The following is a 55,197-nucleotide window of genomic DNA, read 5'->3' on the forward strand; positions in this document are numbered from 1 at the left end:
CCGTGCTGATCCGCAAGGCCGTCAAGGACACCGTCGTGCAGGGCGTGGCGATCCCGGCCGACAGCAACTGCATCGTCGCGGTCCACTTCTCCCACCTGATGGAGGAGTACTGGACCAACCCGAGGGTCTTCGACCCCGACCGCTTCTCCGAGGAGCGGCGCGAGGACAAGTCGCACCGCTACGCCTGGGAGCCGTTCGGCGGCGGGGTGCACAAGTGCATCGGTCTCTACTTCGCCGGAGCCGAGGTCAAGTCGATCATGCACCAGCTCCTGCGGGAGTGGACGTGGACCGTGCCGCCGGCGTACGTCGCCCCGCTGGACAACCACTCCCTGCCCTTCCCCAAGGACGGCCAGCCGATCGACTTCGTGCGGAGGACTGCGTGACGACGACGGCCGACGCCCGCCCGGCGTGGGTGAAGCCGCACAAGCTGGCCTCGTGGACGCACTGGGTGTCGCGCCCGGTCAGCCGCGGGAGCGACGCGACGATGACCGCGACGGCGCCGTACGACGGCCGCCCGACGGCACCGGTCCCGGCCGGCACGCCGGAGGACGTGGCGGCGGCGGTGGCCTCGGCCAGGGCCGCGACCACGGCCTGGGCGGCGCTGTCGTACGACGACCGCGCCGGCGTCGTGCTGCGCTTCCACGACCTGCTCGTCGAGCGCCAGGACGAGGTGATGGACCTGATCCAGTGGGAGATGGGCAAGGCCCGCTTCCACGCGTGGCAGGAGGTCCTGCAGGTCGCCAACCTGGCCCGCCACTACGCGCGGCACGGGGCGTCGTACCTCGACGACCGCAAGGTCCGCGGCGCGCTGCCCGTGCTGACCCGGGCCCGCGAGGTCCGCGTCCCCGTGGGCGTCGTCGGCATCATCTCGCCGTGGAACTACCCGCTCTACCTGGGCGTGGGTGACGCGATCCCGGCGTTGCTGGCCGGCAACGCGGTCGTCGGCAAGGCCGACCCGCAGACGCCGCTCACCCTGCTCTGGACCCGGGCCCTGATGGCCGAGGCCGGCCTCCCCGAGCCGGTCTGGCAGGTGGTCACCGGTCCCGGCACCGAGATCGGCGAGGCCGTGGTCGACCACGTCGACTACGTCTGCTTCACGGGCTCGACGGCGACCGGACGGCTCGTGGGCGAGCGTGCCGCTCGGCGGCTGATCGGCTCCTCGCTCGAGCTGGGCGGCAAGAACCCACTGATCGTGCGGGCCGACGCCGACATCGCGAAGGCCGCGCGCGGCACGGCCGACGCCGCTTTCGCCAACACCGGCCAGATGTGCATCCACATCGAGCGGGTGATCGTGCACGACCGCGTGTATGACGAGTTCAAGCGCGCCCTGCTCGACGTCACGACGGGGCTGCGGGTCGGTCAGTCCTACGACCTCTCCCACGACATCGGCTCCCTGGCCTCCGCCGACCAGCTCGCGAAGGTCAGCGCCCACGTGGACGACGCGGTCGCCAAGGGCGCCACCGTGCTGGCCGGTGGCCACGCCCGCCCCGAGGTCGGCCCCTTCGCCTACGCACCGACGGTGCTGGAGGGCGTCACCGACGACATGGACCTGTGCCTGGGCGAGACCTTCGGCCCCGTCGTCGCGCTCTATCGCGTCCATGACGACGACGAGGCGGTGCGCGAGGCCAACCGCGGCAGCTACGGGCTCTCGGCGAGCATCTTCAGCACCAACGCACCCACCGCCGACCGGATGGCCCGGATGCTGCGCGCGGGCTCGGTCAACATCAACGACGGTGCGGCGCTGGCCGCCGGGTCGATCGAGGCCGGCATGGGCGGGATGGGCGACTCGGGCTCCGGCCGCCGCCACGGCGCCGAGGGCATCCGCAAGTACACCCAAGCCCAGACCATCGCGTCGTCCTCGCTGGGTCCGGTCGGCCCTCCGCCGGGCGCCGCCCTGGAGACGTTCGTCGCGCTCGGCAACCGTCAGCTCCGGCTCTTCAGGTCGCTCCGGATCCGTTAGTGTCGGCGGGTGTCCACTGCCCCGGTCCGGCGTACCCAGGCCGAGCGGCGGGCGACCACCCGCGCGGCGCTGCTCGACGCGACCATCGACGTCCTCGTCGACCACGGCTACTCCGGCCTCACGACCACGATGGTCTGCGAGCGGGCCGGGGTCACCCGGGGTGCCCAGGCGCACTACTTCGCCACCAAGGCCGACCTCGTGGTGCAAGCGCTCAGCCACCTCACCGACCGGCTGGTCGCCGAGCTCGTGTCGCAACCGATCGGGGTGGCCGACGGCCCCGAGAAGCAGTACGCCGCCCTGCTCAACCGGCTCTGGGAGATCTACACCGGTCCGGTGTCGCAGGCGCTGCTCGAGCTCTTCGTGGCCGCCCGCACCGACCCGGAGCTCAACCGCTCCCTGGTGCAGTTCGACGCCGCGGTCATGACGACGCTCGCCGACGCGGCCCGGCGGGTCGCCCCCGAGCTGGTGGCCCGACCCGAGTTCCCGACGGTGATGACGACGAGCATCTCGACGATCCGCGGGCTGCGGATGCTCCGCTCGGTCGCGAGCGAGCGCGCGGTCCAGCGGCTGTGGCCGCCCGCGCGCGACCAGCTGCTGCACGGCCTCCCGGGCGACGCCCGGTCCTAGGTCACTCGCGGACCAGCGCCCGCACCGCCTTGCGGTCGGTCTTGCCGACGCTGGTGTGCGGGACGGCGTCCACCACGATGATCTCGCGCGGGTACTTGTGCCGGGCGAGCCGCTCCTTGGAGTAGGCGATCAGGGCCTCGGCGTCGACGCCGGACGCGGGGTCGACGGACACGACCGCGACGACCTCCTCGCCCTTCTCCGCGTCCGGCCGTCCGACCACGGCGGCCGAGGTCACGGCCGGGTGGGTCATCAGGGCGTCCTCGACGTCGCGCGGGTAGACGTTGAAGCCGCCGCGGATGATCAGGTCCTTGATGCGGTCGACGATGTAGAGGTAGCCGTCGTCGTCGAGGTGGCCGATGTCACCGGTGTGCAGCCAGCCGTCGACGACCGTCTGCGCCGTGAGCTCGGGCGACTTCCAGTAGCCCTTCATCACGCCGGGACCGCGCACCCAGACCTCGCCGTCCTCCCCCGCCCCGAGCCGCTCGCCGGTGGGCGAGAAGATCCCGACCTCCGCGTGCGGCAGGGGCTTGCCGACGCTGCCGGCCCGCATGGCGTCCGGTGTCGACGCCGACACGACCGCGCTCGACTCCGTCAGGCCGTAGCCCTCCAGGATGAACGCACCGATCCGCTCCTTGACCTCCGTACGCAGGGCGTCGGGCAGCGGCGCGCCGCCGGAGCCGAAGGACACCAGCGACGACAGGTCGTAGTCCTCGACCGGCTCGGCCAGGATCATCGCCAGCATCGACGGCACGATCGGGCTGCTCTCGAGGCGGTGCTCCTGCACCAGCGACAGCCACCCGGGTGCGTCGAACCACCGCTGCATGACCGAGACCATCTGCTTCTGCGAGTGCATCCCGCCGACGGCCACGATCAGCCCGTAGGCGTGCGAGAGCGGCAACGGCAGCAGCGAGCGGGTCGTCCCCATCTTCTCGCCGACGGAGTGGATGCCGGCGCCACTGGCCCACAGGCCGCGGTGCGTGAGCATCACGCCCTTCGACCGGCCGGTGGTGCCGCCGGTGTAGAGCAGCGCGGCCAGGTCGTCGTCGTCCCGGGGCACGACCGGCAGCGGGTCCGCTGCCTCGAGCACGGCGTACGGCGTCGTGCCGGGTGTCGGCTCGGCCTCCTCGCCGACGACCAGGATGGTGAGGTCGAGCCCCTCCGACGAGCCGAGGATCAGCGGGAGCAGCTCGGGGGTCACCACGGCCGCGACGGCGCCGGAGTCCTCGAGGATGTGCCGCAGCTCGGGCGGGGTCTGCAGGAAGATCACCGGGGTCACCACGGCGCCGGCACGCCACACCGCCTGGTAGGTCACGAAGACCTCGGGGGTGTTCATCATCAGCACGACGACCCGGTCGCCGGGTTGGACTCCCAGGTCCCGCAGGCCTCCCGCGACGCGACGGCTGCGCTCGAAGAGGCTGCGGTTGGTGTGCCACTGCCCCTCGAAGAGCAGGGACTCGTAGTCGCCCTGCGCCTCGATGGAGCGCTCGTTGAGCAGCGCGAGATGGTGCGACCCGGTCATCGCGCTGCCCCGACGGACTCGGCCTCGACGGCCGCCGCGGCGGCGAGCGCGAGCCGGGCGACCTCGTCGAAGGCCCCGACGTCGTCGCCGAGCAGGAACCGGTCGACCTTGGCCCGTCGCCAGAAGAGGTGGGCGTCGTGCTCCCAGGTGAAGCCGATCCCGCCGTGCACCTGGATCAGCGTCTCGGCCGCGGCCTGCAGGGTGGTCGAGACCGCACCCTTGGCGGCCGCGGCGGCCAGCGGCAGCTCGTCGGGAGCCTGGTCGGCGGCCCAGGCGGCCCACCAGACCAGGGACCGCAGGTTCTCGATCTGCACGTAGACGTCGACCAGGGAGTGCTTGACGGCCTGGTAGGAGCCGATCGCGCGGCCGAATGCCTGCCGCTCCTTCGCGTACTCGATGCCGATCTCGAGCGCGCGGGCGGCGGTGCCGAGCCCCTCGGCCGCCAGGACCACCCGGCCGACGCGGAGCGCGTGGTCCCAGCGGAGCCGGGCGTCGGTGGCCACGACGTCACCGTCGGAGACGGACACCTGGCCGAGCCCGCGGGTGGGGTCCATGGGTGCGCGGGTGGTGACGGTGCCGGGACCGCACACGAGGTCGTCGCCGCGCAGGGAGAGGAACCGGTCGGCGCCGACCGCGTCCAGGGTGGGGCCGTCACCGTCGACGACGGCGTACGACGTGGAGCCGTCCGCCAGCGCCCGCAGGCGGTCGTCGTCGCCGGCGAGCAGCACGGCCGCGCGGGCGTAGCCCACGAAAGACGGGCCGGCGAGCACCCGGCCGGCCTGCTCGGCCACGACCGCGAGGTCGAGCAGCGACCCGCCGCCTCCCCCGAGGTCCTCCGGAACGGTGATGGTCGCGAAGCCGCTGGAGACCAGGGCCGCGCGTCCCGGCTGGGGCTCCGCACCGGCCGGGTCGTCGGAGTCGAGCATCGCCCGGGCGTCGGCCGGGGAGGCCGCGCCCCGCAGGAAGTCACCGGCCGCGGAGGCCAGGTCGCGCTGCTCGTCGTCGAGGTCGAAGTTCATCGGATGCTCTCCTTGAAGGTGATGCCCTTGTCGGCGCGCGGCTCGGCCGGCAGCCCCAGCACGCGCTCGCCGAGGACGTTGCGCAGCACCTCGTTGGTGCCGCCGGCGATCGCCATGCCGGGCAGCCCGGCCTGCGCGTCCTGCCAGCTGCTCGAGCCGTCGGCCGTCTCGGCGTACGCCGCGTCGTCCCCCAGCAGCCGCACCGACAGGTCGGCCAGGTCGCGGGCGACCTTGGTGCCTGCGAGCTTGCCGGCCGACGCCTCGGGGCCGGGAAAGGCGCCCTTGCTGATCGCCGACAGCAGCCGGTAGCCGGTGTAGCGGATGCCGAGCGTGTCCACGTAGGCGCGACCGAAGTCCTGGCGGACCAGGGCCTGCCGGTCGCTGGAGAGCCCGCCGATCTGGCGGGCGACGTGCTCGGCGACCGTGCTGGCGCTCATGCCGATCTCGGTGCCGCCGCCGCCCAGGGTCAGCCGCTCGCTCATCAGCGTCGTCAGCGCCACCCGCCAGCCGTCGCCGACGTCGCCGAGGCGCTCACTGTCGGGCACGACCACGTCGTCGAAGAACACCTCGTTGAAGTCGGCGCCGCCGCTCATCTGGCGCAGCGGCCGCACGGTCACGCCCTCGGCCTTCATCGGCACCACGAACATGGTGAGCCCGCGGTGCTTGGCGACGTCGGGGTCGGTGCGGGTGAGCACGATCCCGTAGTCGGCGAGGTGGGCCAGCGTCGTCCAGACCTTCTGCCCGGAGATCCGCCACGAGCCGTCCTCGGTCTGCACGGCCTTGGTGCGCAGGGCGGCGAGGTCGCTGCCCGACGCGGGCTCGCTGAAGAGCTGGCACCAGATGTCGTCGGCGCGCAGCAGCCGCTTGAGGTAGCGATCCTTCTGGTCGTCGCTGCCGTGGTGGATCACCGTCGGGCCGCACATCCCGATGCCGATCAGGTTGATCAGGCCGGGTACGCCGGCGCGCGACATCTCCTGGTCGATGATCGCCTGCTGCATGGGCGTGCCGCCCTGGCCGCCGGCCTCGACGGGCCAGGTGACGCCGACCAGTCCCCCGTCGTACAGCAGCGCCTGCCGCTGGCGGGAGACGACGTCGTCGAAGCTGCGCTGGTCGCGGCGCTGCCCGAGCTCGTCGCGGTGCTCCTCGATGAACGAGCGCACCGTGCTGCGCCAGGCGGCCTCGTCGGGGGTGTCCTCGAAGTCCATGCTGTCCTCTGCTGTCGGCCGGGCGCGCACTGCGCCGCCTGACGTGACCGGCGCCACATCATCCCCGTCAGCCTCGCACGATACTTATCGGCACTCAAGCATGTAACTGAAAAACCCGCACCCGTCGTCAGGCGAGCCGCTGCAGCCCGAACTGGCTGCGGTGGAAGACCAGTGGCAGCGAGTGGTCGACGTGCCGGACGGCGTGCAGCTCGAGCAGCACGATCGTGTGGTCCCCCGCCTCGAGCTCGCGGTAGATGGTCGTGTCGAAGGTGGCCAGCCCCTCGTCGAGCGTCACCGCGCCGTCGCTCGTCACGGTGACGTCGATGCCCGCGAACCGGCGGTCGACCGGACCGGCCAGCTGCCGGGCGACCGCCCCGTGGTGGTCCGCCAGGACCGTGACACCCAAGTGCGCCGACCGCCGCAGGTCGGGCCAGGTCTTCGAGGTGTTGGCGACGGAGAAGGACACCAGCGGCGGGTCGAGGCTGACCGAGGTGAACGAGCTCGCCGCCAGGCCGACGTACGCCCCGTCGACCTCGGCCGCGACCGCCACGACGCCGCTCGGGAAGATCCCGAACGCCTGGCGCAGCTCGGCCGGGTCGAGGTCCTGGTTGGTGGGGAAGGTCGTCACCAGGCGCTCGACTCGACGTCGATCACGGGCACGAGCTCCTGGCGGAGGGCCTCCAGGAACGTGACGACCTCGGCGGCGACCGACCGGTGCTGCTGGTCGTTGAGGACGTCGTGGTGCGCGCCCCGGACGACCGAGAGCCGGGCCTGCGCCAGCGAGGAGGCGGTCCGGGCGAGCGCCGGACGGTCCGCGAGCGGGTCGGCGTCGCCGACGAGGAACAGCTGCGGCAGGTCCAGTGCTGCGGCGTACGCCGCGGCGAGGAGCGGGTCGGGCAGCGGGGTGCCGAGCGTGCCCCGCTCGGCGTGCTCGGACAGCACCCCGCGGTGCACCGCACACGACGTGCGGACCTCGAGCTCGTCCTCCCAGGCGCCGCCGACCGCCGCGTCCTGCCCCGGCAGACCGGCGAGCACGACGGCGTCCGGCCACCAGGTCGCCAGCCGGTCGCTGCCGACGAGGAGCGCGGTCACGGCGGCAGCGCCCGCGTCGGCCGCGACGACGACGAGCGGCCGGACCAGGCCGTCGACCGAGGTCGCCTCGTCGACGGCGTCGCCGACGGAGACGGCCAGCGCGGCCAGCGACGCAGGCAGGTCGTCCGGGTCGATGGCGGGCGGGTCGACGACCTGCACCCGGTAGGCGTCGGCGGCGAGACGGGACGCGAAGCGGCGGTACGTCGCCCGCGCCTCACCCCGCCCCGGCACCACGACGACCGTGCCGCGGGTGCGCAGCCCGGCGGGCGGGTGGTAGGCGGCGTCGGCCTGGTCGACGCGCTCGGTGGTCTGGGTCATCGCTTCACACTCCTGCGAGCTGGCGCTCGGTCACGGGCTTCCAGCCCAGGGCGTGGGCCACCTCGGTCGCGATCAGCTCGAGGGCCCGGATCGCGGCGTCGTGGTCGGGTACGGCGGGGTTGAACTGGGTGATCAGGTCGGTCGCCACCGGCAGCACCTGCTCGCGCTGCAGCGCGAGCACGATCTCCTCCGGGTGGCCGTAGAACGCGTGGAAGCGGCGCAGCGCGTCCTCCACGTCGGCGACGGCCGGGAGCCCCCGGCCGGCGGCCATCCGGGTCGCCGCGGCGGTGACGTCGTCGGCGATCTGCGCGAGCGCCGTCCGCCGGTCGGCGGCCGGGAAGACGAACCGGGACAGGCCCACCCGGGGTCGCCGGGGCTGCTGCCAGGCGCCGAGGAACTCGTCGGCCCACGGCCGCTGCACCTCGTCGGTCGGGGCGTCGTAGCCGTAGGCGGCCCGGTTGAGCAGCAGGTTGGAGCCCTCGCCCGCGGCGTACGCCGCACCCGGGCCGCTGAAGACACCCTGCCAGATCCGGTCGCCGAAGCCGGCGGGCTGCGGCTGGATGCGGAAGCCCGGCGTACCGACCTCCTCGGCGGCGAGCGCCTGGCGGAGCACGGCGAGGTTCTCGCTGGTCAGCTCGCGCTTGCGCTCCAGGTCGCGACCGAAGGCGGCGTACTCGACGTCGCTGTAGCCGCTGCCGACCCCGATCTCGACGCGGCCGCCGCTGAGCGTGTCGACGACGGCGACGTCCTCGGCCAGCCGCACCGGGTCCTCGAGCGGCAGGATCGTGATCGCCGTGCCGAGCCGGATCCGGGTGGTCCGCGCCGCCGCGTGCGCGAGGAAGGTCCACGGTGACGAGAGGCCGCCGCCCCCGTCGGGCACGTGGTGCTGGGCGACCCAGCCGACGTCGAAGCCGAGCTCCTCGGCGACGACGAAGAGCTCCTGGGCGTTGCGGTACGTCGTGGTCAGGTCGCTGCCGCGCCCCTGCACGTGGGTCAGGAAGCCGAGCCGGAACCGCGGCGTCTCGGTGCTGTCGGTGCTCATCACGCCTCCTCAGGCGCCCACGGCGTCGACGTACTGACGCGCCTGGGTGTGTCGGTTGACCGGGATCGGCAGGCCGAGGTTGCCGCGCAGGGTGTCCGCCTCGTACTCGGTGCGGAAGAGGCCGCGCTGCTGCAGGATCGGCACCACCGAGTCGACGAAGTAGGCGAGCTCCTCGGTGGTCCGGAAGGCCAGGTTGATGCCGTCGAAGGTGCCGGCGCCGAACCAGGTCTCGATCCGGTCGGCGACCGTCGTCGGGGAGCCGACGAACGGCGACTGGCGGAAGTCCGCGGCCGACTCGGCGACCTGCCGCAGCGTCAGGTTGTCGCGCCTGGCCCGCTCGATGATCTTGGTCGCGGCGGTCCGACCGCCCTTCTCGGCCAACGCGGCGACGTCCGGGAACGGTGCGTCCAGGTCGTGCTGGCTGAAGTCGTAGGCACCGAACGACCTGCCGAGCAGCGCGAGGTGACGGTCGAGGTCGTTGTCCTCGGCGGCGATCTCGCGCTCACGGCGCTGGGCCGCCTCGTCGGTCGGCGCGACGACCGGACCGCCGTGGATGAAGATCTTGATGTGGTCGGGGTTGCGGCCGTACGACGCCGTGCGCCGCTTGATGTCGGCGTAGTACTCCTGCGCCGACTCCAGCGTGCCGCCGGGCGCGTAGATGCCTTCCGCCACCCGGGCGGCGAGGTCGCGACCCTCCTCGGACACCCCGGCCTGGAAGATCACCGGCTGCCCCTGCGCGGAGCGCGACACGTTGAGCGGGCCGGCGACCTTGAAGTGCTCGCCCACGTGGTTGAGCTCGTGGAGCTTCGTCGGGTCGAGGAAGACATTGGCCGCCACGTCGGCCGGGAACGCGTCGTCCTCGTAGGAGTCCCACAGCCCCCGGGCCACCTCGACGAACTCCAACGCACGGCCGTAGCGCGTGGTGTAGTCGGCGTGCTCGTCGAGCCCGTAGTTGCGCGACGTGCCGGTGTCGAAGCTGGTGACGACGTTCCACCCCGCACGGCCGCCGCTGATCAGGTCGAGCGAGGCGAACCGGCGGGCCAGGTTGAAGGGCGAGTTGTACGTCGAGCTCGCGGTGCCGACCAGGCCGACGTGCCGGGTGTGCGTGGCCACCGCCGAGAGCAGGGTCAACGGCTCGAGCCGGTTGAGGTAGTGCGCCGGGTAGGTCGCGTTGATGAACTGGCTGTCGACGATGAAGAGCGCGTCGAAGAGAGCGTGCTCGGCCGCCTGCGCCTGCTGGATGTAGTAGTTGATGTCGATGCTCGCGTCGTGGGCGACACGGGGGTCCTTCCACAGTCCGTGCTGGCCGGGGCCGCCGACGCCGTACGGGTGGAGGGCGAGGTGGAGCTTGCGGGACATGCCGGTTCCTCTCTGCTGTGAGGGTGGGGACGAGGTCGGGTCAGGCGCTGAGCAGCGCCCGGAGCTCCTCGCGCTCGGCGCGGGTGGCGGAGGCGTCGCGGAGGGTGGGAGCGGAGCTGACGAGCAGGCGCGTGTAGGGGTGCTGCGGCTCGTTGATCACGGCCGCGGCCGCACCGACCTCGACCAGCTCGCCCTGGTAGAGCACGGCGATCCGGTCGGCGATCCCGGCCACGGAGCCGAGGTCGTGGGAGATGAAGACCAGCGCGACGCCGTCGTCGCGCAGCTCCTTGAGGATCTCGAGCACCTGGACGCGGTTGGCCGAGTCCAGGGCGCTGACCGGCTCGTCGAGCACGATCAGCCGCGGCTCGGTCACCAGCGCACGCGCGACCGCGACGCGCTGGCGCTGGCCGCCGGAGATCTCGCCGGGCACCTTGGGCAGCAGGTCCGCCGACAGGTGCACGCGGTCCAGCAACGTGCGGGCCCGGACGCCCGCCTCACGTCGCGACACCCCCTGGATCAGCAGGGGCTCGGCGAGCGACTCCTCGACCGTCAGGTCGGGGTCGAGGCTGCGCAGCGGGTCCTGGAAGACGTACTGCACGACGCCGCGACGCCGCAGCCGACGCCACTGGCGCTGGCGGTGGTCGGTGACGTCCTCGCCCTCGATGAGGATCCGCCCGCCCGAGGTCGGCACCAGCCCGAGCACGGCACGCGCCAGGGTCGACTTGCCCGACCCCGTCTCCCCGATCAGGCCGACGGTCTCGCCGGCGGACACGTCGAGGGTGACGCCGTGCAGCGCCTGACGACGTTTGCGGCGCAGGCCGTAGTGGACCTCGAGGTCGCGGACCTGGAGCACGGGAGTGGTCATGACGCCTTCTCCTTGCTGACGTACTTCTGGAGCCCGTACTGCTCGTGCTCGTCGATGAGCAGACGGGTGTACTCGTGCTCGGGCCGGTAGAGCACCTGCGCGGTGGGGCCGTGCTCGACGACGTCGCCGTCGCGCATCACGAGGACCTCGTCGCACAGCTGGGCCACGACGGCCAGGTCGTGGGAGACCACGACGAGAGCGAGCCCGGCACTGTCGCGCAGGTCGGCGAGCAGGTCGAGGATCTCGGCCTGCACGGTCACGTCGAGGGCCGTGGTCGCCTCGTCCGCGATCAGCACCTGCGGGTCGGCGGCGCACGCGGCGGCGATCAGAATCCGCTGCAGCATGCCGCCCGACAGCTCGTGCGGGTACTGGCTGTAGACCAGCTCGGGATGACGCAGGTGCACGGCCTCCAGGAGCTCGATCGCGCGGTCGCGGGCCGCGCGCCGCTTGAGACCCTTCTTGACGCGCAGCACCTCGGCGACCTGCGGACCGACCTGGATCGACGGGTTGAGGTACGACGCCGGGTCCTGGAAGACCGCGCTGATCGTGCTGCCGCGCAGGGCCGTCCACTCGCGGCTGCCGAGCGTCGAGATGTCCGTCCCGGCGATCTCGATGCTGCCGGACGTGACCGCGAGGTTGGCCGGCAGGATGCCGAGGGCAGCCCGGCACGTCAGGGTCTTGCCGCTGCCGGACTCGCCCACGACCCCGACGACCTTGCCGGGCGTCAGCTCGAGGCTGATCCCGTGCACGATCTCGGCGCCGGTGTGGGGGTTGCCGATGTGTACGTCGCGCAAGGTGAGCACGGGCTCGGCGGCGTCCACGGGGCGTACGGCGGTCGGCTTCTCGGACACGAGGGTCATCGGGCACCTCCGAGGGGAGCTGTGGTGGTCGGGTCGCCGGCGGACCGCACGTCGCGCCGGTGGGTGACGAACGCCCGGCCGGCCTCGCCGGAGACGTCGCGGATGGCGTCGGCGAGCAGGTTGCTGGCCCAGACGGTGAGCATGATCAGCAGCGCCGGAGCCAGCGGCGCCCACGGCTGGTAGTCGAGGTAGCCGAGGTCCGAGGCGAGCAGGCCGCCCCAGGTCGGCGCCGGCGGCTGCACGCCGATCCCGAGGAAGGTGAGGCTCGAGACGATGATGAAGCCGACGCCGATCGTCTGCGCGAGGGCGATCGCGATCGGCGGCAGCACCTTGGCCCACACGTGCCGGCGCACCACCCAGCCCACCGAGGCGCCCGCGATGATCGCCGCCTCGACGTACTGCGACCGCGCGACGGCGAGCGTGGCGGCCCGGGAGACCCGGTAGAAGAGCGGCGAGACGAGCACGCCGGTGACGAGCATCGCCTGGGTGAGACCGTTGCCGAGCAGGGCGGTCACGGCGACCGCGAAGAGCAGGAACGGCAGCGCCACGAGGGTGTCGGCCAGCCGCAGCGTGCTCCACTCGAAGACCCGGCCCAAGTAGACCGACAGGATGCCGGGGACCGCGCCGACGCCCAGCGCGACGAGGGCCACCTCGAGCGACGCCAGCACGCTGACCCGGGAGCCGTCGAGGAGACGGCTGAAGGTGTCACGGCCGAGGTAGTCGGTGCCCAGCCAGTGCGACCAGGACACGCCGGCCAGGGTGTTGTCGCTGACGGCCAACGGGTCCTGCGGCGCGAGCAGCGGGCCGAGCGCGGCCAGCAGCGCGACGAGGAAGAGCAGCCCGACGGCGATGCGTCCGGACGGGAGGGAGAGGACCCGGCGTACCACGTCACACCCCCCGCTGCGAGGCCGGCGTGACCCGGGCGAGGACGAGGTTCACGACCAGGTTGAAGGAGACGACCATCAGGATCGACACCACGAGCACTCCCTGCACGGCGGGCACGTCCCCGGCCTGCGCCGAGTCGTTGGCGAAGCGGCCGAAGCCCTGGAGGCCGAAGATCCACTCGGTGACCACGGAGGCCCCCACGAGCGCCGGGAACTTCAGGCCCAGCGTCGCGACCGCCGGCCCCATGGCGTTGCGGAGCACGTGGACGAAGAAGATCCGGCGAGCGCCGAGGCCGCGCACCAGCGCGCCCGACACGTAGTTCTCGCGGTACGCCGCGATCAGCCCGCTGCGCAGCTGCCGCGCGACGTCGGCGACGACGTCGAAGCTCAGCGCCAGCGCCGGCAGCAGGATGTGCGACAGCCACGGGGAGAAGCCGTCCGCCAGCGGGACGTAGCCCGCCGACGGGAACCAGCCCAGCCCCACCGCGAAGACCGTCACCAGCACGATGCCGACGACGAACGCCGGCATCACCGAGACGACGGTGACGAAGCCGGTGATGGCGCGGTCGACCCACGTCGTACGCCGGACCGCCGCCACCGTGCCCAGCACGAAGCCGGCGACGATCCCGATCCCCATCGCCAGCAGGGCGATCGACACGCTGACGCCGAGGCCCAGGCCGATCATCGTCGAGACGTCGGCGCCGTTGACCCAGCTGGTGCCGAGGTCGCCGTGCAGGACGCCGGTGAACCACTCCCAGTACTGCTGGAGGAACGGCTGGTCCAGGCCCCACTGGCTCTCGACACGGGCGACGGCCTCCGGGGTCGCGTCCTCACCGAGCTGGATGTGGGCCGGGCTGAGCCCGCTCAGGGAGCGCAGCGCGAAGGTCACGAACGTCGCCAGCAGGAAGACCGGGACCACGATGGCCACCGACTTGGTGACCGTCACCAGGGTGCGGGCGGCACCGTGCCGCACCCTGGTGACGGTGACCGGGCTCACGACGGCCATCAGCCGTCCCCGATCGTCACGCCGGTCCAGTCGACGTGGCCGGGGATCGGGAGCAGGTCGGAGATCGACTTGTCCTTCGTGAAGAGGTTCGGCGACGAGTACGTGAAGACCAGCGCGCCGCTCTCGAGACCCGCCCGCGTCGCCGCCTGCAGGACGTCGGAGTAGTCGGCCGCGTCGAGCGGCGTCTGGCGGACCTTGGCGACGGCCGCCTCGAAGCCCGCGGGCTCGTACGGCGTGCTCAGGTTGAGCGGGCCGTTCGGGCCGAAGTGGGCCGTGAGCGTCTGGACCGCCGAGTCGCGACCGGTGGTGCCGTAGAGCGAGAGCGTCAGGTCCTTGGCGAAGAACGGCGTCGCCCAGTTCTTGTCGACCTTGATCTCGACGTCGATGCCGACCGCGCCGAGCTGGGACTGGACGATCTCGGCCTCCGGGGTGGCCGCCGGGATCACCAGGTCGAGCTTGATGTCGCCCTTCTGGTAGCCGGCCTGGGCGAGCAGGTCCTTCGCCTTCTCCGGGTCGTACGGGTAGGCGTCCGCGGACTGCGGGTCGTAGGCGACGTACTCCTTGGGGAAGGGCTGGTTGGTGGCCTCGCCGTACCCGAAGGTCAGCTTGTCCACGAACTCCTGCCGGTCGACCGCGTAGCGCACGGCGTCGACCACCAACGGGTTGTCGAACGGCTTCTTGTTGATGTTCAGGCTGATGTTCGACGCGTTGAAGCCCGGCTGGACGAAGACGTCGAGCCCGGCCTTCTTGGCCGCCTCGGCCTGGCTGGGGTCGAGGTCGGCGAAGTTGTAGACGCCGGTCTTCAAGCCGTTGACCACCGTCGACGCGTCGGGGGCGGAGACGAGCTCCACCTTGTCGATGTGGATGTTGTCGGCGTCCCAGTAGTCCGGGTTCTTCTCGAGCACCGCCTTGGTGCCGGGCACCAGCTGGGTCACCTTGAAGGGACCCGCACCGACCGGCGACTGGTCGAGCTTCTCCGGGTCGGCGGCCGCCTTGGGGCTGGCCACCTGGAGCACGCGCTCCCCCAGCAGCTGCGGGATCTGGTAGTCGACCTGGCTCAGGTCGAGGACGACGTCCAGGCCGTTCGCGGTGACCGTCTTGATCGACGTGAGGTCACCGAAGAGCGCGGAGTTCTTCTGCTTCTGCGCCCGCTCGATCGCGTCCTTGATCGCGGTGCCGTCGACCGGCGTGCCGTCGCTGAACGTCAGCCCCTTGCGGAGGTGGAAGGTGACCTGGTCGCCCTTGTCGTTGTAGTCCCAGCTCTCGGCCAGGTCGGGGACGGCCTTGCCGTCCTTGTCGGTGCGCGTCAGCGAGGCATAGACCAGCGCGAGCTGGCGGAACTGGGCGCCGCTGCCCGAGACCACCGGGTCCCAGTGGGCGGGGAAGTAGGAGGAGGCCCACTTCAGGGTGGCGTCGCCCCCGCTGGCGCCGGAGGCGGTGCTGTCGCCGCCGCACGCCGCGAGGGTGGTCGAGAGCGTGAGGGCGAGCACCGCGCCGAGCGCGGCACCGCGGAGGCGGCGGGTGGTGTGTCGCAGGGACATGATCGTTCTCTCTTGTGGAAGGCCCGAGGATGGAGTGGGTCGGAAGGGTCAGGAGACGAGCACGGGCTCGTCCTGCGGGGCGGCCGCCCGCGCCGCGGCGTACCGGTTCTCGGGCTCGGGGAGGCCGAGGTTGCCGCGCAGGGTGGACGACTCGTACTCACGGCGTACGACGCCGCGCTCGCGCAGGATGGGCAGCACCCGGTCGGTGAAGAGCGCGAACTCGCTGGGCACGTTGACCGAGATGTTGATGCCGTCGAACGCACCGGCGTCGTACCAGGCCTGGATCGCGTCGGCCACCGTCTCGGGAGAGCCGACGAACGGCGAGCTCCACGACTGGCTGAACCGCTCGACCACCTGCCGGAGCGAGAGGTTCTCGTCGCGGGCGAGCTTGCTGATCGCGTTGGCCTGCGTGCGGAAGCTGCGCTCCCCGGCGTCCCGGACGTCCGGGAAGGGGGCGTCCAGGTCGTAGACGGTGAAGTCGTGCCAGCCGAACGGGCGACCCAGCTCCTTGAGCGCGCGCTCGAAGCTCTTGCTGCCGAGGATCGCGTCCTGCTTGGCCCGGGCCTCCTCGTCGGTCTCGCCGATGATCGGGAAGATGCCCGGCATGACCAGGACGTTCTCCGGGTCGCGGCCCTTGGCCGCGGCCCGGTCGCGCAGCTCGGTGCGGAAGGCCTGCGCCTGCTCGAGCGTGGCGGCGTGCGTGAAGATCGCGTCGGCGATCTCGGCGCCGAGGTCCCGACCCTCCTCCGAGTCGCCGGCCTGGAAGATCACCGGGTGCGCCTGCGGCGAGCGCTCGAGGTTGAGCGGGCCGACGACCGAGAAGTACTCACCCCGGTGGTCGAGCGCATGCAGCTTGGTCGGGTCGAGGAAGACTCCGGCCTCCTTGTCGCGCGGCAGCGCGTCGGGCTCGTAGGAGTCCCAGAGACCCTGCGCGACCCGCACGTGCTCGAGCGCCCGGCCGTAGCGGGTCGCGTAGTCGTAGTGCTCGTCGCGGCTGTAGTTGCCGGCGGTGCCGGCGTCGCCGCTGGTGACGACGTTCCAGCCCGCGCGACCGCGGCTGATGTGGTCCAGCGAGGCGAACCGCCGGGCCAGGTTGAAGGGTGAGTTGTACGACGTGGTCGCGGTGCCGACCAGCCCGATGTTGCGGGTCTGCAGGGCGAGCGCCGAGAGCAGCGTGAGCGGCTCCAGCCGGCTGAGGTAGTGGTGCGGCGAGTCCGGGGTGATGAACTGGCTGTCGACGATGAAGACCAGGTCGAACTTGGCCGCCTCGGCCTCCTGGGCACGAGCGACGTACCAGTCGATGTCGACGCTCGCGTCGGCCGGGATCTCGGGGTCGAGCCAGGTGCGGTGCTGGCCCGGACCGCCGACTCCGAGGAGGACGGCGCCGAGCTTCAGGGTGCGACGGGACATGGGGGACCTCTCAGTGGGACCGTGGGGAGATGGCGCGCAGATCACGCGGCGCGGACCTGCGGGTCCGGCCGTGCGAGGAGGAGAGTCAGGAAGCGGCGGTCAGTGACCGTGAGACGCGGCACGACACACTGCGGCCTCGCAGCGAGCGAGGTCCATCCAGCGGCGACAGGTCAGCATCGGCTGCTGCGAGGCCTGCTGCTGGTTCATGGTCATGAGCATGACGGCGGCTTCCCGGGAGTGTCCAACGATGAATCGTGATGGCGATCCATCAGCGTGCGTGATGCTTAGTCTAGTAGTCTCATAGACATGAGCCACATACTGGACATCGCGCCGCTGCGCAGCCTCGTGGCAGTGGCCGACCGGGGCGGCTTCCAACGGGCCGCGACGTCCCTCCACCTCAGCCAGGGCGCCGTCAGCCAGCACGTGCGCCGCCTCGAGACCGCCGTCGGCCGACCGCTCGTCGAGCGGAGCGGCCGGGGGTCGCGCTTCACCCCCGACGGCGAGCAGCTGCTCTCGCACGCCCGGCGCATCCTGGCGACGCACGACGAGGCGCTGCGCAGCTTCGGCGTCGAGACCGAGGAGACGCTGGTGATCGGCTCCACCGAGCACGCCGCCGCCCAGCTGCTCCCCTACCTCGCCGCGGCGCTCGAGGAGTCGCTGCCCGACTACAACGTGAAGTTCCGCATCGACCGCGGCACCGCGCTGCGCGAGGGCGTCGCGGCCGGCCGGCTCGATCTCGCCCTGCTCCTCGGACCCGCCGACGACGCCCGCGCGACACCGGTCGGTGAGCTCGAGCTCACCTGGTACGCCGCACCCGGCTGGGTCCGCCCGCCCGACCCGCTCCCCCTCGTCGCCTTCGACGCGCCCTGCGCGCTGCGCAGCCGCGCCCTCGAGGCGCTGTCGGAGGCCGGCGTCGCCGCCGTCGTCGGCGCCGAGGCCAACCAGCTGGCCGGCGTCCACGCCGCCGTCAGCGCCGGCCTGGGCGTCGCGCTGATGGCGACCCTCGGCCACACCCCGCTGGGCGTGGAGGCCAGGGACGACCTGCCGCGCGCCCACCCGCTGCCGCTCGCCGTCTGGGCGCGCGAGGGGCTCGGTGCCGACATCGCGCCGCTCGCCGCCGCCGCGCTGCACCGTCTGCTCACCGACCCCCGGGTCACCGATCTCGCCTACGCCGAAGGAGCCTGATGTCCACCCCCCACGCCCCCAAGCACGTCCGCGCCGGGTCCACCGACAGCGAGCTGGTCCGTACGCCGAGCGGGGTGCTGGTGCCCGCGGTCATCGACCCGTTCCACCGCGCCCTGCACCGGGTCGCGCCCAGCGGGCTGATCGGCCAGACGACCCAGACCGCCGGCATGAAGCGGCTCGAGGCGATCAGCGGCAAGACCGTCGGCGCCCAGCACCTCTGGATGGGCCAGACCCACGTGCCGGCGTCCACGGCCTCCGCCAACCACCACCACGGCGCCTCGGAGACCGCGATCTACGTCGTCTCCGGCAACCCGGCCTTCGTCTTCCTCGACGTCGACGGCGACGAGCCGACCGAGACCCGGATCGAGGCCGGGCCCGGCGACTACATCTTCGTGCCGCCGTACGTCCCCCACCGCGAGGAGAACCCCGACCCCGACACCGAGGCGGTCGTGGTCATCGCGCGCACCAGCCAGGAGGCCATCGTGGTCAACCTCGACGGCCTGGACTGGTCGGGCGTCGACCTGCGCGACACCTGAGGCGAGGTCACCGCGACGCGTCGAGGTAGGCCATCGTCCGGTTCAGCAGGCCCGAGGCCCGCAGCAGGTCGGCGGACGCACCCGGGGGCTCGTCGTCGAGCGCGCGGAGGTCGGCCGGACGCCAGTCGGGCCGGTAGGCGTCGGCCAGCGTCGCCGCCACCCGGCTCGCGTCGCGCACCACGCGGGGGTCGACGGTCCACACGGCGTCGAAGCACCGGCGTCCGTCGGGGACGCCCTCCTGCCCCGGCCGCTCCACTGCTGCCAGGCACGCAGGCAGGTCGGGCGCGTCGCAGACGACGACCCACTCCCGGTTGAGCGGGGCGTCTGGGGGCAGCCCCACCTCGATCGGCAGGCCGGGGGCCGATGCCACCGCGACGGCCCCCTCGGCGAAGACGACCGCCGCCCGGGCGGTGCGGGCGAGCTCCACCCAGCGCGCCCGCGAGGCACGCAGGAAGGTGTCGCGCTGGAAGGCCCCGAAGAGCAGCGGCTCCTCGGCCCGCGCACAGCACTCGTCCTCGACGGCGTGGCTCAGGGCGACCAGACTGGCCTTCGACAGCTCCTGCGTGGACAGCGTCGGGTGCCACCGGCGCAGCTCGGCGTAGACGGACCGGGGCTGGACGGACTCGGTCACGACCCGGCGGACGGCGGTCTCCAGGGCGAGCCCGGAGTCGCGGTGCCGCACCACCTCGAGCACGGCGGCGACCTCGGACTCGGCGTACCGCCGGTGCCCTCCGGCCATCCGCGCCGGCCTCGGGAACCCGTGCCTCGACTCCCAGCTGCGCAACGTCGCAGACGGGACGCCGGTCCGCCGGGCCAGGTCGCCGATCGTCAGCGGATGCTTCAGTTCTTGGCGGTCCATGGCATCCTCTTCACATTGCCCAAGTTATTCTCCAAGTCTTGCATAGGTTTGTTCGACACCCGCACGAGGAGATCGTCGTGACGCCACGCACCACCGATGAGGCACTGCACCGGCTGCTGCGCGACGGCCAGACCCGCGCGGCGGCGATCGACCCCGCACACGCCCGCCTCTGGGAGGCCGTCGCGGCCGCGACCGAGGGCGGCAAGCGGTTCCGGCCGGCGCTGGTGACCGCCGCCCACGACGCGCTGGGCGGCACCAGCCCGGAGGCTGCGGCGACCGTCGGGGCGGCCGTCGAGCTCCTCCACACCGCGTTCGTCATCCACGACGACGTGATCGACGGCGACGACGTACGACGCGGCCGCCTCAACGTGAGCGGCACCTTCACGTCGCGGACCCTAGCGGCCGGCGCCGGCCCTGACGAGGCAGCGGGCCTCGGACGCGCCGCCGGCATCCTGGCCGGCGACCTGGCCCTGGCGGCCGCGATCCGTGCGGTCGCGACGTGCGGGGCCGCCACCGACGTGACGCACCGGGTGCTGGACCTCTTCGACGCGGCCCTCCACACGACCGCGGCCGGCGAGCTGGCCGACGTCCGGTTCGCGCTCCACCTCGACCCGGCCTCGCTCTCCGCGAGCCTGGCGATGGAGGAGCAGAAGACCAGCGCCTACTCCTTCGCGCTTCCGCTACAGGTCGGAGCGGTGCTCGCCGGGGCGGACGAGCCCACCGTGGCCCGGCTCGGGGAGGCCGGGCTGATGCTCGGGGTCGCGTTCCAGCTCGTGGACGACCTCATCGGCGTCTTCGGTGACCCGGCGCAGACCGGCAAGAGCGTGACCAGCGACCTGCGGTCACGCAAGCAGACACCGCTGCTGGTGCACGCGACCTCGACCCCCGAGTGGGAGGAGATCCGGACGTACGTCGGACGCGACCTCACCGAGGTGGAGCTGGGCGAGGCCCAGCGGCTGCTCACGACCTGCGGCTCTCGCGACTTCGTGGACGAGCTCGCCGGGACCCACCTCGCTCGCGCGAGCAGCCTCCTCGACGAGATCGGCATCTCCGCCGACGTGATCCCGGTCGTCGCCGCGTGCCTCCCGGCGCGGGCCGCCGAGGGGGTGGCGGCATGAACTCCCTGCTCGTCAGCCGCCCGCCCGCACGCACGCTCTACGACTCGGTCTCCGAGGGCAGCGCGGCGATGGTCATCCGCCGCTACTCGAGCTCGTTCGGCCTGGCGTCCCTGCTGCTGGCCAAGCCCGTGCGCACGCAGGTGCGCAACGTCTACGCGCTCGTCCGGGTCGCCGACGAGATCGTCGACAACCCCGACCCGGGACTCGGGCGCGCACCGCGCGAGCAGATGCTGAGCTCGCTGCAGGACGACGTACGACAGTCCCTGGAGACCGGCTACAGCGGCAACCTCGTCGTCCACGCGTTCGCCCGCACGGCGATCGGGTGCGGCATCGATGCCGACCTCATCGACCCGTTCTTCGCCTCGATGCGGATGGACCTGGACACCACCGTCCACACGCCGGAGAGCTTCGGCCGCTACGTCTACGGCTCCGCCGAGGTGGTCGGGCTGATGTGCCTGCGGGTCTTCCTCTCGGCCGATCACGACCGCGACCGCGAGTACGCCCGGCTCGCGCCGGGAGCGCAACGGCTCGGCGCGGCCTTCCAGAAGCTCAACTTCCTCCGCGACCTCGCCGATGACCATGACGTGCTGCGCCGCAGCTACTTCCCCGGCCTCGACGTCGACGGGTTCTGCGACGCCGACCGCGACGGCATCCTCGACGACATCGCGGCCGACCTCGATGCGGCCGCGGTCGTCATCCCGTTCCTGCCGACGAGCAGCCGGCGCGCCGTCGTGGCCGCCCACGCGACGTTCGCCGAGCTCGCTGCCCGGCTCCGGGCCACCCCGGCGAGCGACATCCTCCGCTCCCGCGTCCGGGTGCCCGACCCGGTCAAGGTCCGCGTCGTGGCCGGCGCCCTGTACGGGGGCCGCACATGAGCGCCCTGATCGACGACCTGTCCGCTGCCGGGGCCTCGGCAGGAGGATCCGACCAACGCCAGGTCGTGGTCATCGGCGGCGGGATCGCCGGCCTCGCCACCGCGGCCCTGCTGGCCTCGCGCGGCTACAGCGTCGACCTCCTCGAGAAGAACGACGACCTCGGCGGTCGCGTCGGCAGCATCGAGCAGGACGGCTTCCGCTTCGACACCGGCGCCTCGTGGTACCTGATGCCCGAGGTCTTCGAGCACTTCTTCTCCCTGCTCGGCACCACGGCCGCCGCGGAGCTCGACCTGACCGTGCTCGACCCGAGCTACCGCGTCTGGTTCGAGGGCCACCCCGAGCCGGTCGACATCCGTCCCGACCGCGACCACAACCGCGCCCTCTTCGAGTCCATCGAGCCCGGCGCCGGTGAGCGGTTCGACGCCTACCTCCGCTCCGCCGAGGACACGTACGACGTCGCGCTGCGCCGCTTCCTCTACAACAACTTCGACGCGCCGACGACGCTGCTGCACCCCGACGTCGTACGCCGGGGCCTGCGGCTGAGCCGGCTGCTGACCCGGTCGCTCGGCAGCCACGTGGCGTCCCAGTTCTCCGACAACCGACTCCGCCAGGTGCTGGGCTACCCCGCGGTCTTCCTGGGGTCGTCGCCGGGCCGCGCCCCGAGCATGTACCACCTGATGAGCCGGCTCGACCTCGGCGACCGGGTGCTCTACCCCCAGGGCGGGTTCACCCGGCTGATCGAGGCGATCGCGGGCCTCGCCGAGCGTCACGGAGCGCGGCTGCACACCGGCGCCGCGGTCACGAGCATCCTGACCGGAGGCAGCGGCCGCCGGGCCCGGGTCACCGGCGTGGAGGCGACCTTCGACGGCGACCGCCGTACGTTCTCCGCCGACGTGGTCGTCGGCGCTGCCGACCTCCACCACATCGAGACCGCGCTGCTCCCCCGCCCGCTGCAGACCCATCCGCGCCGGACCTGGCAGCACCGGTCACCCGGGCCCGGCGCAGTGCTGGCGATGCTCGGTGTCGAGGGACGGCTCCCCCAGCTGCCCCACCACTCGCTCTTCTTCACCGCGGACTGGGACCAGAACTTCGGCGACATCTTCGGCCCCGACGCCCGCGTCCCCGACCCCGCGTCGGTCTACGTCTGCAAGCCGTCCGAGACCGACCCCACCGTCGCGCCCGAGGGCTCCGAGAACCTCTTCGTCCTGGTGCCCGTGCCCGCCGACGTGGAGATCGGCCGGGGTGGTCCCGACGGCACCGGCTCCGAGACCGTCGAGCGCACGGCCGACGCGGCGATCGACCAGGTGGCGGCTTGGGCCGGGATTCCCGACCTGCGGGACCGCATCCGCGTGCGGCACACGGTCGGGCCGGACGACTTCGCCCAGCGCTACAACTCCTGGCAGGGCGGGGCGCTGGGTCTCGAGCACACCCTGCGCCAGAGCGCCTTCCTCCGGCCCGGCAACGTGTCGTCGAAGGTCGACGGACTGCTGTACGCCGGCGCCAGCACGGTGCCTGGCGTGGGCCTCCCGATGTGCCTGATCAGCGCGGAGCTGGTGCTGAAGCGGCTCAGCGGCGACCGCTCAGCAGTCCCGGTGCCCGGATGAGCCTCCCCCACTGGTCGTACGTCGCGATGCTGGCCTTCTGCCTCGTCGGCACGCTGCCGCTCGTCGTGCTGTTCCGGCTCGGCGTGCTGCGGCAGCCGACGCGACTGGTCCTGACGATCCTCGCGGGCGGCGTGCCGTTCCTGGTCTGGGACCTCTACGCCACCTCGGCCGGCCACTGGCGGTTCGACGCGGACCAGACACTGCCCTGGCGGGTGGCCGACCTCCCTCTGGAGGAGATCGGCTTCTTCGTCGTCATCCCCCTCGTCTCGGTGCTCACCTTCGAGTCCGTCCGGGCGGTCGCGGCCCGCCGTCGCCAGGAGCTCGGGTGACCTACACGGCGATCTGCGTCGTCGCGGTGCTGGCCGTCGTCGTCCTCGACCGCTGGGTGGCGCGCACGCGCCTCACCAGCACGAGGACCTGGTGGACGGCGTACGCGATCATCGTCTTCTTCCAGCTCCTGACCAACGGATGGCTCACCGGTCGCGGCATCGTCCGCTACGACCCCGACACGATCATCGGCAGCGGCGACGTCACCTTCGTCGGGGACGGACGGCTGGTCTACGCGCCGGTCGAGGACCTGGCCTTCGGCTTCGCCCTCGTGCTGACGACCTGTGTGGCCTGGGTGTGGCTGGGCAGGCGGACGGTCGAGAGGACGCCGTGAGCGTCTCGACCCGGCTGAAGGCGATGCAGCCCACCGACATCGGGATCGCCGGACCGAGCTCGCTGGACATGGCCCGCGCCTTCCGGTCGATCCGTGCCGACCCGTTGTCCTTCCTCACCGAGGTCACCGAGAGGTACGGCGACGTGGTGTCGTTCCCCGTCCCCGGGCCGCCGGCCCTGCTGGTCAGCGACCCCGACGGCGCCCGCCAGGTGCTGCAGACCTCGGCCCGGCACTGGGGCAAGCAGACCGTGCAGTACGCCGCGCTGGCCCGGGTGACCGGTCCCGGCCTCCTCGCCTCGTCCGAACCGACCTGGCTCGAGCACCGACGTCTGGCCGCACCGGCGTTCCACCACCAGCGGCTGCTGGCCGTGGGCCACCAGGTGGGTGCCGCGGCGGACGCCGCCGTCTCCGGCCTCCGGGGCGCCGGCCCGGGCACACCGATGGACGTCGCCGCGCTCACGCACCGCATCGGTCTCGACGCCGTCGGGCGGGCACTCTTCTCCACCGACCTGTCCGGGCACGCCCAACGCCTGCTCGACGCGACGAGCGAGGCGGCGACCCTGGTGGTCCGGCTGGGTCGGTCCGTGCTGCCGACCGCGACGTGGGCGCCGACGCCGACCAACGTCCGGCTGCGCGCCACCCGGCGGCGCCTGGCCGCCATCTCCGCCGACCTGATCGCGGAGCGACGCCGACGCGGCGCCCACGGCGACGACCTCCTCGGGCTCCTCCTGGCGAGCGGCCTCAGCGACACCCAGATCTCCGACGAGCTGGTCACCATGGTGATCGCCGGGCACGAGACCGTCGCCGCAGCGCTGGCGTGGACGCTGATGCTGCTGGCGGAGGACCAGCCGGCGCAGGACCGGGTGCGCGCCGAGCTCGCCGGGCACGATGGCCCGGTGTCCCTGCTCGGGCACCGGGAGACGCTGCCCTGGACGCGGGCGGTCGTCGACGAGGCGCTGCGGCTCTACCCACCCGCCTGGGCGCTGTCGCGCCGCTCGACCCGGGACGACGTGGTCGCCGGTCACCCGGTCCCCGCAGGCACCCTGGTCATCGTCAGCCCGTGGCTGGTGCACCGCCGCGCCGAGACCTGGGCCGACCCGCTCGCGTTCCGGCCGCAACGCTTCCTCGGCGCCGGTGCGACGCTGCCGGGCTACCTGCCGTTCGGCCAGGGCCCGCGCCTGTGCATCGGGCGGGAGTTCGCGCTCGGCGAGATGGTCGTCGTGCTGAGCCGGCTGCTCACGGCGTACCGCGTCGACGTGCCGCATGGCTGGTCGCGCCCGCGGCCGGAGGCGCAGGTCGCCGTGCACCCGCGCGGCGGCATGCCGCTCCTCGTCAGCCCGCTGGCATGACCGACCTGGTCGTCGCGACGCTTCTGCTGGCCGCGCTGCTGGGCGCGGGCCGGCTGCTCGGCGACCTCCGGACGCTGCCCCGCGGAGGCAGGTCGGAGGGGCAGACGGCCGGCGTCTCGGTGGTCGTCCCGGCGCGCGACGAGGAGGCCACCCTCCCGGCGCTGCTCGAGTCCGTGTGGGGGCTCGAGGTCGCCGTCCGCGAGGTCGTGGTCGTCGACGACGGCTCGCGGGACACGACGGCCGCGGTGGCCCACGCCCTCGGCGCGACCGTCCTGCCCGCGGGCGACCCACCGCCGGGCTGGACCGGCAAGGCCTGGGCCTGCCACGTCGGCGCCCGGGCGAGCAGCGGTGACGTCCTGCTCTTCCTCGACGCCGACACGAGGCTGGCCCCCGACGCGCTGGGCGGGCTGCTGCAGGTGCACGACGCGTACGGCGGGCTCGTGTCGGTCCAGCCCTTCCACACCGCCGTGCGGCCCTACGAGCAGCTGTCGGCCTACTTCAACGCCGTCGGGGTCCTCGCCACCGGGCTGTTCCGCCGCCGGCCGCGCGGCCGGGTCATGGCGTTCGGCCCGTGCCTGCTGACCTCCCGGGCGGACTACGAGCGGGCGGGCGGCCACGCCGTCGTCCGCGCCGAGATCCTCGACGACGTCCGGCTGGCGGCTGCCTACCAGCGGGCCGGCCTGCCGGTGACGTGCGCCGTCGGCGGCCGCTCGGTGCAGATGCGGAGCTACCCGGGCGGCTTCCGGCAGCTGGCCTCCGGCTGGACCAAGAACTTCGCCTCCGGGGCATCGGCCGCGGCACCCGGGCCCACCCTCGGCGCCGTCGCCTGGGTCAGCGCGCACCACGCCGTCGCGGTCGGCGCCGTCCTCGCCCTGGCAGGAGCGCTGACCGGGAGCGACGTGGCGCCGACGTACGGCGCTCCTGCGCTGTGGGCCGTCGGCTGGGTGGTCGTCGCCTGGCAGCTGAGGTCGGTGCTGCGCCGGCTCGGGACGTTCCGCTGGTGGACCTGGGCGCTGTTCCCCGTCCCGCTGCTCGTCTTCGACCTCGTCTTCGCGCGTTCGCTGGTCCGCACGGTGCTCCGTCGCTCGGTGCGGTGGCGCGGACGCGACGTACCTCTCGGCGGTCGCGGTCCGGTCGAGGAGGGTGCCTGATGCTCCGGCTCGTGATGCCCCAGGCCCTGACCGTCCTCGTCGACATCGTCGCGTGGGGCGTCTTCCACGCCGCCACCGGCTACGCCGCGCACCGCCTCGACGACCGACGGCTGGCGCGCGACGGGTGGCTGCTGCGCCAGCGGCCCTTCGAGGACCGCGGCCGCTGGTACCGGCGCCGGCTGCGGATCCACCGCTGGAAGGACCGGCTCCCGGACGCCGGCGACCTCTTCCGCGGCGGGATGAGCAAGCGGCACGTCCCGACGTACGACGTCGCCGGGCTGGAGACGTTCGCCCGGGAGACCCGCCGGGCCGAGCTGGCCCACTGGTGGGCCCTCTTCTGCGGACCGCTCTTCGTCCTCTGGAACCCCCCGCTCGCGGCGGTGCTGCTCATCGCGTACGGCGTGCTGGTCAACCTGCCGTTCATCGTCATCCAGCGCTACAACCGGTTCCGGATCGACGCGCTGATGGATCGGCGGGGGCGGTGACCGGCGCGGGCGACCGGCACGGCCCCGTTGCCCAGCTGTTGATCGCGTGGTCTCCGCTGAGCGGGATCCTCGTCGCCTACGCCGTGGCCCAGTGGATCAACACCCCGCTCGCGGACGGCGGCGCCACCAACCGCCTCGGCTTCGGTCTCCATGTCGCGGGGCCACCGCACGCCGACAGCGCCGTCTTCGGTGTCGTGCCGTCGGTGTGGCTCCAGCAGCACCTGGTGGACGGGTCGACGCACTGGTACGACGCCGTCGCCGCCCTCGTCTATGCCACGCACTTCTTCTCCATCCCTCTCCTGACCGGCGTCGCCTGGTTCCGGATGCGGGACCGGTTCGCCGCCTGGCTGACGGCCGTCCTCACCTTCACGGTCGTCGGGGTGTCCGGGTACGTCCTCTACCCGGCGGCACCACCCTGGCTGGCGTCCGAGCAGGACCAGATCGGCACCGTCGACCGCATCTCCCGCTTCGGCTGGCACTTCCTCGAGCTCGACCCGATCGCGAGGCTCAGCGCGCTCGGGCAGGGCGAGAGCAACCCGGTGGCGGCCATGCCGTCGCTGCACGCCGGAGCCGCACTGCTCGTGGCGCTGTTCCTCTGGCCCGTGGTCGGCAACGGGTGGCGGGCCGCACTGCTTCTCTACGTGGCCCTGATGGCGCTGACGCTCGTGTACACCGGCGAGCACTACGCGGTCGACGTGGTCGCCGGGTGGGCGACCGCGGGGATCGCGGTCACGGTCGGAGCGCGGTCCAACCGTCGACGGCCTCGATCTCCGCGACCTGCTCCAGCAGCCAGGGGCTCAGCGCCCATGGCGCGGAGCTGACGGCCGCGCGCAGCTCGGCCAGCTCGACCCAGCGGGACTCGGCCGCCTCGTCGGGGTTCAGGACCGGCTCGTCGGTGCAGCGGACGGCGTACACGGGGCAGAGCTCGTTCTCGACGATGCCGCCGGCATCCACGGCCCGGTAGCGGAACGACGGCAGCAGGCAGACGGGCTCGAGGACCGCCATCCCCAGCTCGTGCCGGGCGTAGCGGTGCAGGGCGTCGACGGACTCCTCACCGGGACGCGGGTGCCCGCAGAAGGAGTTGGTCCAGACCCCGGGCCACGTCGGCTTGGTGACGGCCCGCCGGGTCAGCAGCAGCCGGCCGGCGGCGTCGAACACGTAGCAGGAGAAGGCCAGGTGCAGCGGGGTGTCGGTGCTGTGCACCGTGGCGCGGGGCGCCGTACCGCTGGGCCGTCCGTCGTCGTCCAGGAGCACGACGAGGTCTGCGGGGTCCGCCTGCACCACCATCTGGTTGTTCTCGCCTCTGCTAGGTCCCCGCCACGACTCTGCCTACAGTACCCAGATGGAGCCAGCGGCAACGGTCGTGGCTCTGGTGCGCTCAGCGCACCCCGGCCCGGCCCTCGCCGTGACCGTCCTCGCCGTGGCCCTCGCCGTCTCCGCGGACCTCTCGGGCGGCCGGGTCGCCCTGGTCGCCGGCGCCGTCGCCGCCGGGCAGCTGTCGGTCGGCTGGTCCAACGACCTCATCGACCGCCACCGTGACCGGCAGGTCGGTCGGTCCGACAAGCCTCTTGCGACCGGTGCCCTGTCGGCCACCCTGACGGCCCGCGCGTGCGCCATCGCGGTCGCGGCCACCGTCGTGCTGTCGCTCCTGTGCGGCCTCGTCGCCGGCGTGGTCCACCTCGGCTGTGTCGCCGTCGCCTGGGCCTACAACCTCGGCCTGAAGTCGACGCCCTTCTCCTGGCTGCCCTACGCGCTGGCCTTCGGCGGACTGCCCGTGTTCGTGGAGCTGGCGGACCCCGGAGCGGGACCACCACCCCTGTGGATGCCGGTCTCCGCCGCACTCCTCGGCGTCGGCGCCCACCTGGTCAACGCCCTGCCCGACCTCGCCGACGACGAGGCGACCGGCGTACGCGGCCTCCCCCACCGGCTCGGCCCGCGCCGTACCCGGTGGCTCGCCGTCGCGGTGCTCGTCCTGGCCTCGGTGGTGATCGTGCTCGGATCGGCTGCGGTGCCGGTCTGGCTGGTCGTCGTCGTCCTCACGGCGGTCGCCGGGCTCGGAGTCGTCGCGCTCGTCGCCGACGGGCGCACACCCTTCCAGGCCGCGATCGGGATCGCCCTCGCCGACGCCGTCATGCTGGTGGCCGGGCGGTGAGTCCCGACGTCAGCGGGCCGGGTGCCGGTGCTGCGGGTCGAGCATGCGGGAGTGGTCGGGCGCGAAGCCGTGGTTCAGCCCCCAGGCGACGGCCTGCGACCGGCGCCGCACGTCGATCTTCCGGTACGCCGTGCGGATGTAGGTCTTGACCGAGTTGATGGACAGGTAGACCTTGTCGGCGATCTCCTGGTTGGTCAGGCCCTGGGTGATGAGGGCGACGACCTCGGCCTCGCGACCGCTCAGCCCGAACTCCTTGCCCGGCCACGCGCCGACCGCGGGGTCGGGACGCGCCGCTGCGGGCGGGGTGACCGTCTGGCCGGCGTGGACCTGCTCGAGGGCGTCCACCATGTCCGCGGTGGGCATGCCCTTCCACAGGTAGCCGGCAGCTCCGCTCGAGAGGGCGCCGTCGACGAGCTCGGGCTGGAGGTTCCAGCTGTAGATCACGACCTTCGGGCTCCCGGCCACCGTGAGACTCTCGATGTCGATGTCCTCGCCCTGGTCCTGGCCGAACGTGTCGTAGAGGACGATGTCGACGTCGCTGACCGTCGGCTCGTCGGAGTCGAGCTCCACGACCTCGATCCGGTCGGCGTACGGCGTGAGCAGGGCTGCGACGCCGGCGACGACCAGCTCGTAGTCGTCGTTGATGGCGACGCGGACCGGGGTGCGTGCGTCAGGCATGCCGCGACCCTACGCAGGGCGCCGCGTCGCCGCCAGACGCCGCTCGAGCGCCTCGACCCTGTCCTCGAGGGCGATGACGTGGGCGATGCCGACGAGGTTGAGGCCCTCGGCGAGGAGCTCGCGCACCCGGTGGAGCCGGTCGATGTCGTCGGGGCTGTAGAGCCGCGAGCCGCCCGGTGTCCGGTCCGGGGCGACCAGGCCGCGGCGCTCGTAGACACGGAGGTTCTGGATCTCCATCGAGACCATCTCGGCGGCCACCGAGATCGCGAACACCCCGCGAGATCTGGTGCGTTTCTCGTCTTGACTCCGGCTCATGCTTTGACTATATAAAACCTGTAACCACTGATATAGGTCCAAGGGCCTGACGTCCTTGGCGAGATGAACAGGAGGACATGTGATGCTGATCCGTACGACCGACCCGTTCCGTGACCTCGACCGCCTGGCGCAGCAGGTCCTGGGCACCACCAACCGGCCCGCCGTGATGGCGATGGACGCGTGGCGCGAGGGCGACCGGTTCGTCATCGAGTTCGACCTTCCGGGCGTGGCCCGCGACAGCATCGACCTCGACGTCGAGCGCAACGTGCTCACCGTCCGGGCCGAGCGGGTGGCCCGCAACGGCGACTGGGAGGCACTCGCCTCCGAGCGTCCGCGCGGGGTCTTCAGCCGCCAGCTGGTCCTCGGCGACAACCTCGACCTGGACCGCATCGAGGCCGGCTACTCCGACGGCGTCCTGCGGCTCGTCGTACCCGTCGCCGAGAAGGCCAAGCCCCGCAAGATCGAGGTCCGCCACGACGCCGGCGACCGGGGCGACAGCCCGGCCGCGATCAACGCCTGACCCGTCCGTCGGCGACGAAGCCTCGGGACGACCGCCCTCACGCAGGCGCGCGGGTCCCGGGGCTTCGCGCTCTCCTGCCCGGACGTGAGTCATGACCCGCCACCAGAGGCGACGGGCCATGCCCAGCTCGAGCTCGAGCGCCCCAGGGCGACGCGGAGTGACGCTTCACCCACTCGACCTGGTCATGGGGCGGTACCCCGTCGGCGCGCCGTACCCCTCACCCTCGCGGGTGTGGTCGGCGCGCCGTCACCTGGCGGTGGCGGGAGCGAGGTCCCCGCCACCGGCATGGCCCCGCCTGGAGATTCCGTCCCGTGGTGCACGAGCATCTGCAGCCCGCGCACGGCATCACCAGCATCCCCGCTGATCGCGCCCCGCGACCTAGCGTCCGGTACGGACGACCATCTCAGTCGCCCGCCCCCGAGGCCCGAAGGCGGTAGGCCGTGCTCACACCTTGTCGGCGAACGCATCGAAGTCGATCGGCGGGCATGACGATGCCAGCACGCCAGCCGACCCTCCGACGCGTCGGGCGTCCCGAGGGAGAGATCGCCGTTGCCGACTATCCGGGCGCAGAGCCGGCCATCGTCGTGATGCACGGCTTCCCGGACCGCCGCACCATCAACGAGCCGCTCGCCATGGCGCTCACCAGCAGGCGAGTCCTGCTCTTCGACTTCCTCGGATATGGCGATTCGGACAAGCCGATCGGTCATCCGTACGGCGCCGCGAGCTGTGAGGAGGATCTGGACGCGGTGGTCTCCGCTCTCACCGAAGGACCGGTCGTAATCGTCGGCCACGACGCGTCCGGGCCGACGGCGATCAACTGGGCGCGACGAAACCCCGCACGCACCGACCACCTCGTGCTTCTCAACTGCTACTACCACCAGACATCATCGCTGCGCTTCCCCGAGTGGATCGCCCTGTTCACGGACCCGGCAACTCGAGCGTTGACGTCCGACATCGCCAGCGACCAAGGTCTTCTGTCCCTGGGCTTCCTCTGGCAGGGGGCGCAGTTCGCGAAGGCAGAGTCGGCTCCCACCGGCCGTTCCTCCACGGCCGACCAAGCGAGGCCACGAAAGCCACGCGGGCTCGCGGCGTTTCCCCTCCGCGCACTTCGCCGGTTCGTCGGACTCTCCCCGAGGAAGATCCGGATCGGAGTGCGTCTGCTCCGCGAGATGGTGCGGTGGAGGTTCGTGCCGACGTCGGAGCAGGTGGGGTGGATCAAGCAGTTCACGGACACCCCGAGCACGACCGAGGCCTTCCTGCGGTGGACCGGCGATGCGCAACGCAACGTCGCGTCGAACACCGCCAGGATCGATTCGCTGAGGTCGTTCGAGCGTCCCGTGACGATCGTCTTCGGCCAACGCGACCCGTACATGCCGGCCGCCGCCGCTCATGACATCGCAGCACTGTTCCCCACGAGCAGGTTGCACCTCTTCGACGCCGGACACTGGGTGCAGCTCGAGTTGCCGGAGCAGGTGGCAGAGCTCGTAGGTGCACCACCTCCCAGCAGTGGCCGGGTCTGAATTGCGTCTGAGCAGTGACCGCCGCCCGCTAGGGCAGCTTGATGCGGAGGAACCGGGGGCGGTATGCATACGGATCCGCGATGACAGCGCCGACGTCGCTGCAGTTCCTGCTGTAGGAGACGACGACCGTCCCCTCTTCCGGAAAGAGCTCCGGGTGGGCAAGGGGCATGTACGTCAGCTCCCCGGTGACTGCGTTGGAAGGCAGCTGTCCCACCGTGGTGCCGTCATCGAAGGGTCCCCACGGGTTGTCCGCGATCCAGACAACGAGATCACTGCCCACGAAGTCGCTCCTCTTGCTCAGCGCGTACCAGGTCGGGCCCTGCTTGAAGACCGACAGCGTCTGCGAGACACCACGTGCGGCGGTGATGAGGTCGGTCGCCTTGCTGGGGTCCTCGTGCCAGCGAGACCCCGTCCAGTAGCACCATCTGCGCCGGTCGAGCAGGTGGTCGGGCCTGACCCGGGCGACTCGGAGCGAGAACCCAGACACGCCGGGTTCGTCGGGCCGAGCGGTGCCGTACAAGTAGAGCCATCCGCCGTCATCTGCTGTTGCGGCTCCCCATTCGGGTGAACCCACGTCGTCGAGATCCGGCCCGAGATCACGCACCGTCATGAGCTGCGGCGTCTCACCGCGTTCGACGACGAACACCGCTACAGACGGGCCGAGGGTGTGGAAGTCCCATACCCCAGAACCTGTGGTCTGCACGCGTTGCGCCATGAGGGTGACGAGGTCGAAGCCCGGCCTTTCCACCCGCCTCAGGGACATCGGCCAGTACCCCACCGGGAACTCGTCGGCACCTTCGCGATCTGGGATCACGGCGCCGCCGTCCGCCGGGAGCACCGACTCGATGCAGTCGGGAGAGAGCACGAGCATCGAGTTGCGGACGAACTGCTGGCCGGCGAATCCCTCCCCGCGCAGCGTGTCTCCGAACACCATGAGCCGCCGCCCGTCCTGGAGGTCGACCACCGCGCCGACGTCGCCGCCCTGGAACGAGTCGTCGCCACGCTCGTGTCCGGAGATCCTGTTGAGGTCTTCCAGGCTCGCAACGCGTCCCGTGTGCACGCAATCCGCGATTGCCGCTGGGGCCGACATCGGTAGCCGTGCCAGCCCGTCAAGCGTGCCCGTCGACGCCCGGAAAGGCTCGTTGGGCTGCATAGGTGGAGCTCCTCTGTCGGAAGTTCTTGTGTGAGCACCATGCGGCCGGGGGTCTGCACATGGCGTGCCCTCGTCCTGGTCGTGCACGTATCACCGATGCCCGTGCACAATGCGCCCAACAGAAGGCAGGCCGACGCTCGGCCCTCGTCACGCCGACTGTGCGGGCACCCCGAGGGCTACGCGGAGCTCGTCGAGGTGCTGGCCGAGCAGTCGTGAGACGTGGACCTGACTCACGCCGAGCATCTTCCCGATCTCATGCTGGGTTCGGTCCTCGACGTATCGCAGATGCAGCAGGGTCCTCGCGCGTGGCGTGAGAGCTGACAGGTACGGGCGGAGGTATTCGCGGACTTCCGCACGTTCGAGCGCGTTCGTGTCGTCCGGCACGATTGCGGCGAGCGTCAGCTCGTCGTTCGCGTCGATCGGCATGTCGAGGCTCAGCGGCCGATAGCAGGTCTCGATCGCGACGCCGTCCGATGTCTCGTTGCTCCCAGACTTGCGGAGTGCGTTGTGCCGAGTCTGCACCGGCCGCGATGGCCGGATCATCCAGACGTGATCGCGGAAGAAGTGCCGGAGGTCGCCGCGGATGGTCGCCACCGCGTACGGCAGGAAGTGCTCCCCCCGGGTCAGGTCGAACTTGCGGGCAGCGCGGAAGAGCGACAGACAGGCGACCTGCTCCAGGTCGGCGAGTGACTCGCCACGACGGTCGAATCGACGCGCGACGCTTCTCGCAATGTCGATGTTGAGGACCGTCAGCTGACGGACGAGCTCCTCGCGATCATCGCCGGTCGCCACCGCGAGCGCGCGGGTGAGACGGCTGTTCTGCTCGGATCTCTCGTCAGCGCGCATGGGTATCAACGGGGCCGATCCCGAGTCCACCGAGCGCCTCGAAGATCCGCTGGGCGATGACTCGCTCGCCGGCCTCGTTGGGGTGCGTGCCGTCCCACGTCATCGTCCTGGGGTCGAAGCCGGTCGAGATGTCTGCAACGACGATGCGCGCCCCACTGGTGTCCAGCTGTGCCGCCAGCTGGGACAGGAGAGCTCGGTACTCGGTGGACTCACTCTCGAGGGTGTATCTCTCGAGCTGGACGTCGTACCTGGTCGTGACGGTGCCGACCACGATGCCGATGCCCGGGCGGGCCGCTCGGGCTCGATCGATGTAGGTGAGAAGGCGCTCGACCGTTTCGCCCGGCGTAGCCAGACAAGCCAGGTCGTTGCTCCCCAGCACCTCGACGAGTACGTCCGGCATGCTCGATTCGACCTGTTCGGTGATCTCCGGGCCGTCCAGCAAGAGGGAGCTGCCCCACTTGGCCCCGTGTGACTGTCCGCCGAACGCCTGCGCGTAGGTGGCTGAGCCGAACTCGCCCGATTCGAAGTCGTACAGATCGCTACGAGGGCCGACGAAGGCGACAGGCAGGTCGAGCTCCACCAACTTGTTCCACAGGTGGTACCTCCACGTGTAGTCACCGGACGTGCCCTGGGTGATCGAGTCGCCCGTGATCAGGATCCGGGTCGGCTCGACGAGCTGAGGCAGCCCGGACTGGTCTGACATCGTCGACACTCGAGATCAGGCGGGGCTAGAAGCCCTTGGCGGAGAACCACTCCAGCGCGACGTCGGCGACGTCCCTCCAGCCGGAGTCGATGGTCAGGGAGTGGCCTCGGCCCTCGAACAGGTGGAACTCGGTGTCCGCGGGGCCCTTCTGGTACATCTCGTAGACCTCCTTGGTGACCTTGAGAGGAACGACGTGATCGTCGGTGCCAGAAGTCAGCAACAGGGGTCCGCGATCGGCCAGGTGGGTGTCGACCTTCGCGGGCGAGTGCGAGTGGAAGTTCGCCGTCGCCACCTGGAAGAGAGGGAGGCCGGCGCCGGGGATGGCCCAGCTCTCGTGGAGGGAGTCCGACTCCTCGTCGGCCAGCGTGTTGCCGAACGCGTACTTGAACTCCTTGGTCGTCAGGGAGACCGCGCGATGCCGGTTGGCGGGGTTGCCCAGCACCGGGAAGGCGGACCTGAGCTGAGCGAGAGGCAGGGCCTTCACTCCCTTGATCCCGGCGGGCTCGAGCGCCACGGCCGCTGCTGCGTAGCCGCCTGCGAGGAGCTCCTGAGCGATCAGTCCGCCGAAGGAGTGGCCGACCAGGAGCGGCTTGGTCTCAGGGGTGCCGATGAGGTCGGCATAGTGCTCGACGATCTGCTCGATGCCGATGTCGTTCATGGCGTCGGGGTGTGCGCGGGTCTGGGCGACGGTCTCGGCATCGCCCGGCCATCCCGGTGCGGAGGTCGCGTAGCCATGGCTCTGGAACAGCTCCTGCCACGGCTGCCAGGAGGCCGAGTGGATCCACAGCCCGTGGATGAAGATGACCGGGTTGGTCTTGGTCGCCTGGGACATCGTCTGACTCGTTTCGTCTTGTAGGAACGCCCGTGAGGGCTGCGGCTCGTGCGAGCTGTCTGGACCCGGACCAGCGACGCCGTCTCGGCGCCGTGCCCTCGCCCCGCACCTAGGTTGGACACTCCCCGACGGCCAGCGTCGGTCGAGGCGAGAGGTGTGCACATCTCACCCATGCCCGTGCACTGGATGAGCCGACTGCTGGGGATCTCGGGGGGAGAGGTTGCTCGAGCCCCTCAGGCGGGCGGGCGCAGCTGCTCGTGAAGTGCGACGTAGAAGTCGTTGGCGAGGAGCTCGTGACCGAGGTCATCGGGGTGGAAGTGATCCTCGGCGAGGTTCCTGAAGCCGAGACGTACCGGCACCATGCGCACGTCGCCTGCAGCCGCGGCGACGGCCACGTCGTGCTTGACCTCGGCGAGAGGGCCGAACGCATGCTTCAGCACGGCAACCAGCGTTCCGCGGGGAAGCACGCGGATGAGCTCGCGGTAGTGGTCTGCGAGCGACGCACGGAACGTGCGGCGCACCATGTCGTTGCTGCCGATCACCACCGTGACCAGGGCCGGCTCCTGGCCGAGCCGCGTCATGGCAGGAATCTGGTGGTGGATCACGTCTGCGGTACGCGCCCCGCTGACAGACAGGTTCAGCACGCGGTGACGAAGGTGGGTCTCGTGAAGTGCGTGGCTGGCCAGAGCCACCCACCCTCGGTCCACCGAGCTGGCTCCGACGCCCTGCGAGATCGAGTCCCCGAGGACCACCCAGAGCGGGTCGGTGCTGTCCAGTGCAGCACGATTTCGGTCGTGCCACTCCGCTGCATAGCGACCTATCTCGCTCTCGACTCGATCGACCCCGGGCAGGTGCCGTCGCAGCAGGGGTAGGAGACGGCCCGGTGGATGTTCGCTCAGGTTGGAGTAGATGAAGTTCTCGTCGGGCATGGCGCGGGCTTTCAGGCCGCAGTCATCCGGTACGACGTCCCGCTGCTGCCGGCGACGAAGGCATCCGGCAAGGCGGTGGCAATGGCCTGCTGGGCGCGCCAGCCCGTGCAGTGTCCCGGGACGACAAGCTGAGGTTGCAGCTCCGTGAGCGCGGCGACTGTCGGGCCGATGATCGGCTCGAAGGAGGGGCCGCTGAGGTGGAGACCGCCCATGAGCGCGTGCAGTCTTGCCACACCGGTAAGTCGATGTGCGTGCCGGACGATGTTGACCGCGCCAGCGTGTCCGCAACCGGTGAGAACGACGAGTCCGTGGCCGCGCAGATGGACGACGAGCGCTTGGTCGTCGATGACGCGTGGATCGTGTCTCCACTCGCTGCCGTCCCAGGCCTGGTGTGCGGCTGGCATCCCGTGCTCGAACTCGGTGGTCCGGTCGACCTCGCCGGTGATCAGGACCGAGCCATCGAGGAGGAGCGACGGGTGGCGCCGCTCCACGAGCCTGAATCCCTCGGCCTCCAGGGCCTTCTTGCTGAGGGTGGGGAGCAGGTCGGGCTCGGCGCCTGGGATGGCGATCCGCCGGCGGGTCCAGGCGCCGGGATGTACGACCATCGGCAAGGCTCGTCGGCCGCGCCTGGCAGACAGTCCGACCAGCCCACCGGCGTGGTCGAAGTGCCCGTGGCTCAGGACGATCGCGGTTGCGTCGGACAGGTCGATGCCGAGTCGTTCGGAGTTGGTGGTCATGGCATCGGGCGACAGGCCGGCGTCGAAGACGATGGTGTGGGTCGTGGCGCCTCGCCGAACGGTGACGAGCGCGGAGAACCCGTGTTCGGCCATCAGTCCAACGGTCGTGCGCCCGGTCTCGAACTGAGGTGCGATGGCGCTGCCTGCCTTGAAGGGCGCGCGTTGCACGCGGTCCGTTCCTGTGAGCAAGGCGTCGTAGACGTTGTCGACCAGCGTCGTCACCGTGATCTCGTCGACTGGCTCCACGTGGATGGGGTCGACGGCAGGACCGGGCGCCGGGCTGGGGGCGCTCCAGGCGGCCTCGTCGCGCCCAGCCGGGGAATCACACATGAGTCCGCCGCATCATTCGTGACGGAGCGGCGTGGGTTCGACGATGGTCTGGACTCGTCCGGTACCGACGTCGTAGACGAGCCCGGAGACCGCGAACGAGCTCGGGAGCGGGGCCGCGTGGAGCGCGGCTGTGTCGACGTGGACCGACGAGTAGGGGTCGCTGACCGCCTTGCTGTCCAGTTCGTCGGTGGTGATCTCGAAGTACTCGGCGAGCAGGTCGGGGAATGCCGCGAGATCGGTCATGCCGCAGTCGGTGTGGTGCAGCACGACGAGGTTCCACCCGACGCCGGGTGCTCCGCCATGGTTGGCTTGGCCCACCTTGCCGAGCATGGCGATGGTCTTGAGTGTGGCCGGCGTGACCCGGCCGCCGACATTTCGGATGACCGCGGCCTCGCCGGGCTCGAGGGCGAGGAGCTCGGTGGGGTCGACGCGAGGGTCGACGCAGCCGATGATCATCAGCTTCCCTGCTGGGTTGATCTTGAGATCGGCGTTGAATCGAGTGGCGGCGTAGTTCTCGTTGCGTGCGCTGAGTGTGGCGATCGACGTCATGGGAGCTCCTGGTGATCGGGCGATTGCGGGTCGATGGTGGTGGCTGGTCGCGGTTCTCGTGTCGGGGTGGTCAGGAGGTGACCGCCTCAGAGGGGGCGGTGGCGGCTGTGCTGGAGACGGTCGACGACGGTGGCAACGGCGATGGCCAGGATGAAGCTCGTCGCGAGACCGGTCAGGGTCCACGACCAGAGCTGGGTGTGGGATGCCTCGGCGACGTGCAGTCCCCGGATCGTCAGGTTGGTCGCCGCGGCGACGGGGAAGGTGAACGCCCAGAAGCTGGGCATGAATCCGAGCAGCCGGTACTCGGTGAAGAACAGGACCTGGACGACGACCATCAGCACGAGGATCCCGAAGATCCCGTATCCGAGGGTGCCCGGCTGGCCTGCGGAGATGGCGAGCCATGCGAGTCCGGCGGTCGCGGGAGCAGACACCAGGATGGCGAGGGTGGGCTTCAGTGGGTCCGGCAGGGGTGGGCCGGTGAAAAGTCGCCCGAAGAGCAGCCCGCTCAAGACGAGCCACAGAAAGACTCCGACCCCGAAGGCGCTCGCGGCAGCGTCGACCCATCCGCTGGCGCACAGTCCGATGGCGGCGATGAACGGGCCGGCGACGGTCGGCAGGAAGTAGCCCGGGTGGAACGCGAGCAGGACGAAGTTCCCACGCAGCCAATGGGTCAGGAGCTGCGCGACCAGAAACGCAGTGGCGGCCACGAAGATCAGGACGCCGGCTCGGCACATGTTGCGGGCGGTCGTCTCGTAGTGGGTGCAGAGCAGGATGCCGATGACGGGGATGTAGCCGGCGAAGGGCCCGAAGAGAGCGTTCTGCCGATCGGCGGTGAAACTGCGGCCACGCACTGCGATGAACAAGTAGCGGGCTGTCAGCACCGCCCAGAGTGCGGCGCTCAACGCGAACAGGAGTCGGGCTGGCCACGGGGATGCTGACTCGGCGTCGGTCATCGTCTGCCACACGCCTGCCAACCCGACGATCCCCAGCGGGAGGGCCATCAGGTTGAGCACCGTGGAGCCCGCGCTTGACGCGAGGGCCGCACTCACCTGGGCAGCGGTGTGAACGGTGGTCGTCTCTTCGAGTGAGTCCGTCATGCCGGTCCCGATCGGTATCGGGTGGGCGGTGTGCCGGCTGGAAGATCTCCGGCACACCGCCTGAGGGGGTCGACGCGGACCACGTGCCAACCTGGGTAGCCGATCTTCGGCAGCCTCCTGACGATGTGCATCGCTTGCCCTCCTCTGACTGCCGCGACCGCACGGCCGCTCACCCCGGACGCTGGCACGGCGCGAGTGGAAGGTGTCGTGGTTGCCGCTCGTCCTGCACTCGCTGCAGACAGGTCCGCACTCCTCAACCAGACCTGCTGTCTAGGACGCCGGGGCGCCGGTCACGTTGACCTGCCACGCCGTCCCGAACTTGTCGGTGCACTGGCCGTGCATGGAGCCCCAAGCCGACGTGGCGAACGGCACGGAGACCGTGCCCCCCGACGCCAGCTGGGTCCAGTAGGCAGTCAGGTCTGCCGCGTCGCCACCCAGCGCCACCGAGAACGCGCCTGCGCCCTGGTGATCCTGCGGCGTCGGCGAGTCGGAGGCCATGAGCACGACCCCCGTGGCTCCCCGCAGCATGGAGTGGGCGACCAGCTTCTCCTGACTCGGGTCTGCGGCTCGGCCGATGTCTGCGAAGGAAGTGATGTCGAGTTCGCCGCCGAAGATCGACTGGTAGAACTCCATCGCCTCCCGGGCGTTGCCGGGGAAGTTCAAGTACGGGGTGACGCGTGCGGGCATGGCACATCCTTCTCTCAGTGTGTTTTCTCAACCGTTGTCGGATCGTGGGGTGGAGGCGACCACGAACGCTCTGATACGCAGCGTTCGCTCGGTCGACGCCCACCGCACGCCGACGACGATGGCTGCAGCCAGGGCGGCCGCTACGAGGGGGCGTTCCACCCCACCGAGACTGTTGCTCTGGCCGAGCAGATGCAGCGCAGGACCTAGTCCGCCCACGCCCGCCGCCGTCGCCAGCTGAGCTGCCGACGCTCTCCGGTTGGCACGACTCTGGCGTGGCTCCGGATCTTGGCCAGCTCCGTAGACCCATCGTGGCCACCGTTCAGGGGGCAACGGTGGCATCCCGTTGTCCTCGGTCCGCTCCATGAGCTCAGCCGCGCACCCGGTCAGTGGGTCGCCGCCACTGGGTGAGCGAACGTGGCACTGTCGCGAGCGCGGCGGTCATTCAAGCCTTGACGAAGCAGCACCAGGGCAAAGCCCACCAGGAACCAGGCAACGAGGACGGCGATCGAGCTCCAAGCGCCCGAGCCATCGAAGTAGCCGAAGTCGTTGACCGCTCGCACGGCAGCACCGGGCGGCAGCTTCGCCGAGACGGCCTGGGCCCACCCCGGCAGGAGGTCGTAGCCGATCGTTGCGCCACTGGTCGCATTACCGACGGTGGTCAGGATGAGGACGGCCAGACCGATACCCGCTGGCCCCAGCCACGCGCCGAGCGCCTTGGTCGCGAAGGCGCTTGCCGCCGACAGCAGGATCAGCGAGAGCGCCAAGAGTGGGAACGAGGGCGTCAGCGAGCCGTAGATCGGCCCGGCGATCGTTGCGGCGATGAGGCCGATCGCGACGGCGAAGCCGGCCATGGCGTACAACCGGTGCCGCAGACGAACCGTCGCAGTTGCTCCCGTGAGGCCCTGAGCCAGGACAAAGGACGACAACGTGACACCGAAGACCACATAGAACGCCGAAAGCCCTCTGGAGTCGTAGGCGACCAGCGGAACGATGTCCGCTTCCTCGACCGTGAAGCCGCCCTCAGCCGCAAGACCGCCGACGAGCTGTCGCGCCGCACCGCTCTCGCTGAATCCGCTCGCACCCGCGTACTCGAGACGAAGCGCGGTGGGCGAGGTCGCGCCTACCACCGCGATCGCATCGCCGTCCCGCACGAGTGCGGCACCGTCCGTCAGGCTCGACACCTTCGTGATCTCGACCTTGTCACCCAGGCCGGTGCGCGCAGCGGTCGTGAGCTCGTCGCCGACTACAGCGATCGGCAGGTGGTGAGGCTCGGGCGAGCGTTGCAGGCCGACGTACACCCCGATGAACGCTGCGCCGATGATCAACCCGGTGATGACCAGCGGGATCCAGGTTCGGTGCTGGGTCACCACTGGCACCGGAGTGCCGGAGCTGGGGGCGGATGATGATGACATGACGACTTCCTCGGCTAGCCTGGTTTGAATGTCAAACGAACCGAAGCGTACAACAGATGGTTTGAAATCCAAACCAACCCGTGATTCGCTCGCGGTCGCGTTGGATGCGATCAACGACCGGTGGTCGTTGCACATCGTCCGAGCGGTCGCCTTCGGCGCCTCGCGCTACACCGACATCCTTCGAGTGGTCGGTGCTCCCCGAGACGTCTTGTCCTCCCGGCTGCGCAAGCTCACGGAGTCCGGGATCCTCCAGCCCCACTCCCCCGAGAAGGGCCGGCTAGCTGGGTATGAGCTCACCGAGAAGGGCCGAGACCTGGGGCAGGTCATCCTGGTCCTCAAGCGCTGGGGCGACACCTATCGCGAGGACACCGTGCACAAGGTCGACTTCATCCACGACGTCTGCGGCGAGGTGTTCGTCGCCCAGGTGACCTGCCAGGCGTGCGGTAGGCCGATCAAGTCCGGAGAGTTCTCGGTCGACCAGACCTCTCTGGGTTGCTGACCAGGCGTGCGGACGCACGTCAGGTCTCCACGATCGCGGCCGCAGTCGCGGCGGGCTGATCCCACTGAGGCCAGTGCGCTGCTCCGGAAATGCCTCGCACCACCGACCGAGGGAACAGCGCGTGGAGGTGCTCCGCGGCGGCGTCGTCGAAGTAGGGGTCGTGCTCGCCGAACGCGATCGTGACCGGGATGTCGAGTCGCCCCAGCTCGCCGCTCGCGATCTGCGCGTTCTGCTCCACGAGTCCCGGGAAGAGGTCGGACGTCCAGGCTCGAATCGCCGAGATGGAGTCGGGTTGAGCGGCGTCACCGAAGAACTGCGGCAGGATTGACTGACCGCCGACGCCGGCCAGGTCTTCTGGCCCCGGGTTCAGCTTGCTGTTCGTGTAGAGCAGGATCCAGCCGAGGGTGGTGGGATCGGCGAGGATCGCATCGACCAGTGGCGCGAAGTGTGGGTCCGCGAGCATCCGGATGAACTCGGGGAACTCCAGGGTCGGAGTGTCTCCGAAGAAGGTGTTCAACAGCACGAGTCCGCCCACGTCATCTGGGTGGGCGAGCGCGTACCTGATCGTCACCGGTCCGCCGATGTCGTGTCCCACCAATACCGGCTTCACCAGGTCGAGGTGCTCGGCGATCGCGGCGATCTCACCCTCGCGCTGACCAGACTCGAACGGCCCGATCGCGTCACGCCCTGAGCGACCGTGGCCCAGGAAGTCGAACGTGACCAGATGCCGACCTGCCAGCTCAGGGACGATGCGGTTGTAGATCCGAGAGTCGTCCGGGAACCCGTGCGTCATCACGATCGCCGGACCGTCGCCGGGGTACTCGTTGACGTGAACACGACCCTTCGGGGTCGAGACCTGGTGCTCGATGACCCGAGCAGGGATGGAGGCATTCATACCTGGTTCCTTCGCGACTGGCCGACCCGGCTGCACTAGTCCTCGATGCTTGCTCGGCCCGAGCTGGATGGCTCACGGCGACGCTACGACCGTTCGTCCGAGGACGAACCACCCGAAGACCGCGCGTGCACGTCCTGCAGAGAGCGCTGCACGTCGCACCGGTTGCGTCACCCGGGGAGGTGCTGACGGCGCCCACTACCGTTGGGAGCAATTCGACGGTCCGGACATGGAGGCGAGATGAGATTCGTCGGTCGTGATGACGAGTTGACGCGCGCCCACAACGCCTTGCTCGCCTCACGACGAACTGGCCAAGGTGCGATCCTCCTGGTCACGGGCGACCCGGGTGTCGGCAAGAGCACCATCATGACGGCAATTGCCGAGCGTGCAGCCTTGCTCGGCTTTTCCGTCGGTGTCAGCAAAGCCGAAGAGGCTGACCAGATCGCGCCGGGTGCACCACTGCTCATCGCCCTCCGGTCCGGGTCGTCACCACTTCTGGACGCGGAGTCCTTCACCTCGCTCTCGACCCTGTACGGGCAACAGCTGTGGCTGGTCGATCGGGTCGCATCCCTCCTCGAGGAGCTGTCCTCCCGTCAACCGGTCCTGGTTGCGATCGACGATGTCCAATGGGCCGACCGCCTCACGAGGTTCGCACTTCGCATCCTCCCCAGCCGACTGTCGGGGTCACCCGTCGTCTGGGTGCTCGCCAGTCGGGACCCTCACGGATCGGCGACCGCCGACGCCTTGTCCGCGGCCCGCGACGGCGTGCCTGTCCATCAGCTGGAGCTCGACCCTCTGAGCGAGGACGACGTCGCCTCGCTGGCTCTCGAACAGCTCGGCGAAGTCCCTACCGGCCGAGCGGCCGACCTCTTGCGCGGGGCAGGCGGCAACCCGTTCCTGGTCACAGAGCTCATCAGCGGCATAGCCGCCGCGCGTGCCCGAGGAGACTTCGACGACGCCATCCCCGAGACCCTGCGCCAGATGGTGAGTGACCGCTGTCGGGCCATGCCGGAAGCGTCCCAACGGCTCGTCAAGATGTGCGCCGTGTTGGGACGCCCGGTCCACGCAGACGACCTCATGGATCTCCTGGGCGACGATGCCGACGACCTCGACCCCGACTGGCTTCCTCCGCTCGTGCAGTTCGGCGTCCTCGTCGGGCACGCGCAGGTGGTCCAGTTCCGGCATGACCTGATTCGCCAGGCCGTGTACGACACCCTGTCCCCGACGGCCCGTCGAGCTCTGCACCGACGATGCGCAGTCTGGCTCCTCGGCTCCGACGGCGGCGCCCTCGCCGCAGCACCACACGCGCTGGCCTTCGCCATCAAGGGTGACACCGAGGCGGTGCACATCCTGAGTGCCGCTGCGTCAGATGCGGCTGCGGTCGACCCGGTGAGCGCAGCCGACCTCGCCCGTCACGCCTACCAGCTGAGCAATCCGACGGGTCCCGACCATGCCGAGCTGGGACGTCGTGCCGTCGAGCTGCTGACAGCGGCCCACCGGGACGCCGAGGCCGCCGACCTCGCCGACATCGTTCTGGCAGCCGCTCCTGACAACGAGACGGCGGCTCACCTGCAGTTCTTCGCCAGTCGATCCCTGTGGAGGATGGGCCGCATCGCGACCATCGCCTCGAGGATCGAGATCTTGGCCGCGTTTGACGTCTCAGATGTGGCCCGCGTCCGGATGCGAGCGATCCAGGCTCTCACCATGTCCCGGACCGAGACGGGCGACGTCGCGCGAAGCGCAGCCGAGGACGCCCTCGTTGCAAGTCGCGGTATCCGAGACCGTCCCAGCGAGCAGCTGGCGCTCGAAGCGCTCGGCGAGGTGGCGCGCAACGAGGGTCGCCATGCAGACGCCTACCGCCATTTCCACGAGCTGCGCTCCATCGTCGGCGATGAGTTCCTGGCGAGCGAGATCGGTGCCCTCCAGCTCCTCGACAGGTACGACGAGGCGGCGCGCCTGCTCGAGGGCGCCCGACGGGTCGCAGATGAGATGGGGGTGGCAGAGACTCCCGATCTGATCGACGCGCAGATGTGGCAGGACTTCAACCTCGGCCGGTTCGACGAGGCGGAGGTCAGCGCCAGGTCGTTGATCCAGCTTGCCGGTGAGCTCGGGAACCGCGTCTCCGCCCACGAGGCCAGGCTGATCCTCGCTTCGATCTCGCTGATGCGCGGAGACCTCCCCGAGGCGCGTACACAGCTGACCATCGCCAACGCCGAGCCCATCGCGGACTGGGAGGTCAGGAGTCCCGGCTCGACGCTGATGTCAGGCTGGATCACGGCTGCTGAGGGTGATCTGACAGGGGCACTCACGATTCTTCGCCCACTGCTGGAGGGCGCCGAGGCCTCTCGTAGCTTCTGGCCCTGGTGGCCGGGGTGGATGCGGGTATTCACCGAGCTCGGTGTCGCCGCAGGCGACGCCGACTTCGCCCAGCGAGCCGTGCAGATCGCTCAGATAGGTGCGGACCGCAACCCCGGCATCGCGAGCTTCGAGGGTCAAGCCCTGCATCTTCGCGGGATCCTCGACCGGGATCTCGAGACCTTGGCCGAGGCTGTCCGAGTGCTCGAGGGCGCACCGCGACAGGTGATGCTGGCTGGTGCGTTGATGGACTACGGCTCGGCCCTGCTCACGGACGGACAGCGCAAGCCGGGGATCAGGGCTCTGGACGAGGCGTGGCCCATCCTCGAACGCTCTGGACTCATCAACTCCATGGTCATGGTCCAACGGGCTATGCAACGGGCTGGGGTTCGACGGAAGCACTGGCCGACGCCCGACCGACGCGGCGCCACGGGCTGGGAGTCGCTGACCACGGGTGAGCGCCGCGTGGCGGAGTTGGTCGGTTCTGGTCGTTCGAATCGCGCCGCAGCGCAGGAGCTTCGCGTCTCGCCCAACACCGTTGCCACGCATCTGAGATCGATCTTCGCCAAGCTGGACATCTCATCTCGCGTCCAGCTGGCGAACGTCCTCCACGAGGTGGAGCCGGCACAACGACGACCTGACACTCCCCTGGACAGTCTGATGGACGTCTCCCGGATCCAGTCTCCCGATTCCTGATCGTTCCCTGCGCCCCGCGGGCTGGTATCTGCGCATTTTGGGTCAGGTATTTGCAACGCGTTCCTGATGTGGTTGGTGCGTGCAGACGTTGTGGTGGCTGGGTCCAGATGTCCGGGAGCGCGGATGACCGAGATGACGAGCAGGGACGCACCTACCCAGCAGGTCAGCGTGGCGGCAGAGTCCTGGGCGTACCGACGGTTCGGTGGGTCGACCTCGGGCGGACCTCCGCTGCTCCTGCTGCCGACCTTCCGCGCAAATCTCGACGCCTGGGACCCGCTCCTGGTCGACGCCCTCGCCCTGCAGCGAGACGTCGTGCTGCTCGACCTGGCTGGGATCGGACGGTCCACCGGTCTGGTCCCGTCGACCGTGACGGCCATGGCGAGAGATGTCGTCCGCTTCCTGGGTGCGATAGGCGTGGAAGCGCCCGTCGACGTGCTGGGTCACGGGCTCGGCGGCATGGTGGCTCAAGAGCTTGCCCTGCTCCATCCGCAGCTCGTGCGTCGACTCGTGCTCGCCGCGACGGCGGCCCGGGGGGACGGTCGCAGCCATCGGTGGGCACCCGATGTCTCCCGACTGGCCACCTCATCGGAGCTGCGCCCCGACGCCGTGCTCAAGCTGCTCTTCGAGATCACGGATCGAAGCCAGGCCAAGGGCCTGGAGTACCTCGCCCGGGTCGCCACTCGGGTGGCCGACCGCGACTGGCCACCCACCGATCAAGCCCGCGCGGCTCAGTACGAGGCCGTGAACGACTGGGCGTCGCCGGAGCAGGGCAAGCTGGACCGCCTGCGTGGGATAGCGGTCCCGACGCTCGTGGCGTGTGGGGACAACGACATCGCCGCCAGCTCCGAAAGCTCACGCTTGTTGGCTGACCATCTGCCGAACGCGTGGTTGCGCGTCTACCCAGATTCAGGCCACGGGTTCCTGTTCCAGTATCCCTTGGAGTTCGCCACGCTCGTCACCCTCTTTCTGGAGTGACGCCTCACCTGAACAGATGAGGAAACCGCTCTGACGACCGGGGCGGTCGATGGGCGACTGCTACATCCAGACGATTCGTCGGGCGCGGCACATCGGGTTCGGTAGGGCTGCTACCTCACACACGGTGCCGTCGAAGGAGTCCCGAGATGCTGGCACGTGGCGCCCCCCATGACGGCAGACAACAGCCCCCACCCTCGAACCGCCCCATCGCGGGAGGCCGATCGTGACTCACGTCTTGAACACGTCTCTGCTCCCGGTGGCGGATCGTGCGGACATCATCCGCGATGTCATCGCTCAGACGATGGTCCATGTCGACATCGACTTCGCCGAGGCCGACCGTGCCGCGGGTGCGCATGGGGTGATCACCGACATCGGCAGGGTGCGCATGTGCTCGGTCAGGTCCAACGCGATCCACATCCACCGAACCTCGGCGCTCGCCCGGGACGCCCAGGAGCCGACGATCTTCCTCGCGCTCCAGCCATCGGGATCAAGCCTGCAGATATCCCAGAACGGCAGAGACGCGTCGCTGCTACCAGGTCAGCTTGCCTTCTGCGACTCCAGCGCCCCGTACTCGCTACGGGACCCGATGGGGATCAAACAACACTTCTTCGGCATCAAGGTGAGCTCGCTGGCCCTCCCGGTCGACCTCGTCCAGCGGCTCAGGGCAGTCCCGCTGAGCCCCGGTCATCCGGTCGCCGACCTGGCGGCCGCCTACTTCGCGCGGCTCGCGACCCAGCCCGAGTTCATCACCCGCTCGGGAACCGATGCACTCGGCCAGCCGAGCATCGAGCTCGTCCGCGCCCTCATCACGACCCACCTGGATGCCTCCGCCCTGGCAAAGGAAGCGCTGCACAGCAGCCTGCTCCTGCGCATCCTCGAGTACGCGCGCGCACACTTGAGCGACCAGAACCTGAACGCTGCCCAGATCGCATCCGAGCACCACATCTCTGTCCGACACCTGTACAACGTGCTCGCTGAGGGCGACATCGGCCTCGGCGACTGGATCCGGACCCAGCGTCTCGAGGCGTGCAGCGCTGACCTCCACCGACCGGAGTGGGCTCATCTCACGATCGCCGCGATCGCCCGCCGCAACGGCTTCTCCGACGCCTCCACCTTCGGGCGTCTCTTCCGCAGCGCGTACGAGTGCTCGCCGCGCGAGTGGCGCGAACGCGGCGCCACCCACAACTGAGAGCGCAGCGACTGCACGGCTCTCTGTGCCCCGTGCACGAGCGGAGCCCAGATCTTCGACTGCTCCACCACCAGACCTAGCGTCCAAAACCAGGAGGCAGCGGAATCAGGTTCGGCTGCTCAAACCACAGGAGATCTCATGCCCTACGTCAGCGTCGGAGCCGAAAACTCCGGCACCATCGATCTGTTCTACGAAGACCGCGGCAGCGGCGCTCCGGTCATCCTCGTCCACGGCTACCCGCTCGACGGTCGTTCCTTCGAGAAGCAGTCCGCAGCTCTGCTCGGTGCCGGGTACCGCGTCATCACCTACGACCGCCGCGGGTTCGGGCTGTCCAGCCAGCCGGCTACTGGATACGACTACGACACGTTCGCTGCCGACCTCAACTCGCTCCTCGACCACCTGGACCTCGACGACGTGGCGCTCGTCGGATTCTCGATGGGCACCGGGGAGGTGACCCGGTACCTCGGAACCTACGGCTGCGGACGAGTCTCGAAAGCCGTGCTGCTCGGGCCCATTCCTCCATTCCTGCTTCAGACCGACGAGAAGGAGGGCGTGCCGCAGAGTCTCTTCGACGGCTTCATCGCTGCCGTCAACGGGGACCGCCCGGCGTTCATGACCGGCTTCCTCAACGACTTCTACAACTACGACGTCTACAAGGGCTCCCTGGTCAGCGAGGAACGCTTCCAAGCCAGCTGGAACACCGCGACAGCCGCCTCCGCGGTCGCCGTCGCCGCCTGCATCCCGACCTGGCTCACGGACTTCCGTGACGATCTGCCGAAGATCGATGTCCCCGTGCTCGTCATGCAGGGCGACCAGGACCGGATCCTCCCCCCGCCGTACACGGGAGACCTTCTCCCCGGGCTCATCAAGGACCTGAAGCACATCCGTGTCGAAGGCGGGCCGCACGCGATCATCTGGACCCACGCGGACCAGGTCAACGAGGCGCTCTTGGACTTCCTGAACTAGCGCAACCAGCGAATCCAGACAGAGAAACCCGAAGCTCCACATCAGACAAGGAATGATGAAATGCGATCAGCACAGAGGTCCCGACCGTCCAAGATGGCTACGGCTCTCGCCACGACGGCGGGCATCGTCGCTCTCACGGTGCCGGCAGGCGGCGCGAGCCAGGCATCGGCTCCCGGCGCCACCACGACAGCGGGTGCGCACCAGGCCGCGCCACGAGCCCAGTCCAAGCCGACCATCGTGCTGGTGCACGGTGCGTGGGCAGACGGGTCGAGCTGGGCGGCGGTCACCGCACAGCTCCACGCCGCCGGCTACCAGGTCTACGTCGCCGAGAACCCGCTGCGCGGGGTGAAGTCGGACGCGGCGTACATCAAGTCCTATCTCAGCATGGTCCCCGGTCCCATCGTGCTCGTCGCCCACTCCTACGGCGGCATGGTCATCACCAAGGCAGCACGTGGGAACAAGAACGTGAAGGCCCTGGTGTACGTCGACGCCTACATCCCGAAGAAGGGTGACAGCGTCGGCTCGCTGACCGGAGCGAAGCCGGGTTCGTCCCTGGCGGTCGCTGACCCGACAACCGTCTTCACGTTCGCCCCCATCCCCCAGGGAGGCGGGAACGTGGACCTGTTCGTCAAGCAGGACCTCTTCCCCTCCATCTTCGCCGGCGGTGTCGGCCACCGGAAGGCCGCGGTCCTGGCGTCTGGCCAGCGACCCCTGGCGGCGAGCGCTCTCGACGAGCCTCTCACCACGGCACCGGCCTGGAGGTCGATCCCGTCCTGGGTCCTCATCGGCAGCGCTGACAAGGTCATCCCTCCGGCCGAGCAGAAGGTCATGGCGGCGAGGGCGCACGCCCACGTGCGCCGCATCGACGCGCCGCACCTCTCGATGGTGTCCAACCCGGGCGTCGTCACGCAGCTCATCAAGCGCGCCGCACGCCACAGCTGACCGGACGCGGTACGCCGCACCGCAACATCTGTCACCGCATTCGAGGGTCATCACGAGAGGGCAGGGGAAGTGCCCGGCGAGACATCTCTCGCCGGGCACTTCCAACTCAGCACCAAGCGACAGCACCTCCAGCCGAACACCCATCCTGACGAACGGAGAACGCCATGCTGGAAGACACCGCCCTGCGTCAGCAGATCCATGCCCTGATCGAGCAGGAGCACTGCCTCCGCGAGAGGTACGACGGACAGCGCATCATCACCCAGGAAGCCGCCTCCCGGCTCAAGGGCATCGAGGTGGAGCTCGACCGCTGCTGGGACCTGCTGCGCCAGCGCCAGGCCAAGCGGGAGTTCCGCCAGGATCCAGATGTGGCGACGGCTCGAAGCGCCGGCATCGTGGAGAACTACCTCCAGTAGGTCGTGCGCTACACACGCAGGCCGATCGCCGAGTGCACGGACCGAATAGCGCTGGCTCCTTCTCCCACAGCTGCTGCCACGCGCTTCATCGACCCGACCCGGACGTCGCCTGCAGCGAACACTGCCGGGACGCTGGTCTCGAACGGCAGCGGCTGGCGTCCGAGGACGGTCCAGATCGGGAGCAGGTCACCAGCCTCGAGCTGTGCGCCGGTACGGATGAACCCGTCACCGTCCAGCGAGATCCCGTCCAACCACTCAGTCGCCGGGTCGGCACCGATCAGGCTGAACAGTCCGACACACGGGCGCTCGACCCGGTCGACGCCATCGACGCCCGAGCTCGCCAGCGAGATCGACTCGAGCACGCCGTCGCCGGCCACGCCCACCACGGTGGTGCCGACTCGGATCTCCACCCTCGGGTCATGGCGGAGACGATCGATGAGGTAGGCCGACATCCCGGCCCCGATGTCGTGCCCTCGGATCACGAGTGTCACCGGCGAGCCGCGCTGCGCCAGGAACAGGGCCGCTTGCCCTGCCGAGTTTGCGCCGCCGACGACAGCGACGGGCCGGCCGGCGCACGCTTGCGCCTCTATCTCGGTCGCCGCGTAGTAGATCCCCGCACCTTCGTAGTCCTTCCAGCCGGGGACAGGCAGGGCCCGATACTTCGCGCCGGTTGCGATGACGGCTGCCCGAGTGTCGATCTCGGTACCGTCGGCGAGCTGGACGCACAGGTGCCCGCCGGTCGGGTGGATCCTGACGACCTCGCAGGGGCTGGAGAGCTCGGCACCGAACTTCATCGCCTGGAGCGCTGCCCGCTGGGTGAGGTCGTACCCGCTGACGCCCGACGGGAAGCCGAGGTAGTTCTCGATCCGCGAGCTCGCTGCTGCCTGGCCGCCGATCCCCACCCGATCCACCAGCAGGGTGGTCAAGCCCTCAGACGCCCCGTAGACCGCTGCTGCCAAGCCGGCCGGTCCGGAGCCGATGACGAGGAGGTCGCGAATGGTTCCCGTCGTCGATCGGTAGGAGAGCCCGATCGCTTCCGCCAACGATCCGGGCTGTGCGCGACGCAGGACACGGTCTCGGAGGACGACGGCTGGCAGGTCGGCAGCGCCGAGCGGGACCAGGTCCATCACGGCTCTACCGGGGAGGGTGTCGACATCGAGCCATACGTGCGGCAGCCGCTGTCGGGCCGCGAACGTCCGCAACGCCAGCGCCTCCGCCGACATACCGCTTCCGATGATCTCGATGCTGCGGGCGGCCGGACTCTCACGCAACGAGTCGCGGCGCCACAAGAAGGTGCGCAGGAGGACGTCGGAGACCTCTGGATCGTCGGCCATCAGACGTCTGAACTGGTCGGGTGCGATCCGGTGAATGCGACCTGCTTCCACGACGCGAGCAGTCAGGTAGACCGCCTGCCCGGTCAGGAGGTTGAGCTCGCCCAGGAAGCCTCCGGCACCGTAGGACGCGATGGGCGCTTCCGGTTCGTCACGGGTGGGCGGGCTGACGATGTCGATGCGTCCGGACTCGATCACGATGAGGTCGTAGCCGGGATCGCCGGGGCGGAAGACGACGTCTCCGACGCGGACCTCCTGGGCGACCCCGTACGAGACCAGACGCTCGAACTGGGGCCCGGTCAGCTGCCGCACGGCCTCACCCGGAACGTCCTTCATCGACCTGCCCCGATTCTGCCGACGGTGAGGAGATCTGGGCTCTCCTCCTGTCCGACCGTACGGGCTCGACACCGAGGGGAACGGCCCGGTGACCGGCGCCGTGCACACCCCACAGATGACACTGCACGCTCCGACGAACCTTCGCCGTGACCGAGGAGGCGAGACGTAGCAGGATGCGCAGAGGTCGACTTGCAATTAGGCATCAAACGACAACTTGGGGGGATGAGCATGCCGGCAAGGGCCCCCTCCAGCCGCAACCTCGCCGTAGAGCGAATGGATGCGAACAGCCGACGCGACGCCATTCTCGAGGCAGCCATCCGCGTGTTCGCGAAGGGAGGGTTCCACGGGACCACGACAGACGCCGTGGCCAGGGAGGCCGGCGTCTCTCAGTCGTACGTCGTCCGCCTCTTCGGCAGCAAGCTCACCCTGTTCCTCGAGGTGGTCGAGCTCGCGATGGACCGGGTGCATGCCACCTTCGTCGGCGCGATCGCCTCCCGAGCCTTCGACCCGAGAGCCCAGATGTCGTGGCAACGCCTGAGGGTCGCCTACGCCGCGCTGGTCGCTGACCGGCACCTGCTGATGCTGCTGATGCACGCCTTCTCGGCATCGTCCATCGACGAGGTCTCTGCCGTGTGTCGAAGGTGTCTCGGCAGGATCTACACCACCTTGGCCGCGACCGGCGCCACCGACGAGCAGGTCCGGGACTTTCTGGCGCGCGGAATGCTGCTCAAGGTCATGGTCGCTGTCGGTGCACCGGAACACCTCGACGACGAGACGCCCCTCGCACCCCTCACCGCCTTCACGCTCGGCCAACCGTCCGACCCCAAGAATCACGAGGCCAAGATGTCCGCCGCCACTGCCAGTCCCGTACCTGCTACTCGACTCCGTGACGACCTGCCGGTCGGGACCCAGCTCACCGTCCTCGTCGTCCACGCCCACCCCGACGACGAGGCAAGCCAGACAGGCGGAACGCTGGCGCGGTACGCCGCAGAGGGGCACCGGGTCGTCCTGGTCACCTGCACCGACGGACGCATGGGCGACACGGATGCAGGCATCAAACCTGGGAGTCCGGGCCATGAGCCGCGGGCTGTCGCTCGCGTCCGAATGGCGGAACTGGCGCAGTCAACCGCTGCACTCGGAGTCGGCGAGGTCATGTCGCTCGGCTACGAGGACTCTGGAATGCCGGTCGATGCCGCGGAGATCCTGCCTACGGCGTTCAGCCAGCTTCCACTGGCCCCTCTCGTCAGCCGCATGGTCGACCTGATGAACCTGGTCCAACCCGACGTCGTGGTGACCTACCCGGCCAACGGCCTGTCGGGGCACCCAGACCACATCCGCACGCACGAGGTGACCGTCGCGGCATGCCGGAGCTACACCGCATCTGCCCAGGGCCGCGACCCGTCTTCGGGCGGACCTTGGCTGTACTTCATCGCCATCTCCCGGAGCGGGCTCGTGAGGCTCCATGACACCGTCCGAAGCGCGGGATATGAAGGATGGCTGCCCCCGCTCGAGCTCGGGACGGTCGACGAGGACATCACCACGGCGATCGACGTCCGCAGCTTCCGGGAGCAGAAACGGCAGGCCCTCGAATCGCACACCAGCCAGGCGGATGCGCGTGCACTGCTGCAGCTGTTCTCGATGCCGGGCGGCCTGGGAGACAACGAGTACTTCATTCACGTCGACGCTGACGCGGACGACAACGCTGTTCGCTCACCCTGACTCCCGACCCGGGCGCCGCGCCCACAGGGTGCAGCACGCCAGGCTGACCCTCGAGCAGGCGTGGACGCTGAACCAACCGGGTACCGGACGGGTGGTCCGGCAACACTTCTGCACACCCCAGTGAGGGTGTGCGCTCAGGAATGTGTCTCGGCGGGGCCACGACATCAGGGAAGGCATCATGCCGACCAAGTCCGACCAGTCCACCGCCCGACTCCTCTCACCGGGTGAGGTTGCGTCGATGCTCTACGTGCATCCGCGGACCGTGACCCGGTGGGCCGGGTCCGGGAAGATCACGTCCGTCCTCACCCCCGGCGGGCACCGTCGCTTCGCGCTGTCAGAGGTGCTGCGCCTCATGGCTGGAACCGGGACCAGTGGTGACGGTGCGACGACGTACGCCCAGGTCATCGGCGCTGCCGCCATGGACGTCGCGGCCTGTGAAGCCGCTCTGACCGCGACCCGAGCAGCAGCAGCAGCCGTTGCGGCGGAAGTGCTCACCGCCGACGCTGCCGTTCGGGCGCGACGCTCGCGGCAGTCGGCTGCACGTGACGCTGACGAGATCGTCGCCACCGAGGCCGGACGCAACGTCATCGAGGCCCGTAGGCGCTCGGACATCGCCGCCGCGCGCGTGCATGAAGCTGCCGTTGCTGCCGCCAGAGTTGCGCACGAGCGCGCCCACCCCGATGACCCCGCGGCCGTCGCGCTCGCCTCGGAGACTGCCCTCATCGTGGAGCAGGCCGCCGCCCTGGTGGCTGCAGAGACCAAGGCGCTCGCGGATTCGGTTGCTGTTGACGTCGCGACGACGGCCGAGCTCATTGCCGCCAACCGGATCGCGTCCGAAGCGGTCATCGAGGCCGAGGTCGAGGCAACCGCCGCCGCCCTTGCAGCCCTGACCGCCGAGGCCGCGAGAGAGGCCGATCTGTCCGCGGCCGACGCTCACGAGCACCTCGAGGAGCTCCAGCTGACGACGCCCAAGACCACTGCGGAGGCCACACCCGACGCGTAACAGGTCCAGGTGTCAGCGGGCGCCGGCGCTGTTGCACCCGCGCGCGGCTCCCAGCAGAGCGAGTCCGGCGAGGTCGCCGGCACCGTAGTGTGCGTCGGCGGTGCGCTGCATCGTCGGGTACATGATCTGTCGCTTGTCGCTGACGTGGTCGAGCCCGACGATGTGGCCCACCTCGTGGAGGTAGAGCTGCCTGGTCAGGCGGCGCTGCTCCGACCTGGCCGAGCTCATCCGTTGGGTGGCGTCGAAGACGGCCTGGCCGTCGTACAGCTCCGTGACGCCGCCGGCACTGGCCCACACGGCGCCACCGCGACCAGCGGTCGACCCGGCCAAGACCGAGGCGCTCCTGGGGGTCGACCAGGCAAGGACGATGTCGGCGTTCGTCGGGTGCGTGGTCGTCTTGTTCGCGAACGGGACGTAGGTGGTGGTGCCGACGTAGGTGAACCGCAGACCGGTAGCAGCGGACACCTGGGCGAAGACGTTCTTCAGGTCGGCGCGCGACCCGGCAGGCATGAGGTGGGTGTTGAGGCGGTACGTGATGGGCTGGCACGGGTTCCACCGCACATCCGCACCGGCGGCGAGGTCGTAGGCCGTGCCTGGTCGCACCTTCGTCTTCCGGGTGACCCGCAGGGTGCCCGTGTTCGTGGAGGTCGCCGCGGCGGATGTGTCCGTCGCAGGGACGTAGACGCGCAGCGTCTGCTTCGCCACCCACCAGGTCGGCGCCGCGACCCGGAACGTGCCGCTGGCCTTGGTGCGAGTTGCCGTGAGTGCCACCCAGGTCCCGTTCGCACCCCGGGACTGGACCTGGACGAGCCGCCCGCCCGCTGCGGCCCCGGTGACACGACCGGTGATGACCTCCTCAGCGCCGGCCGTCACCCGGGTGACCTTCGCCGG

At 70.3% G+C, this 55,197-nt stretch carries 56 protein-coding genes (2 of these 56 cut by a window edge); 26 read left to right on the forward strand and 30 right to left on the reverse strand.

Annotated elements, in window-relative coordinates; genetic code table 11:
• The 3 genes in view from ABEA34_RS01935 to ABEA34_RS01945 are tightly spaced (at most 9 nt apart) and all read left to right on the forward strand, a layout consistent with a single transcriptional unit that may run on beyond the window.
• On the forward strand, window positions 1-383 hold the 3' portion of the coding sequence (locus ABEA34_RS01935; RefSeq protein ID WP_345518672.1) for a cytochrome P450. It extends 1,027 nt beyond the left edge of the window; 383 of the gene's 1,410 nt are visible here — the last part of the coding sequence; its start codon lies beyond the left edge, outside the window; its stop codon occupies window positions 381-383.
• A complete protein-coding gene (locus tag ABEA34_RS01940) occupies window positions 380-1,960 on the forward strand; it encodes a succinic semialdehyde dehydrogenase (protein WP_345518674.1) in 1,581 nt (526 codons plus the stop codon). The genes ABEA34_RS01935 and ABEA34_RS01940 overlap by 4 nt, the downstream gene beginning before the upstream one ends.
• Before the next feature lie 9 nt (window positions 1,961-1,969).
• On the forward strand, window positions 1,970-2,587 hold the full coding sequence (locus ABEA34_RS01945; RefSeq protein WP_345518676.1) for a TetR/AcrR family transcriptional regulator: 618 nt from the start codon (window positions 1,970-1,972) through the stop codon (window positions 2,585-2,587).
• A 1-nt stretch (window position 2,588) separates the two neighbouring features.
• On the opposite strand, the gene ABEA34_RS01950 is transcribed toward ABEA34_RS01945, so the two are convergent.
• From ABEA34_RS01950 to ABEA34_RS02010, 13 genes are all read right to left on the reverse strand, one after another.
• Window positions 2,589-4,106 (reverse strand): class I adenylate-forming enzyme family protein, encoded by a 1,518-nt coding sequence (locus ABEA34_RS01950; protein ID WP_345518678.1) that lies wholly within the window; start codon window positions 4,104-4,106, stop codon window positions 2,589-2,591.
• On the reverse strand, window positions 4,103-5,125 hold the full coding sequence (locus ABEA34_RS01955; RefSeq protein ID WP_345518680.1) for an acyl-CoA dehydrogenase family protein: 1,023 nt from the start codon (window positions 5,123-5,125) through the stop codon (window positions 4,103-4,105). Before ABEA34_RS01955 ends, ABEA34_RS01950 begins: the two co-directional genes overlap by 4 nt.
• Window positions 5,122-6,330: an acyl-CoA dehydrogenase family protein gene (locus tag ABEA34_RS01960; protein ID WP_345518682.1), complete on the reverse strand. Its 1,209-nt coding sequence runs from the start codon at window positions 6,328-6,330 to the stop codon at window positions 5,122-5,124. Before ABEA34_RS01960 ends, ABEA34_RS01955 begins: the two co-directional genes overlap by 4 nt.
• Before the next feature lie 127 nt (window positions 6,331-6,457).
• Entirely contained in the window at window positions 6,458-6,958 is a 501-nt protein-coding gene (locus ABEA34_RS01965; RefSeq protein ID WP_345518684.1) for a flavin reductase family protein, read from the reverse strand.
• Complete coding sequence (locus tag ABEA34_RS01970) at window positions 6,955-7,740, reverse strand: alpha/beta fold hydrolase (protein ID WP_345518685.1); 786 nt, start codon at window positions 7,738-7,740, stop codon at window positions 6,955-6,957. Before ABEA34_RS01970 ends, ABEA34_RS01965 begins: the two co-directional genes overlap by 4 nt.
• A 4-nt stretch (window positions 7,741-7,744) precedes the next feature.
• Window positions 7,745-8,782 carry an LLM class flavin-dependent oxidoreductase gene (locus ABEA34_RS01975; protein ID WP_345518687.1) on the reverse strand — a complete coding sequence of 346 codons (1,038 nt, stop codon included), beginning with the start codon at window positions 8,780-8,782 and terminating at the stop codon, window positions 7,745-7,747.
• Window positions 8,783-8,791: 9 nt separating this feature from the next.
• Window positions 8,792-10,141, reverse strand: coding sequence for an LLM class flavin-dependent oxidoreductase (locus ABEA34_RS01980; RefSeq protein WP_345518689.1), 1,350 nt, complete (start codon window positions 10,139-10,141; stop codon window positions 8,792-8,794).
• Between the two features lie 40 nt (window positions 10,142-10,181).
• Complete coding sequence (locus tag ABEA34_RS01985; RefSeq protein WP_345518691.1) at window positions 10,182-11,006, reverse strand: ABC transporter ATP-binding protein; 825 nt, start codon at window positions 11,004-11,006, stop codon at window positions 10,182-10,184.
• Window positions 11,003-11,866: an ABC transporter ATP-binding protein gene (locus ABEA34_RS01990; protein WP_345518693.1), complete on the reverse strand. Its 864-nt coding sequence runs from the start codon at window positions 11,864-11,866 to the stop codon at window positions 11,003-11,005. Before ABEA34_RS01990 ends, ABEA34_RS01985 begins: the two co-directional genes overlap by 4 nt.
• Window positions 11,863-12,753: an ABC transporter permease gene (locus ABEA34_RS01995; RefSeq protein WP_345518695.1), complete on the reverse strand. Its 891-nt coding sequence runs from the start codon at window positions 12,751-12,753 to the stop codon at window positions 11,863-11,865. Before ABEA34_RS01995 ends, ABEA34_RS01990 begins: the two co-directional genes overlap by 4 nt.
• 1 nt (window position 12,754) lies before the next feature.
• Entirely contained in the window at window positions 12,755-13,756 is a 1,002-nt protein-coding gene (locus ABEA34_RS02000) for an ABC transporter permease (protein WP_345518697.1), read from the reverse strand.
• Window positions 13,756-15,297 (reverse strand): ABC transporter substrate-binding protein, encoded by a 1,542-nt coding sequence (locus tag ABEA34_RS02005; RefSeq protein WP_345518701.1) that lies wholly within the window; start codon window positions 15,295-15,297, stop codon window positions 13,756-13,758. The genes ABEA34_RS02000 and ABEA34_RS02005 overlap by 1 nt, the downstream gene beginning before the upstream one ends.
• A gap of 48 nt (window positions 15,298-15,345) precedes the next feature.
• Window positions 15,346-16,707, reverse strand: a complete 1,362-nt coding sequence (locus ABEA34_RS02010) for an LLM class flavin-dependent oxidoreductase (protein WP_345518703.1) — start codon at window positions 16,705-16,707, stop codon at window positions 15,346-15,348.
• A 306-nt stretch (window positions 16,708-17,013) separates the two neighbouring features.
• On the opposite strand from ABEA34_RS02010, the gene ABEA34_RS02015 reads away from it, so the two are divergent.
• Both ABEA34_RS02015 and ABEA34_RS02020 read left to right on the forward strand, forming a co-directional pair.
• The gene (locus ABEA34_RS02015) at window positions 17,014-17,892 is read left to right on the forward strand and encodes a LysR substrate-binding domain-containing protein (protein WP_345518705.1); all 879 of its coding nucleotides are present in this window, start codon (window positions 17,014-17,016) and stop codon (window positions 17,890-17,892) included.
• The gene (locus tag ABEA34_RS02020; RefSeq protein ID WP_345518707.1) at window positions 17,892-18,428 is read left to right on the forward strand and encodes a cupin domain-containing protein; all 537 of its coding nucleotides are present in this window, start codon (window positions 17,892-17,894) and stop codon (window positions 18,426-18,428) included. Before ABEA34_RS02015 ends, ABEA34_RS02020 begins: the two co-directional genes overlap by 1 nt.
• A gap of 7 nt (window positions 18,429-18,435) precedes the next feature.
• Here the strand turns inward: ABEA34_RS02020 and ABEA34_RS02025 are convergent, their stop codons facing one another.
• Entirely contained in the window at window positions 18,436-19,287 is an 852-nt protein-coding gene (locus tag ABEA34_RS02025) for a DICT sensory domain-containing protein (RefSeq protein ID WP_345518709.1), read from the reverse strand.
• 77 nt (window positions 19,288-19,364) lie between these two features.
• Here ABEA34_RS02025 and ABEA34_RS02030 point away from each other — a divergent pair, with 77 nt between their 5' ends.
• The 9 genes from ABEA34_RS02030 to ABEA34_RS02070 are packed head-to-tail and all read left to right on the forward strand — an operon-like array spanning window position 19,365 to window position 27,351.
• Window positions 19,365-20,405 (forward strand): polyprenyl synthetase family protein, encoded by a 1,041-nt coding sequence (locus tag ABEA34_RS02030; RefSeq protein ID WP_345518711.1) that lies wholly within the window; start codon window positions 19,365-19,367, stop codon window positions 20,403-20,405.
• Window positions 20,402-21,280 carry a phytoene/squalene synthase family protein gene (locus ABEA34_RS02035; protein ID WP_345518713.1) on the forward strand — a complete coding sequence of 293 codons (879 nt, stop codon included), beginning with the start codon at window positions 20,402-20,404 and terminating at the stop codon, window positions 21,278-21,280. The genes ABEA34_RS02030 and ABEA34_RS02035 overlap by 4 nt, the downstream gene beginning before the upstream one ends.
• Complete coding sequence (gene crtI, locus ABEA34_RS02040; RefSeq protein WP_345518715.1) at window positions 21,277-22,884, forward strand: phytoene desaturase family protein; 1,608 nt, start codon at window positions 21,277-21,279, stop codon at window positions 22,882-22,884. The genes ABEA34_RS02035 and crtI overlap by 4 nt, the downstream gene beginning before the upstream one ends.
• On the forward strand, window positions 22,881-23,213 hold the full coding sequence (locus ABEA34_RS02045) for a lycopene cyclase domain-containing protein (RefSeq protein ID WP_345518717.1): 333 nt from the start codon (window positions 22,881-22,883) through the stop codon (window positions 23,211-23,213). Before crtI ends, ABEA34_RS02045 begins: the two co-directional genes overlap by 4 nt.
• The gene (locus ABEA34_RS02050) at window positions 23,210-23,545 is read left to right on the forward strand and encodes a lycopene cyclase domain-containing protein (protein WP_345518719.1); all 336 of its coding nucleotides are present in this window, start codon (window positions 23,210-23,212) and stop codon (window positions 23,543-23,545) included. Before ABEA34_RS02045 ends, ABEA34_RS02050 begins: the two co-directional genes overlap by 4 nt.
• Window positions 23,542-24,894: a cytochrome P450 gene (locus tag ABEA34_RS02055; protein WP_345518721.1), complete on the forward strand. Its 1,353-nt coding sequence runs from the start codon at window positions 23,542-23,544 to the stop codon at window positions 24,892-24,894. Before ABEA34_RS02050 ends, ABEA34_RS02055 begins: the two co-directional genes overlap by 4 nt.
• Window positions 24,891-26,045, forward strand: coding sequence for a glycosyltransferase family 2 protein (locus ABEA34_RS02060; RefSeq protein ID WP_345518723.1), 1,155 nt, complete (start codon window positions 24,891-24,893; stop codon window positions 26,043-26,045). Before ABEA34_RS02055 ends, ABEA34_RS02060 begins: the two co-directional genes overlap by 4 nt.
• Entirely contained in the window at window positions 26,045-26,530 is a 486-nt protein-coding gene (locus ABEA34_RS02065; protein ID WP_345518725.1) for a glycosyl-4,4'-diaponeurosporenoate acyltransferase CrtO family protein, read from the forward strand. The genes ABEA34_RS02060 and ABEA34_RS02065 overlap by 1 nt, the downstream gene beginning before the upstream one ends.
• Window positions 26,527-27,351, forward strand: a complete 825-nt coding sequence (locus ABEA34_RS02070) for a phosphatase PAP2 family protein (protein WP_345518727.1) — start codon at window positions 26,527-26,529, stop codon at window positions 27,349-27,351. Before ABEA34_RS02065 ends, ABEA34_RS02070 begins: the two co-directional genes overlap by 4 nt.
• Here ABEA34_RS02070 and idi read toward each other — a convergent pair.
• Entirely contained in the window at window positions 27,260-27,817 is a 558-nt protein-coding gene (gene idi, locus ABEA34_RS02075; protein ID WP_345518729.1) for an isopentenyl-diphosphate Delta-isomerase, read from the reverse strand. The two genes, ABEA34_RS02070 and idi, sit on opposite strands and share 92 nt — an antisense overlap.
• Before the next feature lie 55 nt (window positions 27,818-27,872).
• Here idi and ABEA34_RS02080 point away from each other — a divergent pair, with 55 nt between their 5' ends.
• Window positions 27,873-28,682, forward strand: a complete 810-nt coding sequence (locus tag ABEA34_RS02080; RefSeq protein ID WP_345518731.1) for a UbiA family prenyltransferase — start codon at window positions 27,873-27,875, stop codon at window positions 28,680-28,682.
• A gap of 9 nt (window positions 28,683-28,691) precedes the next feature.
• On the opposite strand, the gene ABEA34_RS02085 is transcribed toward ABEA34_RS02080, so the two are convergent.
• Entirely contained in the window at window positions 28,692-29,360 is a 669-nt protein-coding gene (locus ABEA34_RS02085) for a LuxR C-terminal-related transcriptional regulator (protein ID WP_345518733.1), read from the reverse strand.
• A gap of 9 nt (window positions 29,361-29,369) precedes the next feature.
• Window positions 29,370-29,675, reverse strand: a complete 306-nt coding sequence (locus ABEA34_RS02090) for a MerR family transcriptional regulator (RefSeq protein WP_345518735.1) — start codon at window positions 29,673-29,675, stop codon at window positions 29,370-29,372.
• Window positions 29,676-29,757: 82 nt separating this feature from the next.
• Between ABEA34_RS02090 and ABEA34_RS02095 the strand changes: the two genes are divergently transcribed.
• Window positions 29,758-30,195, forward strand: a complete 438-nt coding sequence (locus tag ABEA34_RS02095; RefSeq protein ID WP_345518737.1) for an Hsp20/alpha crystallin family protein — start codon at window positions 29,758-29,760, stop codon at window positions 30,193-30,195.
• A gap of 485 nt (window positions 30,196-30,680) precedes the next feature.
• Window positions 30,681-31,715, forward strand: coding sequence for an alpha/beta fold hydrolase (locus ABEA34_RS02100; protein WP_345518739.1), 1,035 nt, complete (start codon window positions 30,681-30,683; stop codon window positions 31,713-31,715).
• A gap of 28 nt (window positions 31,716-31,743) precedes the next feature.
• Here the strand turns inward: ABEA34_RS02100 and ABEA34_RS02105 are convergent, their stop codons facing one another.
• The 10 genes from ABEA34_RS02105 to ABEA34_RS02150 all read right to left on the reverse strand — a co-directional run bounded on the left by ABEA34_RS02105 (window position 31,744) and on the right by ABEA34_RS02150 (window position 40,945).
• Window positions 31,744-32,868 carry a DUF4185 domain-containing protein gene (locus tag ABEA34_RS02105; protein WP_345518741.1) on the reverse strand — a complete coding sequence of 375 codons (1,125 nt, stop codon included), beginning with the start codon at window positions 32,866-32,868 and terminating at the stop codon, window positions 31,744-31,746.
• Between the two features lie 147 nt (window positions 32,869-33,015).
• A complete protein-coding gene (locus ABEA34_RS02110; RefSeq protein WP_345518743.1) occupies window positions 33,016-33,714 on the reverse strand; it encodes a sigma-70 family RNA polymerase sigma factor in 699 nt (232 codons plus the stop codon).
• Window positions 33,704-34,417 carry an SGNH/GDSL hydrolase family protein gene (locus tag ABEA34_RS02115; protein ID WP_345518745.1) on the reverse strand — a complete coding sequence of 238 codons (714 nt, stop codon included), beginning with the start codon at window positions 34,415-34,417 and terminating at the stop codon, window positions 33,704-33,706. The genes ABEA34_RS02110 and ABEA34_RS02115 overlap by 11 nt, the downstream gene beginning before the upstream one ends.
• Window positions 34,418-34,442: 25 nt before the next feature.
• Window positions 34,443-35,249, reverse strand: coding sequence for an alpha/beta hydrolase (locus ABEA34_RS02120; protein ID WP_345518747.1), 807 nt, complete (start codon window positions 35,247-35,249; stop codon window positions 34,443-34,445).
• Window positions 35,250-35,482: 233 nt separating this feature from the next.
• The gene (locus tag ABEA34_RS02125) at window positions 35,483-36,178 is read right to left on the reverse strand and encodes an SGNH/GDSL hydrolase family protein (RefSeq protein WP_345518749.1); all 696 of its coding nucleotides are present in this window, start codon (window positions 36,176-36,178) and stop codon (window positions 35,483-35,485) included.
• A gap of 11 nt (window positions 36,179-36,189) precedes the next feature.
• On the reverse strand, window positions 36,190-37,137 hold the full coding sequence (locus tag ABEA34_RS02130; protein WP_345518751.1) for an MBL fold metallo-hydrolase: 948 nt from the start codon (window positions 37,135-37,137) through the stop codon (window positions 36,190-36,192).
• Between the two features lie 120 nt (window positions 37,138-37,257).
• Window positions 37,258-37,794 (reverse strand): carbonic anhydrase, encoded by a 537-nt coding sequence (locus ABEA34_RS02135; RefSeq protein WP_345518753.1) that lies wholly within the window; start codon window positions 37,792-37,794, stop codon window positions 37,258-37,260.
• Between the two features lie 86 nt (window positions 37,795-37,880).
• Entirely contained in the window at window positions 37,881-38,891 is a 1,011-nt protein-coding gene (locus ABEA34_RS02140; protein ID WP_345518755.1) for an SLAC1 family transporter, read from the reverse strand.
• 270 nt (window positions 38,892-39,161) lie between these two features.
• Window positions 39,162-39,578: a VOC family protein gene (locus ABEA34_RS02145; protein ID WP_345518757.1), complete on the reverse strand. Its 417-nt coding sequence runs from the start codon at window positions 39,576-39,578 to the stop codon at window positions 39,162-39,164.
• A gap of 383 nt (window positions 39,579-39,961) precedes the next feature.
• Window positions 39,962-40,945 (reverse strand): hypothetical protein, encoded by a 984-nt coding sequence (locus ABEA34_RS02150; RefSeq protein WP_345518759.1) that lies wholly within the window; start codon window positions 40,943-40,945, stop codon window positions 39,962-39,964.
• Window positions 40,946-41,018: 73 nt separating this feature from the next.
• On the opposite strand from ABEA34_RS02150, the gene ABEA34_RS02155 reads away from it, so the two are divergent.
• A complete protein-coding gene (locus ABEA34_RS02155; RefSeq protein WP_345518761.1) occupies window positions 41,019-41,489 on the forward strand; it encodes a winged helix-turn-helix transcriptional regulator in 471 nt (156 codons plus the stop codon).
• A gap of 19 nt (window positions 41,490-41,508) precedes the next feature.
• Here ABEA34_RS02155 and ABEA34_RS02160 read toward each other — a convergent pair whose 3' ends face one another.
• Complete coding sequence (locus ABEA34_RS02160; protein ID WP_345518764.1) at window positions 41,509-42,384, reverse strand: alpha/beta fold hydrolase; 876 nt, start codon at window positions 42,382-42,384, stop codon at window positions 41,509-41,511.
• A 237-nt stretch (window positions 42,385-42,621) separates the two neighbouring features.
• Here ABEA34_RS02160 and ABEA34_RS02165 point away from each other — a divergent pair, with 237 nt between their 5' ends.
• From ABEA34_RS02165 to ABEA34_RS02190, 6 genes are all read left to right on the forward strand, one after another.
• Window positions 42,622-45,432 carry a helix-turn-helix transcriptional regulator gene (locus ABEA34_RS02165; protein WP_345518766.1) on the forward strand — a complete coding sequence of 937 codons (2,811 nt, stop codon included), beginning with the start codon at window positions 42,622-42,624 and terminating at the stop codon, window positions 45,430-45,432.
• A gap of 123 nt (window positions 45,433-45,555) precedes the next feature.
• Complete coding sequence (locus ABEA34_RS02170; RefSeq protein ID WP_345518768.1) at window positions 45,556-46,407, forward strand: alpha/beta fold hydrolase; 852 nt, start codon at window positions 45,556-45,558, stop codon at window positions 46,405-46,407.
• A gap of 256 nt (window positions 46,408-46,663) precedes the next feature.
• Window positions 46,664-47,596, forward strand: a complete 933-nt coding sequence (locus ABEA34_RS02175) for a helix-turn-helix domain-containing protein (protein ID WP_345519121.1) — start codon at window positions 46,664-46,666, stop codon at window positions 47,594-47,596.
• A gap of 138 nt (window positions 47,597-47,734) precedes the next feature.
• On the forward strand, window positions 47,735-48,562 hold the full coding sequence (locus tag ABEA34_RS02180; protein ID WP_345518771.1) for an alpha/beta fold hydrolase: 828 nt from the start codon (window positions 47,735-47,737) through the stop codon (window positions 48,560-48,562).
• A gap of 93 nt (window positions 48,563-48,655) precedes the next feature.
• Complete coding sequence (locus ABEA34_RS02185) at window positions 48,656-49,504, forward strand: alpha/beta fold hydrolase (RefSeq protein ID WP_345518773.1); 849 nt, start codon at window positions 48,656-48,658, stop codon at window positions 49,502-49,504.
• A gap of 164 nt (window positions 49,505-49,668) precedes the next feature.
• On the forward strand, window positions 49,669-49,917 hold the full coding sequence (locus ABEA34_RS02190; RefSeq protein ID WP_345518775.1) for a DUF2630 family protein: 249 nt from the start codon (window positions 49,669-49,671) through the stop codon (window positions 49,915-49,917).
• A gap of 8 nt (window positions 49,918-49,925) precedes the next feature.
• On the opposite strand, the gene ABEA34_RS02195 is transcribed toward ABEA34_RS02190, so the two are convergent.
• Window positions 49,926-51,584, reverse strand: a complete 1,659-nt coding sequence (locus tag ABEA34_RS02195) for an FAD-dependent oxidoreductase (protein ID WP_345518777.1) — start codon at window positions 51,582-51,584, stop codon at window positions 49,926-49,928.
• Window positions 51,585-51,806: 222 nt separating this feature from the next.
• Between ABEA34_RS02195 and ABEA34_RS02200 the strand changes: the two genes are divergently transcribed.
• Complete coding sequence (locus ABEA34_RS02200) at window positions 51,807-53,303, forward strand: PIG-L family deacetylase (RefSeq protein WP_345518779.1); 1,497 nt, start codon at window positions 51,807-51,809, stop codon at window positions 53,301-53,303.
• A 178-nt stretch (window positions 53,304-53,481) separates the two neighbouring features.
• On the forward strand, window positions 53,482-54,306 hold the full coding sequence (locus ABEA34_RS02205) for a helix-turn-helix domain-containing protein (RefSeq protein ID WP_345518781.1): 825 nt from the start codon (window positions 53,482-53,484) through the stop codon (window positions 54,304-54,306).
• Between the two features lie 12 nt (window positions 54,307-54,318).
• On the opposite strand, the gene ABEA34_RS02210 is transcribed toward ABEA34_RS02205, so the two are convergent.
• Window positions 54,319-55,197, reverse strand: the 3' portion of a protein-coding gene (locus tag ABEA34_RS02210; RefSeq protein WP_345518783.1) for a matrixin family metalloprotease. It continues 171 nt past the right edge of the window; the window shows 879 of its 1,050 coding nt (coding positions 172-1,050); the start codon falls outside the window, past its right edge — the gene reads right to left on this strand; it ends in the stop codon at window positions 54,319-54,321.

The organism is Nocardioides conyzicola, assembly GCF_039543825.1.
In the GTDB taxonomy this organism is placed as follows: domain Bacteria; phylum Actinomycetota; class Actinomycetes; order Propionibacteriales; family Nocardioidaceae; genus Nocardioides; species Nocardioides conyzicola.

Coding starts and splice junctions, on each gene's coding strand:
- ABEA34_RS01950 (WP_345518678.1), bottom strand. CDS start 4,106: ATGACCGGGTCGCACCATCTCGCGCTGCTCAACGAGCGCTCCATCGAG.
- ABEA34_RS01955 (WP_345518680.1), bottom strand. CDS start 5,125: ATGAACTTCGACCTCGACGACGAGCAGCGCGACCTGGCCTCCGCGGCC.
- ABEA34_RS01960 (WP_345518682.1), bottom strand. CDS start 6,330: ATGGACTTCGAGGACACCCCCGACGAGGCCGCCTGGCGCAGCACGGTG.
- ABEA34_RS01970 (WP_345518685.1), bottom strand. CDS start 7,740: ATGACCCAGACCACCGAGCGCGTCGACCAGGCCGACGCCGCCTACCAC.
- ABEA34_RS01975 (WP_345518687.1), bottom strand. CDS start 8,782: ATGAGCACCGACAGCACCGAGACGCCGCGGTTCCGGCTCGGCTTCCTG.
- ABEA34_RS01980 (WP_345518689.1), bottom strand. CDS start 10,141: ATGTCCCGCAAGCTCCACCTCGCCCTCCACCCGTACGGCGTCGGCGGC.
- ABEA34_RS01985 (WP_345518691.1), bottom strand. CDS start 11,006: ATGACCACTCCCGTGCTCCAGGTCCGCGACCTCGAGGTCCACTACGGC.
- ABEA34_RS01990 (WP_345518693.1), bottom strand. CDS start 11,866: ATGACCCTCGTGTCCGAGAAGCCGACCGCCGTACGCCCCGTGGACGCC.
- ABEA34_RS02000 (WP_345518697.1), bottom strand. CDS start 13,756: ATGGCCGTCGTGAGCCCGGTCACCGTCACCAGGGTGCGGCACGGTGCC.
- ABEA34_RS02005 (WP_345518701.1), bottom strand. CDS start 15,297: ATGTCCCTGCGACACACCACCCGCCGCCTCCGCGGTGCCGCGCTCGGC.
- ABEA34_RS02010 (WP_345518703.1), bottom strand. CDS start 16,707: ATGTCCCGTCGCACCCTGAAGCTCGGCGCCGTCCTCCTCGGAGTCGGC.
- ABEA34_RS02015 (WP_345518705.1), top strand. CDS start 17,014: ATGAGCCACATACTGGACATCGCGCCGCTGCGCAGCCTCGTGGCAGTG.
- ABEA34_RS02020 (WP_345518707.1), top strand. CDS start 17,892: ATGTCCACCCCCCACGCCCCCAAGCACGTCCGCGCCGGGTCCACCGAC.
- ABEA34_RS02025 (WP_345518709.1), bottom strand. CDS start 19,287: ATGGACCGCCAAGAACTGAAGCATCCGCTGACGATCGGCGACCTGGCC.
- ABEA34_RS02035 (WP_345518713.1), top strand. CDS start 20,402: ATGAACTCCCTGCTCGTCAGCCGCCCGCCCGCACGCACGCTCTACGAC.
- crtI (WP_345518715.1), top strand. CDS start 21,277: ATGAGCGCCCTGATCGACGACCTGTCCGCTGCCGGGGCCTCGGCAGGA.
- ABEA34_RS02045 (WP_345518717.1), top strand. CDS start 22,881: ATGAGCCTCCCCCACTGGTCGTACGTCGCGATGCTGGCCTTCTGCCTC.
- ABEA34_RS02060 (WP_345518723.1), top strand. CDS start 24,891: ATGACCGACCTGGTCGTCGCGACGCTTCTGCTGGCCGCGCTGCTGGGC.
- ABEA34_RS02065 (WP_345518725.1), top strand. CDS start 26,045: ATGCTCCGGCTCGTGATGCCCCAGGCCCTGACCGTCCTCGTCGACATC.
- idi (WP_345518729.1), bottom strand. CDS start 27,817: ATGGTGGTGCAGGCGGACCCCGCAGACCTCGTCGTGCTCCTGGACGAC.
- ABEA34_RS02080 (WP_345518731.1), top strand. CDS start 27,873: ATGGAGCCAGCGGCAACGGTCGTGGCTCTGGTGCGCTCAGCGCACCCC.
- ABEA34_RS02085 (WP_345518733.1), bottom strand. CDS start 29,360: ATGCCTGACGCACGCACCCCGGTCCGCGTCGCCATCAACGACGACTAC.
- ABEA34_RS02090 (WP_345518735.1), bottom strand. CDS start 29,675: ATGAGCCGGAGTCAAGACGAGAAACGCACCAGATCTCGCGGGGTGTTC.
- ABEA34_RS02095 (WP_345518737.1), top strand. CDS start 29,758: ATGCTGATCCGTACGACCGACCCGTTCCGTGACCTCGACCGCCTGGCG.
- ABEA34_RS02100 (WP_345518739.1), top strand. CDS start 30,681: ATGACGATGCCAGCACGCCAGCCGACCCTCCGACGCGTCGGGCGTCCC.
- ABEA34_RS02105 (WP_345518741.1), bottom strand. CDS start 32,868: ATGCAGCCCAACGAGCCTTTCCGGGCGTCGACGGGCACGCTTGACGGG.
- ABEA34_RS02110 (WP_345518743.1), bottom strand. CDS start 33,714: ATGCGCGCTGACGAGAGATCCGAGCAGAACAGCCGTCTCACCCGCGCG.
- ABEA34_RS02115 (WP_345518745.1), bottom strand. CDS start 34,417: ATGTCAGACCAGTCCGGGCTGCCTCAGCTCGTCGAGCCGACCCGGATC.
- ABEA34_RS02120 (WP_345518747.1), bottom strand. CDS start 35,249: ATGTCCCAGGCGACCAAGACCAACCCGGTCATCTTCATCCACGGGCTG.
- ABEA34_RS02125 (WP_345518749.1), bottom strand. CDS start 36,178: ATGCCCGACGAGAACTTCATCTACTCCAACCTGAGCGAACATCCACCG.
- ABEA34_RS02135 (WP_345518753.1), bottom strand. CDS start 37,794: ATGACGTCGATCGCCACACTCAGCGCACGCAACGAGAACTACGCCGCC.
- ABEA34_RS02140 (WP_345518755.1), bottom strand. CDS start 38,891: ATGACGGACTCACTCGAAGAGACGACCACCGTTCACACCGCTGCCCAG.
- ABEA34_RS02145 (WP_345518757.1), bottom strand. CDS start 39,578: ATGCCCGCACGCGTCACCCCGTACTTGAACTTCCCCGGCAACGCCCGG.
- ABEA34_RS02155 (WP_345518761.1), top strand. CDS start 41,019: ATGTCAAACGAACCGAAGCGTACAACAGATGGTTTGAAATCCAAACCA.
- ABEA34_RS02160 (WP_345518764.1), bottom strand. CDS start 42,384: ATGAATGCCTCCATCCCTGCTCGGGTCATCGAGCACCAGGTCTCGACC.
- ABEA34_RS02165 (WP_345518766.1), top strand. CDS start 42,622: ATGAGATTCGTCGGTCGTGATGACGAGTTGACGCGCGCCCACAACGCC.
- ABEA34_RS02170 (WP_345518768.1), top strand. CDS start 45,556: ATGACCGAGATGACGAGCAGGGACGCACCTACCCAGCAGGTCAGCGTG.
- ABEA34_RS02180 (WP_345518771.1), top strand. CDS start 47,735: ATGCCCTACGTCAGCGTCGGAGCCGAAAACTCCGGCACCATCGATCTG.
- ABEA34_RS02185 (WP_345518773.1), top strand. CDS start 48,656: ATGGCTACGGCTCTCGCCACGACGGCGGGCATCGTCGCTCTCACGGTG.
- ABEA34_RS02190 (WP_345518775.1), top strand. CDS start 49,669: ATGCTGGAAGACACCGCCCTGCGTCAGCAGATCCATGCCCTGATCGAG.
- ABEA34_RS02195 (WP_345518777.1), bottom strand. CDS start 51,584: ATGAAGGACGTTCCGGGTGAGGCCGTGCGGCAGCTGACCGGGCCCCAG.
- ABEA34_RS02200 (WP_345518779.1), top strand. CDS start 51,807: ATGAGCATGCCGGCAAGGGCCCCCTCCAGCCGCAACCTCGCCGTAGAG.
- ABEA34_RS02205 (WP_345518781.1), top strand. CDS start 53,482: ATGCCGACCAAGTCCGACCAGTCCACCGCCCGACTCCTCTCACCGGGT.